We start from the raw sequence: 57,671 nt of genomic DNA, 5'->3' as shown, positions 1-57,671 counted from the left end.
AGATGTTTGAAAAAATAGCCTGTATATATTTGAACGATGAATAACTTACCTATTTCCTTTTGTTTACACCGAATACAAAACAATCAGACAAACAAAACATATTATTTATCTGTTTGTTTTTGCTTCTTTTTCAAATACTCCGCACGCAATTTTTCAAGTTGCTGCTTTTTATCAAATTTGGCAGGCGTCTGTTTTTCATGAAACTTTGCCACAGCTACCTGACTTTTGTAATCCAATTGATATTTGCCCACTTTGTTCACCTACTTTTCTTGTCTTTACAGAGAATCTATTCAACAAATATAATATACCTTATTTTACTGAAGCAAATCTTATTACTTTAGTAGTTTTTCTACTTACATCTATCTTAATCCAAATATCCCTTTATCTAACTAACCTGCCCCGTTAGTCTAAGTAGGAAACTTCACAATCTCAATAGAGTAAAACCTATCGGTACATAATCCAATCACCTTTCAATTAGACCTCATAATGTCTCATAAGACTTGTATCAAAATACTTATCGTTGTAAATGCGTATTTTCTTGACTCTACCCCAATTATAATAAAACAACTTTATTGTTTTTTAAAGAATTTTATTGTAAATGAAACTACTTTATTATCTCTGTACAAAAATTTAATCATTGGGGGTTTTGTTCATTCCCACTCATTATTAGCCTTCACCAATCGGGCGTTTACGGGCAGCCCGCCTCCCACAAATAGTGGGATAAAAGCACATCACTTATTTACAAATAATGGTTTTATCGATATATTAAGAAATACAAGGGGGTAAAAATAATGGATACTTGTTCTGATATTTTAATCGTTATCGATTTACAAAATGGGGTATGTTATAGCGGAGAGCATTTATTTGATTTACAAAACTTGCTTACAAAAGTAAATAAAAGAATTTCTTCATACAGAAAATCAAATAAACCAATCATTTTTGTTCAACATTGTGATGATGATTTAGTACCCGAAAAAGAACTTTGGGCTATTCATACTGATCTAGATGTTCAAGACCAAGATTTCTTTGTGAGAAAAACACATGCAAATTCATTTTATAAAACAAACTTAAAAGAAATTTTAGATCAATTATCTGTACATCGTATTGAATTTTGTGGCGCCCAAACAGAGTACTGTATGGATGCTACGATTAAATTTGCTCACGGACTAGGGTACGAAAACTTTATGGCACCTAAAATAACTTCTACATTAAACAATCCATTTATGTCCGCAAAAGAGACAATTGACTTTTATGAGAATATATGGAATCACAGATTTTTAAAGTTGCTAAAAGATGAGCTCTAGCATAAATGACGAATGACTTGATCATTCTAAGATTGATCAGCTACACTCAAGTGTCTCATTATCCTCATAAAAAAGCTGATTACATCGGGCTTCTTTTAACCTGTTTTATATTCTATATATAGCATTATAATTCCTTTGTCATATTATTTTAAAAATTTTGTATATTCATTTGAAAGAATAAGAAAATCATGATAAAATTGTGTTACAAATATATCTATATCTTTCAATTTTTAAAATGCATCAAAATTTTCGCCCAAAAGCGTCATTTTACAAAACTGTGCTAATTTATCCATTTTATTTACATCAGGGTCTCTTTTCTTACAATTTCTTTACTTTAGGAAATTTTTTCTGCAACAACTGTTTTCTTTTCTTTAATTTTTTGGTATGTATAGTATGGTATAACAGCTCACACGGAGGTGGAAAAGAACATGTTAGAAACCTTTCAAAAAGAAATAGAACTTTATGAAAGCAATGCAGAATTATTGAAAGTACTTGCTCACCCAGTTCGTTTATGTATCGTAAAAGGATTAATCGAGCGTGGTCCAAGCAACGTTTCTACAATGTACACTGGCTTAAACATGCCACAGTCTACAATTTCACAGCATTTAGCAAAATTAAAAAGTGCTAAAATCGTTTCTAGTGAAAGAAAAGGATTAGAAATTTACTACAAAGTAGAAAACGAAACAATTATTCAACTCGTTCGCGTATTATTAGGTTAGGGACTAATAAACAGAGAAAAAGAACGTATTCTATATTTTTCATCTCATATCTTTAATATAAATATATATCATGAGGGGAAATATATAATACTACATACGTCGTATTAAAAAACAAGACACAGAAATATGCTGTGTCTTGTTTTTTATATTGTTAAATACCGATTCAGATGTAAATTCTGTATGTCTTTCGTATGTATAACAACATCAAAGGCATTCCCTAATCCTCCGTTCAAAATCATAGAACGAATTGCTCGATTTTGTTTTTGAGTTTCAGAAAAAGGATTCGTATCTTGATGACTCGTAAGCTGTTCTAATATTCCTGCAGCTAACAAAAACTCAGATTGCTTCTTATGCCATACTGCACTCATTCCCTGAAAGTTAAAAATCTCCTTTAACTCATCCCAATGAATATGAGTAGTAAGATCCATTTCCCCTGGATACGCTAAAGGATTACGTATTAACTTATGCTTATAATACCCACGTAAACTTCCTTCCCGATGCGCAGGGTACGTCCATTCTGCTTTTGTGTATCCATAGTCAACTGTAATACATATACCTTTTTGAAACCATTTTGCAATTCCTTTTATATAATCTTCCATCGCAATTGGCACCTCAAAACGCTGCCCTTCTGCAATATGAATGTTATATTTCAGTAAGTAGCGACCGATTCTTTTATCTAACGGTCTACATACTTCAGCAAGGTTCCCTTCCTCTGTATACGTAATACGTACTTCATACAACATTCCATTTCTCTTCTCAATTACTTCAACAGGAAATGCATCAAATAACTCATTCGAAAAAAGAATTCCTTCGAATGACTCTCCCATTTTACTATAAGATGTATAATACGATACATTAGAAAATGAGCACAGATTCTCTTGTTGTAATTTTCTATGAAAAGGGCTCACTTCAATCATTGAATAGTTTAAATCAATAAAGGTTTCCGGAGATAATTGCTTCCATTCTTGTAAAACATCATAGGCAAACTTTCCTGTTCCCCCGCCAATCTCACAAATATTTGGAGCGACTTCATCATTCTCAACAAGACGAATAAAAAACTTAGCAAATGTTTTTGCAAAAGCAGAGGATACATTGCTACTTGTAAAAAAATCGCCTTGTCTTCCAATCTTTTCACGGTCCTTCATATAATAGCCATGCCCTTCTGCATACAATACGAGGTTCATATACGTACTATATGAAATCGAATAATCTTTCTCTTTCCCCATCCATTCTCTTAAAATGAGCTCCATCCCCATAATGACTCCTTATTGTAAAAATGGATTATTTTCTTTTTCAAAACCGATGCTTGTTTCTGGACCATGTCCACATAGCACCGCTGTTTCATCTGGCAATACGAATAATTTCTCTTCAATACTTCCAATTAATTCAGCAAAACTTCCACCAGGTAAATCAGTTCTTCCAATACTCATTTGGAATAATACATCTCCTGAGAACACTGCATTCGCCTCTTTACTATAATAAGAAATACTTCCTGGAGAGTGTCCTGGCGTCTCAAAAATTTCAAAATTAAATGAACCGACTGTTAATGTACCTTCTGCATCAATAATATGATCCGCTGGCTTAGCTGTAATACTACGGTTCATCATAAAAATTTGAGAGCCATTTACAGTTCCATCTCCTAACCAATCTGCTTCTTCTTTATGTACGTATACAGGAATATGGAAAGCGTCTCTTACCGCATCAACAGCACCAATATGATCAAAGTGGGCATGCGTTAATAAAACCGCCAGTGGTTTTAATTGTTCTTCTTGTAAATATGTAACGAGCTTCTCTCCTTCATGACCAGGATCAAAGATAATACACTCATTTTGATCATTCGTTAAAATATAAGCATTTGTTTGTAATGGTCCTAACGGCATTTGTTTCCATTTCATATGAAAATCTCCTCCAGTTATTAAACTTACTTTTAATGATACAACATTTCTTTCTCTTAGGAAAAGAAAGGATGCTATCTCGACAATCATTTTTAAAACATGTACAATGTAAAAGAGTAAATATTCTAAAAACTCATATTTAAGAATAGGTAGACAGAGGAGGATATTGTATGGGCCTTGTTATTATTTTTACGCTTGTCACTCTGTTAGCTGTTTTTGCTACGCTTAGAACACTTCGCGAAAAGAACTTTTTCGCAGGCGGCTTTGCAATTGCGACTGTACTCGTTTTCGGATGGTTTACGATCATGACTGTTCTATATAACGGGTATCCGCCAGCAGCTTAATTCACTTACATGTTATTCTTCATCAAGATTTTACGCAAAAAGAGGAAGGGTTTCCCCCTTCCTCTTTTCACATTTCACAACTTATATCATCTTCGCTTCGTATTTGTGCTTTTTTACAAGCCAAGCTCCTCCAATAACACCTGCATCATTACCAAGTATTGCAATGGCTAACTTCGTACTCTTTACAGCACGTGAGAAAGCATATTGCTCGAAATAACTTTGAATTGGTTCTAATAGTGCATCTCCAGCTTTAGAAACGCCTCCACCAATAACAATTTTCTCTGGGTTCAACGTACTAGAAAGATTCGCTACAGCTAATCCTAAATAAGAAGCTACTTTTTCTACTACTTCATTTGCTAGTTCATCACCTTGTCCGTGCGCTTCAAAAACATCTTTTGATGTAATACGTCCTTCTTCTGCTAACATAGAACGTAACATGCTTTCTTTATCAGTCTCTTGTATTTTCTGCATAGCAACACGCACAATACCCGTTGCAGAAGCTACTGTTTCTAAACAACCAGATTTTCCGCAATTACATGGGAAAGCATTTTCTGTAACGACTGTAATATGTCCAATCTCACCAGCAGCACCACTTACACCGTGTACAATCTCACCATTGGCGATTACACCACCACCGACACCAGTGCCAAGCGTCATACAAATTAAATCTTTTGCTCCTTCGCCAGCACCTTTCCACATTTCGCCAAGCGCTGCTAAGTTTGCATCGTTATCAATTACAACAGGTAACCCTGTTTCTACTTCTAGTAAATCTTTTAATGGATAGTTTTTCCACCCTAAATTAACCGCTTCATAAATCATTCCAGATGCCACATGCACAGGACCAGGAGCTCCCATACCAATACCAATTAACTTGCTTTTTAATTCGCCTAACTCTTCTAATTTTTTATCAATTGCCTTCGCTACGTCAAGTGTAATATGTTTTCCTTGCTCATTTGTATTCGTAGGGATTTCCCACTTATGTAAAATTTCACCGTATACATTAATAAATGCTAATTTAATCGTTGTACCACCAAGGTCAACACCAACTAACCATTTCTCTTCCATGTTGCTTACCTACCTTTATCTAATTCTTATTTAGCTCTTTTTGAATTTCTTGCTTCAATAAAAATAAAGCTGTTTGATAGTCTTGTGGATCGATTAGCTGTGACTGATTTAATTCACGTAGCTCATCTTGCATTAATTGCAAATCTGCAATTCGATCACCCGTATAAATAATCGTACCAAATTTCTTTAGCAATTGCTGAATATCATAAATAGATACCATTTCATCACCCTCTATGCTCACTTACTATAAAAAATTATAATAAGAAAACGTTCACATATTTTATTATAATCAAGAAGAAAAAGTCTCGTCAATTTTTATTTGTCTATACAAGCCCATTTATAACCATTGTTCCTTTTTCTGTAATAATTTTTTCTACATTTTTATCAAATGGTTCCACTGGAATTTGTTTTACCATTTGAAAATCATAAGCTAATGATAGCGTTTTCCCTTTATAACGCACGAGATAACGATCATAATAGCCCCCGCCGTATCCAATCCGTTCTCCTCGCTCTGTATAAGCTACACCTGGTACGATTTGAAGGTTAATTTCATCCGCATTCACTTCTTCAGTAAGCGATGGAATCGGTTCACGCAAATGCATATACACTGTTTCTAATTGATCAAAATTACTAATTTGCCGGAAGGACATTGTTCTTGTTCCTGTATTACACTTCGGAACTACAACTTTCTTTCCTTCTTCCCAAGCTTTTTCGATAATAGGATATGTATTCACTTCATTTTCCATTGAAAGAGTGATTCCAATTGTTTCAGCTTCAACCCACTCTTTTTGCGCATACAACGAAACTGCGATTTGCTCTGATAAAGTTGCATACTGTTCTTCCGATAAAGAATTCATGTGTTCTATTATTTGTTTACGTAAACGTATTTTCTCTTCTTTCACACATCTTCCCCCCTACAGTGACACTTTACTCTATGATGATAGTGTATCACTTTTAATATAGGAATCGAATAAAAAAAGAAACAGTAGGAAAATATTCCTACTGCTTACTTTGTTTCACGGTGTAACGTAGACTTCTTGTCACGCTTGCAATACTTTTTAAGCTCGATACGCTCAGCGTTGTTACGTTTATTTTTCTTTGAGATATAGTTACGATCTCCGCATTCTGTACATGCTAGAGTAATATTCACACGCATTCTTATTTCCCTCCAGTACTAATAACTTAAATCAGACTATACCATAATACCACTTTTAAAATAAAAATTCTACACCTTTTGATATTGTCTAATTTTTTCTATAAGATTTTTCATGTTTTCCCTTGCTATCACTGGATTTCTAGCATGTGAATACACCAAAAATTTTGGTTGTTTTGTATCAGAAACGATATAAGACCATTCTTTTTCGGTATATTTGAACTGCACTCCTTCAAATATACCTTCTTCCTTTCTTTCCATATCGGCCAATAATTTCCTCATCACTTTCCCTTTTTCGTTCCATGAACACACAACTTCATCATAAAGTAAATAAAGCGGCGGTGATTGCTCTACTATGCTAAGAAACGCCTTTTCTTGCAGTGCTATTAACTCGAATAACTTTCCAATTCGATATAAAATATCTCGTTTCCACTTTACTTGAAACGCCTTTTTTTCATCATGTATATAAAATAGAAGGTAACATTCTCCTAATTTCAAAGACATTGGGTAAATATTCCCTTTTGATTCCAGTAATAAGTCAGGAAGATCTATTTCTTCAAAATCTGTACCTTGGTAAATATTACTATGATTATCATATAACTCGAAATAATTTCCTTGCTCAGAAAACATAAGCGCCATATTCGCTTTACTTGATTTCATCAAAGCTTTCACATGATCTTTTTGTTCGCCCGCATAAATCCATGTAACTGTGCACCCAAGCCTTTGAAGAAAGAGCATAAGTAAATGTTGTAACATATCATTTCTCTTATTAATAAGAAGATGAAACTTTTGTTTTTGTATTTGTTCAATATCAATGCATTCTAATACAGCTTCTATATAGTCATTTAAAGAAACGTGGACTGGCGTATTTTGTCCCATTTCTTTCTCACATACGTAATAAAACGACTCGGACATATATACTTGTTCTATTGCTTTTTGCTGCTTATACGTTAACAGCATTCCATTCTTACCATACAGCTTTATAACAACTTCTTTTTCATTTTCCACTTGAACGAAAACCCCACCTGCACATTGCAAATTATGAATGCTATACTGAAAAAGTGACTCGTTCATCTCTTTACATTCCATCGTATGAATCCCGATACCATGAATAGCATGTAAAAATAAATTTTTATAAGAAGTTGTTTCTATATGTTCTTGACTCCCAATTAGTATGCTTTCCCCTTTTCCGAAAAGAGATCCATACGCCATCGCCACTTTTACAATAAATTGCGGAGTAATCTCAACATTCCCTCTCCCTACAATACGGCTTTTTTGTAACCAGCCAGCGCTTTTTTCACTTTCTTGAACACCAGCCGATCCTACTATCGAATGACTATCAATGGCCTTATAAGGCCATAATTTTCCTTTTTGCTTAATGACCGTACTCTTCCCTATATGACAATGATCCGCTACAATACTTTTTTGAAACAACGTAACGTCATCTTCAACCATTGTATGCTCTCCTATTGTCGTTTCTAATAGCTCACAATACTCCCCAATGTGAGCATTTGCAAAAACAATACTTTTTTGAAGATGAGAGTAACTTGAAACAATACTATTTTTCCCGATAATAGAGTACGGCTCAATTACAGCCCCCGCACCAATCTTTGCTCCTTCTCCAATAAAAGATGGGCCATGAATTTTCGTCCCTTTTCCAATCGTCACACCTTCTCCCATCCATACCATCGGTAACACTTCCGTATAAGGAATAGGTACTTGCAATTTTTTCGTTAACAAATCAAATTGTGCTTGTCGATATTGATCAAATGTACCAATATCTAACCAATAACCTTCTGACAAATATGCAAATAACGCGTTCTTATTTGCTAATAATGGAAACACATCTTGACTGAAATCAAAAAATTCTCGGGGTGGTATGTAAGAAAAGATTTCTGGCTCCATAATATAAATCCCTGTATTCACAATATTGGAGATTACCTCATTCCAACTCGGTTTTTCTATATATCGTGTAACCTCTTGTTCTTTGTTCATTACAACCAAACCGAATGAGAGTGGGTTTTCTACTTCCTTTACAAACATAGTTACCATTCTTTTCTTTTGTTCATGAAACGCAATTCCTTCTGATAATCGAAAATCAGTTAATGCATCTCCACTTATAACAACAAATGTTTCATCTAAAAAGTTTTCCGCTTGTTTAATACTTCCTGCCGTTCCAAGTGGAGGGGAGTCTTCAAAATAGTACAAGTTAACTCCCCATTTACTACCATCGCCAAAATATTGCTTAATGGCCGCACTCATATATTGAACTGTAATTGCAATTTCACGAATACCATGCTGACGTAACAATTCAATATTGTATTCCAAAACTGGTTTTTCTAATAATGGCAACATCGGCTTTGGAGTATTACATGTTAATGGTCTAAGGCGTCTTCCTTTTCCTCCAGCTAAAATAACCCCCTTCATATACTTCAGCCTCCACTTATATAATGTTCAATAAATCCATACACCATATGTATATTCTCTATCCCACATGAACTAGCAATATAAGCTTGATTGTTTCAACAAATCATTGTGCTATGGAAAATCTCTGCTTATAATCTTCTTCCATATAAAATGAAACTTTAATAAGAAGGGCTATTTTTATCACCCTCAAACAACAAAGAAAGCGCTTACTGTTAACTTAGTAAAAAAGCACTGAATAAAAACCAATAATACTAATTTTCCCATTATATTATGATACATCTTATCATCATAAACTAAAGGAAACAACGAGCTTTTTTTGTCATGTTTTGACTAAAAAAAGCAGGTGATTTCTCATCACCTACTTTCCTTCCTATTCATTCAATAAATAATGCTTTCCTTTTACTAAATAAAATACATTCTCAGCAATATTTGTAACATGATCTGCTACACGCTCAATATATCTTGCAACAAAGGATAATTGTGTAATTTGTGTAATAGCCTCTGGTTGTTCAGGGATCGAGGATATAAATTCACGAATTGCCTTCCCATATATTTCATCAACTGAATCATCCATCTCAGCAATTTGTTTAGCAAAAGTTAAATTTTCTTGTTCGTATGCTTCCAATGCTAAATTTAGCATCTTATGAGCAATCGCAAACATTTCATCAAGATTTTGCAAACTAACTGTTACTTCTTTTTCCCCAAGACGAATTGTGGATTTCGCAATATTAACAGCATGGTCTGCAATACGCTCTAAATCTGTCGCTGTTTTAATTGAAATAAAAATTCTTCTTAAATCACTTGCTACAGGCTGTTGCTTCGTAATAAGCATAAGAGCAAGATCGTTTATTTCCTCTTCTAAATTATCCATGCGGTAATCACCATCAATGACCTCTAACGCTTTCTCTACATCTCTTGTATGCAGACCTTCCATAGCAATTAATAAAGCTTCCTTTGCTAATTCACCAAGCTCAATTACCTTTTGCTGTAACGTTTTTAAATCACACTGAAACTGTTCTCTTACCATCGTTTCTTCCCCCTCAATATTATGTGCCATTTTATATAAATCTCCTATCTAACCTCTTATACTTGCCATAAGCAGTAAGATAGGAGAAGTTTTAATTCTCTATTAAAATGAGGTAAAAATAAGAAATGCCCTCTGTTAAGAGGGCATTTTCTCTTAGCCTTGCTAGCGATATCAACCGAATCGTCCTGTGATATAGTCTTCTGTACGCTTATCTGAAGGGGTTGTGAATAATTTATTTGTATCTGTATACTCCACAACTTCCCCACTTAAGAAGAACGCTGTTTTGTCTGAAATACGCGCTGCTTGTTGCATGTTATGCGTTACAATTACAATACTAAAGTCTTTCTTTAACTCTTGAATTAATTCTTCTACTTTTAACGTCGAAATTGGATCTAACGCCGATGTTGGTTCATCCATTAAAATAACGTCTGGTTCAATCGCTAAGCAACGTGCAATACATAAGCGTTGTTGCTGTCCACCAGATAAACCGTATGCGTTATCATGCAAACGATCTTTTAATTCATCCCAAATTGCTGCCCCGCGTAAACTTTTTTCAACAATTTCGTCCAACGTTTTTTTATCACGAACACCGTGGATTTTCGGTCCATATGCTACATTTTCATAAATAGATTTTGGAAATGGATTTGGCTTTTGGAACACCATTCCTACATGTGTGCGTAATTCTTCAACTGGATACGATTTATCAAATATATTACGTTCTCTATATTCAATCACGCCTGTAGTTCGAACGATCGGTACTAACTCTACCATACGATTTAATGTTTTTAAGTACGTTGATTTACCGCAACCACTTGGTCCAATAATTGCTGTAACTTCATTCTCATGAATACTTAAGTTAATATCCTTTAAAGCATGGTCTTCTCCATACCATAAATTTAGGTTTTTCGTATCAAATACTACTTTTTTTGGAGCAGTCTGGATTTTCTCTTCGTTTTTCACCTGTACATTTACTACTGTTGCTACCATTTGAATTCCCCTTTCATCCACTTCCAACTTATTTTCGATTCCGTAACCATAAGACAAATATATTGATAAAGAGTAACAGACCTAGCAAAACAATCATCCCAGCTGCTGCTACATACTGAAATTCTTCTTGTGGTCTACTCATCCAATTAAAAATTTGAATTGGTAAAACTGTAAATCTATCAAACATACTAAATGGAACATAATTTGCAAACGCTAATGCTCCGATTACTAACAACGGTGCCGCTTCTCCAATTGCTCTTGATACCGCTAACGTACAACCCGTTATAATTCCTGGGAAAGCTACCGGCAATACAATTTGATACATCGTTTGCCACTTCGTAGCACCTAATCCGTAAGAAGCCTCTAATAATGAACTTGGTACAGATCGTATCGCTTCTTGACTAGCTACAACAACTGTCGGTAAGACGAGCAAACTCATCGTCAGCGCCGCTGCAACAATACTCTCGCCTAAATGAAGAGCATATACAAAAATAGTTAAGCCAAGTAATCCAAATACAACGGAAGGTACTCCTGCTAACGTTTGATTATTAATTTCTATTACCTTTTTAAATATAGATTCCTTCGCATATTGCTCTAAATAAAGGGCAGTCCCGACTCCAAATATAAATGAGACCGGTATAACAATACTCATAAATAATATTGTCCCCGACAAAGCTGCAGCAATCCCGGCTTCTTTCGGATTACGTGAAGCGAAGTTTGTAAAGAAATCTATTGAAAGATAGCTTAACCCTTTTTCAAAAATTTGAAAAAGCAAAATAAGCAAAATTACGATTGAAAACAAAATTGCTATATAAAATAACAATTTGTAAATTCGATCTTTAAAAAAACGTGATGCCATATTTTCTTGTATTTTTTTATGATTCAACATTCGCATATTATGTCACCCTCCTAAAACGGCGCACAATATACTGCGAAATGATGTTCATTATAAAAGTAAACAAGAATAACGTTGCGCCTACGGCATACATACTGTAATAAGCAATCGTTCCATGCGGAGCATCGCCTAAACTCACTTGCACAATATAGGCTGTTAACGTTTGAATAGAGTGCGTCGGATCCAGCGATACATTCGGTGTGGATCCCGCTGCAATTACAACTATCATTGTTTCACCGATTGCCCTAGAAGCCGCTAATATAATCGCTGCCATAATTCCTGTCAAAGCTGCGGGAAACACTACTTGTTTTACCATCTCAAACCGAGTCGCACCAAGCGCTAACGAGGCTTCTTTCGTCCCTTTCGCCACAGCTCTCATCGAGTCTTCAGATAAAGATGCAACTGTAGGTATCATCATAAATCCAATCACGATTCCTGGACTAATTGCATTAAAAAACTGTAAATCCGGTATCATTCGTTGTAAAAGTGGCGTGACAACTGTTAATGCAAAAAAACCATATACAATTGTCGGGATACCTGCTAATAGTTCTAACATCGGCTTTAATATTTTTCGCGCACCGTTTGAAGCGTATTCGCTCAAAAATACAGCACACGCTAAACCGATAGGAATTGCTACAAACATGGCGATTGCTGTTACAAGGACTGTTCCACATATAAGTGGTAATATACCGAATTTAGGATCTTCAAAAAACGGTAACCATTCTTTCTCCGTCAAAAAGGAGTATAATGATATTTTTTGAAAAAACATCATTGTTTCATTTGCCAACGTAAAAATAATTCCAATTGTCGTCACAATAGACACACTAGCAATTATTTTTAATAATAATGGAACTATTTGATTGATTCGCTGCGTTTTTTTTCTTTGTTTTGTATTTCTTTCAATCAAATGTTGTACAGAAAATGTAATTTGACTTTTGTCATTATGAGCCAAAGATGAAAACCCCTTTCCACCCTGACATTACCTTTTGATTTCTGTTAACATTCGCAGCTGTTCATTATATTTTTCTTTTCGTAATTTTACATATCCAACCTCTTCAGCGAGGTTACCAACATGTTTGATCATAAACTCAGCATAATTTGCTACATTTATTTTTTGTCGGATAGATGCATCATTCACATAAGTAAATAACGATCTAGATAACGGCTTATAATCACCTGATTGAATAGTCTCTTTCGTCGGAAATACACCGTTCACTTTTATCGCTTTCACCCTATCTCGATTGGCCATATAATAAGCATATCCTACAAAAGCAATGGCATTTTTATCATGCATTACTCCTTGCATAATAACTTGATCATCTTCAGACAAAGAGACTTTTTTTACAATGCGACGATTTTGTAAGATGACATTTTGAAAATAATCATAAGTACCAGAGTCTACACCTGGTGCATAAAACTTCACTTGTGCACGTGGCCATATTGAATGAACTTGCGACCATCGCTTCTCTCTTCCATCTTCACTCCATAAGAGACGTAACTCGTCTACTGTCATATTGTCTACCCAAGTATTGTGACGATTTACAACAATCGTAAGACCATCATAAGCAACCTCAAAGGGTGTAAACTGAATGGAGTTATTCTTCATTTCATTTTCTTCCACTTGTTTCATTACTCTCGAAGCATTATTTATATCCACTTCTCCTTTACTGAAACGATTAAATCCTCCTCCAGTTCCAGAAACACTAATAGAAATTTTCACGTTTGGATGCTCCTTTGTATATTCCTCCGCTACTGCTTCTATAATAGGAAAAACCGTTGAGGATCCATCAACTCTCACTTCTCCCATTTCGTTCACAGCAAATGCAGTAGACATGCCAAAACAAAGGAACCATGTCGATAATATAAAAACTTTAATCGATGCACTCATCCATTTCACGTGTTCTTCCTCCTAGAAGTAACCGGAAATAACAGGATTACAGATATAAGAATACTGCTAAACTATTAATTCGGTTTTAATTGTTTGTAAAAGTTTTGTAAAGTTCCACAGGAATCAACATAAGATAAAACTTTAATCAGTAGCCGCTATTCATTTCCACTGATAATTAATTAGTCCATAAAACAGTTATCCCCCTATACACAATATAAAATTATCATTTGTGAGACCGCGTGCTTTTTCCAATATTTTATACTTGTCCACATTTATTACACGATATGCATAAACCATAAAAAAAAGCACACTATCTTTTCAGATAGTGTGCTTTTTTTACAACTTTTTTATTCCTCATCTTGATCTTCTTTTTCATTTTTATTATCTTTTGCATCTTTTGGAGCTTCACCATTTATTTCTTGGTTTTTCAAATCATAGTAAGCATCCATAATTTCACGACTAATATATCCATTAATACCAGTCTTATCATCATGTACCCACGGAACAACAACAGAGAATGCCACTTCTGGATCTTCAAGTGGCGCATAACCTACTAATGTTAAGTTATAAGTCTCCACACGCTGACCATCTGCTTTTTTACCAATCGCTTTATCTCCACCATACACAGTTTGCGCTGTACCAGTTTTCCCTGCAGCTTTATATTTTGCACCAGTAAAGTATTTTGTAGCTGTACCGCCTGAATCGTTAAATACTTGTCTAAATCCTTCTTGAACACGTTTAATTTGTGATTCAGGCATATCAATACGATTTAGCACTTTCGGCTCCATCGAGTGAATAACTTTTCCAACTTCATCTGGTTTCGCTTCCGGTTGACGAATTTCTTTAACAACTTGCGGTTGCATACGATATCCACCATTGGCAATTGTCGAAATATATTGCGCTAATTGAAGTGGTGTATACGTATCATACTGTCCAATTGATAAATCTAATAAGAAACCTGGGATATTGTCTGTAGTACCTCTTTGTCCAGCAGATTCATTCGGTAAATCAATGCCTGTTTTTACACCAAGTCCAAACTGACCATAATAGTATCGCATCGTATCATATGCTTTTTGCGGTATATTTAACGTACCACCTCTAACATATGGAGCATTAGCGATATTCATCGCTGTTTTAAACATATATACGTTAGAAGACATTTTTAATGCTGTTAAATCATTAATATATCCCATCGTCTTCCAAGAAGATTTGCTCTTCGTCCCTTTTAATACGATTGGTTCATCCAGTTGAACTGAACCCGGTTGAATTGCACCTGTTTGATATCCTGTAAGTACTGTCGCACCTTTTACAGTCGATCCCATCGGATAAGAACTTGTCATCGTTCCTAATGCGAAATCTTGTACTTTCGTTTCGCCATTTTCATCCACTAATTGTTTCCCAGCCATAGATAATACTTCACCATTTTTCGGATTCATCATTACAACAAATGCTCGATCTAAAAGAGGTTCTGACCCTTTAAATTTCGTTAAATTTTTGGTAATAATATCTTCCACACGCTTTTGTAATTCCATATCAATTGTTAAGTTCAGATTATTACCACTTTGTCCTTGTGATACATTAATTGTTTCCAAAATATTACCGTTTTTATCTGTAATATTTTTCACTTCTGCTTTCGTACCGTGCAGGCTATCTTCATATTGCTGTTCAAGATAACTTTTCCCTACTCGGTCATTTCGATTATAATCACGAACAAGATAGTAATCTAGTCTTTCTCTCGGTAAACCTTCATCCGCCGTCGACACCCCACCAAGAACACTTCGGAATAAATCATCATACGTATATTTTCGATCCCAATCAACATTCGTATCTACACCTGGTAATGTTGCTAGGCTCTCACTAATAATCGCATATTCTTTTTCTGTAGCATCTTTTTTAATAACTTGAGGTGTCATTGCATATCCGCCGTCCATCTTACTTTTAATCGCTAGTATTTCTAAATCTTTTGCGGATAATTGATTAATCTCTTCTTCTGTTACACGACTTCGTTGACGCTCGTCTAATTCTTTATCGTCAATTTTGTTATCTTTCAATTCTTGACGATCTTTACTCGTAATTTTTGTTTTCGCTTCCTCTTTATGCATCGCAATCCAATAATCTTTTTTATCTCGATCTGTTAATTTATCTGTCGGTACTTCAATCAACTCTGCTAATTTTTTCGCTGTTTCTAAGCGATCTTCTGCAGTTGATCCTTTCATTTTTGTAAATGTAATAGTACGAACAGCTGTATTATCTACTACAGGTCGCCCATAGCGGTCAAAGATTTTCCCGCGCGGTACAGGATTACTTATCGTTGAATTCTCTTTCTTCTCTACTTCATTCTTATATTCCTCACCACGAACAATTTGTACATATCCGAGCCTTACAATAACCGCGGAGAACATTAAAAATACGCAAAAAAACAGCACGTTTAATCGAAAAGGAACGTGAGTTTTTTTCTTTTGTTGTTTCTGCTTCTTGCTCATACAAACCCCCTCTACCAACAGCTATGTAATGTGAAAGGGACACCTTCATACAGGTGTCCTCACTGCTGTCTTACATCTTTTTCTATTTTAGCATAAAACAAACGATAAGTTAACCTTCTGGTTCAGTTTGATTCTGAGTAGTTTCTTGCGCTACAACGCTGGTTTTCCCCACATTTCCCTCATCATATTTGACATTTTTAATTGCAAAATAAATAAGAAAATGTCCAGCACCTAAAATACATAGTAAGAAAGGTAAACTTTTTTCAGGCGGAAAGAATAACACAGCACATAAAAAACTTAAAACCGAACAAATCCTTCCAGCATTTAACCATAATTCCCGGACAACTACATACTCTACACGCCACTCTCTCGCATTTTTCGCTCTACCAATTACGTCATATGTCATTGACCCGTACGGAACGAGTAAAATAGGGTATGCGATCGCGATACATGCTGCATAAATAAGTAATTTTGTGTATGTAACATTGAATATAACTAAAAATACGACCGCATATAAAATAATGCCTCCAAGCAAAATCGCTTTTTTTCGCCACTCTTTCTTCAACATACGAGCAACTAAGTAGTAACATACAAATGATACAGCGGAGTTGACTAAGCTATATTTCCCTAATGCGAGCTCACTATCGGTTGCTAAGTACACATATACTGAAATAACAAAAATAAATGTTCCCTCTCTCAACCCTTGGAAAAAATGAGCACGTGTAATTCTCCCCCAATTTTTATCAATCCGTCGCTCCTTCAATACTTTTGTAATTTCATAACGCCCTTCACATTCTCTCTTAGATAAAAAAAAGCTTAAAACGACAGCAATTGCAAATAGCACTAATGAAAGAAAGAATATGACAGTATAACCACTCCATTTTGCCATACGTGAAATTGTGTATCCTGCCGCTATCGGTCCAATCATTCCAGAGAAGGATGTAAGAAGTCCAAGAAACCCATTAAAGAAATCTCTTGTTTCTGGTTCTGTAATCTCAAATGTCAATAAGTTAAACGCGAGCCAATAAAAACCATATCCGACTCCTAAAAGAGCCCCCATTAATAAAATATAGTGAGAAGCGCTTTTTCCCGCTACTAAAACAACGATAAAAAAAATTGCTAACGTGCCTACGCCTATTCGTAACAAGATTGAGCGGTCAATACGTTTCGCTAATTTCCCACCTATAAGAAATGTGAGAGGCTGCAATACAACGCTGGCCAAATTATACAAGCCAAGATTCACATAATTTTGTGTTTGTTTCCATAAATAAATATTAACAAACGTATTCGATAAAGAAATTGCGAGCGTGTATAAACCTCCAATAAGGAGCAATAACACTAAATCCCGATTCACTTCAACGTCACCAATTATATGTTTCCACTTCATACACAACTCTCCTTTACTTCATGTTCTAGTCTTCCAAAGACAAGCCCAATTATGTAAAAGGAAAGCATAGAAAAAAGCTAGGAGCATTCTCCTAGCTTTTTTCTATAATTATTATAATTATTTTGCTTCTTGGTAACGCTTTTCAGCAGCGTTCCAATCTACAACGTTCCAGAATGCACCGATGTAGTCTGGACGACGGTTTTGGTAATTTAAGTAGTAAGCATGCTCCCAAACATCTAAACCGATAACTGGAGTTTTACCTTCAGTTAGAGGAGAATCTTGGTTTGGCGTGCTTGTTACTTCTAACTCACCATTGTTTACTACTAACCAAGCCCAACCAGAACCGAAGCGAGTTGCGCCAGCTTTTGCGAATTCTTCTTTGAATGCATCGAAGCTACCGAATTTCGCTTCAATCGCAGTTGCAAGTTCGCCTACTGGTTGTCCCCCGCCGTTTGGAGAAAGAATTGTCCAGAAGAATGTATGGTTAGCATGTCCACCACCATTGTTACGTACTGCTGTACGGATTGCTTCTGGTACTTCGTTTAAGTTTGCAACTAATTCTTCAACGCTTTTGTCAGCTAGTTCTGCATGACCTTCTAAAGCAGCGTTTAAGTTTGTAATGTACGTGTTGTGATGTTTTGTATGATGGATGTTCATTGTTTCTTTGTCAAAGTGAGGCTCTAAAGCATCATACGCATAAGGTAAGTTTGGTAATTCGTGTTTTGCCATTGTTATATTCCTCCCAGTTTATGTATTGCCACCATATGTGTGACATACAACTTCATTCTACCCTAATTGCCATAGGGTGCAAACAAATAAATCACATTGTCTTGCTATCATTAAAGTAGCAAAATTCCCACTTCTTTTCAATTAAAATGCTCATATATTCCGTAAAAAAAGCTTCCTTCTACAAGGAAGCTTCCTGCTGACATAATAAACATGCGAAATGGGTATGGACCCTGTAGGACTCGAACCTACGACCGGACGGTTATGAGCCGTCTGCTCTAACCAGCTGAGCTAAGGGTCCATAATTATGTATGTAATAACATATTAAACAACTGAATTCCTATCGGATATATCCTTTAAGAAATGTAAGATAAATTTACCATATAAAAAAGAAAAGTGTCAATTGTATTTTTCTCATTTAAAAGAAGAAAATTATTAAAAAGAAATTTAGTTATCTCCACTATATGTAAATATAATATATCTTGAGATTCTCTAGATTCCTACGTTACAATGACTTTATACATACATAAAGGAAGTGAATCTATGTCCATTTTTAAACAGCTAGCAAAAAGCGTATATTCGCCTAAAGATATTGCGCTTTTCCGTTTTCAAAAAATCGGTAAAACCATTTTGTATATTATGCTTCTTTGCCTAATCACTACTATTCCAAGAACTTTCTTGTACGGTAGCGTTATTCAAGACGGTGTTAATATGGTAAATAAAGTAATCGAAAAAGATTTACCTGATTTTAAAATTGAAAATGGCGAACTAACAGCAGATATTGATCAACCTATCGAAAAAGAAGATGGAAATGCCCTTTTCGTATTTGATCCAAATTCAACAAACTTAGAAAAATATCAAAATAAAACGGGTTTATTTGTTTTAAAAGATAAAGTAGTCTCCATGGGAAATGGTCAAACACAAACGTATTCCTATAACGACTTATTAGGTGCATCTCTTGAGAAAAAAGATTTACAAGACTTTATTTCTCTATTCGATAGTATCTATCCAATTTTATTATTTGTTATCGGATTTTTAGTGTACCTATTCCAATTATTCATTACTTTTGTAGGCGTGACTTTACTTGCGTTCATCGGTTCTGCTATGAGCGGACAACGTAAATTATCCTACAAACAAGTTTGGACATTAACTGCTTACAGTTACACAATTCCAACAATCTTCTTTATGATTATGGATTTATTTAAAATCGTCGTACCTGGTTCAACATTCATTTATATCGCAGTTGTTTTAATTGTTCTATACTTAACACTTAAAGAAGTTCCACAACCGAAAGAAAAATAAGAACGATAAAAAATGCCTAAATAGGCATTTTTTTTTTGGACAAGCATATATTCCTAGCAAAGGAGTGAAGAATATGAAGAGATTAGGTATATTCTTATTCGTGCTTGTTCTCGGTTATATATTTTATTACGATATAAAAATCGGTACTTTACCGATGTTAAGTTCATACAAAAAAACAACAGCTGCTCAAACTATAAAAAAAGAAGAAACAACTACAAAACAAAGCAAAAAGGAAGAAACAGATGTTACTTATAAAGCAATTGAAGTAAAAACTGGTGAGACCGTTCTTTCGATTACAGAACAAATTAATAAGAAAAAAATCCCTTCTATTGAAAAGGTAATTGATGACTTTAAACAATTAAATAAAAGTACATCTGCTACAAAAATTCAAATTGGAAAGACTTATAAATTCCCGTTATATCAATAAGCGATCACTTAATCCTTGTCAATTACATAAAGGCGCTGATACAATAGTAAAAGTGAAACCGAGCACTTCGGTTTCTATAGCCCTATATCACTTATACTATCATTGATATGAGGGACTAAATAAGAAACTTCTTTTATAAGGAGAGCGATCTATTCGTGAATGAAATGACTCATCGTACAAAAACACGTCCAGTTAAAGTCGGTAATTTAACAATTGGCGGTAATAATGAATTAATTATACAAAGTATGACAACAACAAAAACACATGATGTTGAAGCAACAGTTGCTGAAATTAAACGTTTAGAAGAAGCTGGTTGTCAGGTTGTTCGTGTTGCCGTTCCAGATGAACGCGCAGCAAATGCTATTGCTGATATTAAAAAACAAATCAACATTCCACTTGTTGCTGATATTCATTTTGATTATCGCCTTGCTTTAAAAGCAATTGAAGGTGGCATTGATAAAGTACGTATCAATCCAGGTAACATTGGTCGTCGCCATAAAGTAGAAGCTGTTGTAAATGCAGCAAAAGAGCGTGGCATTCCAATCCGTATCGGTGTAAACGCTGGTTCATTAGAGCGTCACATTTTAGAAAAGTACGGATACCCAACTGCAGATGGCATGGTTGAGAGCGCACTACATCACATTAAAATTTTAGAGGACTTAGATTTCCACGATATTATCGTATCTATGAAAGCCTCTGATGTTAACTTAGCAATTGAAGCATATGAAAAAGCTGCTCGCGCTTTTGATTATCCATTACATTTAGGTATTACAGAATCTGGCACATTGTTTGCTGGAACTGTAAAAAGTGCCGCTGGTCTTGGAGCAATTTTAAGTAAAGGCATCGGAAACACACTTCGTATTTCATTAAGTGCTGATCCAGTTGAAGAAGTAAAAGTTGCACGTGAACTATTAAAGTCATTCGGTCTTGCATCTAATGCAGCAACACTTATCTCTTGTCCAACTTGCGGTCGTATTGAAATTGATTTAATTAGCATCGCTAACGAAGTGGAAGAATATATTTCTACACTGCAAGTACCAATTAAAGTTGCAGTACTTGGTTGCGCTGTAAACGGCCCTGGTGAAGCTCGTGAAGCTGATATCGGTATTGCCGGTGCACGTGGAGAAGGATTATTATTCCGTAAAGGGCAAGTTGTTCGTAAAGTACCAGAAGAAACAATGGTAGAAGAACTGAAAAAAGAAATCGATGTAATTGCTGCTGAAATGGCTGCTGAAAGAGATAAAGAAAAAGAAACACAAGAACAATAAAAAGAAGGTTGCCCACAATATTTGTGAGCAACCTTCTTTTTTATGCAAAAAAGCTCGTCAGTTATATAACCGACGAGTTTTTATTTTGCACACTTTGGACAACGGCCGTATATTTCAAATTTATGCCCTGTTACTTCATAACCGTTAAAATCTTTATTCATAAAATCCATTGGACAGGAAGTAATCTCTTTCGTTCCCCCGCAATCTAAACAAATAAAATGATGATGATGTTCCATAATGGAACATGTAAAACGAAAATGTTTTTCACCATTTAATTCTGTTTGTTCTAAAACGCCGATTTCAGCAAAAACCGTTAAGTTACGATAAATCGTATCAAAACTAAGACCTGGATAATCATCCTTCATATGCTCTAAAACATCTTTTGCTGTTAAATAACGATTGTGAGCTGCAAATAATCTGAGCATCTCTTCCCTTTTCCCAGTATGTTTGTATCCTTTTTCTTTCATTAGGCGTAAAGCTTCTGTTAGATTCATACCTATCCCTACTTTATGCAGTTTTTTTCTTCTTCCATAAAATCGCACCGATTAAAATAAGAACTGCTATCATAACAATTGTACCACCTGGTGCTAGATCAAGTTGATACGAAGCAAACATTCCACCAATTACTGCAATTTCACCAAATAAAATGGAAAAGAAAATTGTTTGTTTAAATCCTTTAGCAATACGAATACTTGCTGCAACTGGTAACGTCATTAATGAGGATACGAGAAGAACACCTACTACACGCATTGATACTGCAATGACAAGAGCAACTAATATAATGAAGATAAAGTGAATCCATTTTGCCCTTAGACCAGTTGATACTGCGTATTCCTCATCAAATGATAATAAAAACAGCTCTTTATATAATAAAATAATTGTCGCAATAACAACAATTGCTACAATCCCAATAATAATTAAATCCGTACTCGTTACAGCACTTACACTACCAAATAAATAACTAAATAAGTCTGTGTTAAATCCATTTGCAAGTGAAATGAAAATAACTCCAATTCCCATTCCTGCTGAAAGAATAATCGGAATTGCTAATTCTTGATAATGCTTATATACAGTTCGTAACTTTTCAATTAGTAACGCTCCCCCAATCGAGAAAATCATCCCCATATATAGGGGATTTAAAAAGCCACCTGTAAAAATTGTTTTTTCAAGTAGTAAACTTGCTGCAATACCTGATAACGTCACGTGACTTAATGCATCTGCAATAAGAGATAAACGACGAATAACAACAAACACACCGATAAGCGGTGCAACAAGTCCAATTAAAATACCTGCATATAAAGAATTACGTAAAAAGTCATATTGTAAAAAATCTTGTATCATTATATCCTCCCGTGATGCTCATGCTCGTGTTTTAAACGATGGACATGATGTCCATATAAGACGGACATTTCTGCATCTTCTAACTCTCGGAACTCCTTTACATTCCCATGAAAATGTAAATGTTGGTTTAGACATGCAACATGTGTTACTTTCTCGGTAACAGCCCCCATATCATGAGTAACAAGAATTAATGTAATCCCAAGCCTTTTGTTTAAATCCTCTAATATCTCATAAAAACTTTCCACATTTTTCACATCAATCCCAACAGTAGGCTCGTCCAAAATAAGTAATTCAGGATCACTAACGAGCGCACGAGCAATAAATACACGTTGTTGTTGTCCACCAGAAAGCTCTCCAATATTGCGACCTTGAAATTCACTCATCCCTACATCAGCAATCGCATTTTCTACCTTCGCCTTGTCGTCTTTCGTGAAAAAGCGAAAAAGACCTTTTTTCGAAACGAGCCCCATTGACACAACTTCAAAAACAGTTGCTGGAAAACCAGAGTTGAAACTATTTGCCTTTTGGGATACATAGCCAAGTTTGTTCCATTCTTTAAACTTCTTGCTATCAACACCAAACAAGCGAATACTCCCTTGTTTAGGCTTTAAAACGCCTAATAAACATTTTAGTAAAGTGGATTTCCCAGAACCATTTGGCCCAACTAAACCTAAAAAAGCTCCCTTCGGAACTTGCAAATTAATATTTTCTAACACATTTCGATCTTCATATCGAAACGTTAATCCTTCTATTTCCAATATATTATTCATAGCATCTCACCTATTTTAATTCAGAATGATTCCGATTTATATCTATTTGAATTATAGTACAGCTTATTATAGTTGTAAACCAATCTGCCTAAATTATATCTATTTTTTCAAGAAACCTTACTATTATAACAAAAAGCAGAGAAAAATTCTCTGCTTTCGAAAAATATTCCAAGTAACTTTTTAGTGGATAGCTGATTTAAACTTACCACCATTTGTTTCTTGTGTACTCATAATCGTAACAAACGCATTTTCATCAATTTCATGCACAATTGATTTTAACTTCGTCACTTCCAAACGCGTTACAACTGCATAAATAACTTCTTTTTCTTTATCCGTGTAACCACCTTTGGCTACAAGCTTTGTAGTTCCACGACCGAGACGATGCAAAATGGCATTTGATACTTCCTCATACTGATCTGATACAATTAAAACTGCTTTCGTTTCATCTAAACCTTGAATTACCGTATCAATTGTTTTGAATGCAATATAGTACGTCATAACAGAATACATAGCTTGTTCGACACCAAATACAAATGCTGCCCATGCAAAAACAAATAAGTTCACAAACATTACGAATTCACCAACAGAAAACGGTAATTTCTTCGTTAATAAAATCCCCATAATTTCTGTTCCGTCCATTGATCCGCCATGACGAATAACAAGTCCTACACCAAGCCCCAAAATAAGGCCACCAAAAACTGTTGCTAAAATGGGCTCAGTTGTAAATGGTGGAACAGCATGTAATGTCGATTCAATAAATGCTAAAGCTACAATCCCAAATGCTGAGGATAACATAAATGTTTTTCCGATTTGCTTATACCCAGAGTACATAAACGGAATGTTGAGGATAACAACTAAAGTAGAAAAACTTAACCACCAAATATTAGGAGTAAGATAATCTAATATAAGAGAAATACCAATAATTCCACCATCAATAATTTTATTTGGCATTAAGAATAATTCAATCGCTACCGCCGCGCACGCTGCCCCAAAAATAATCATTACTAAACGATAAATGAGATGGATAACGCTTTCTTTTCGATGTTGCTTTTGTTCCATAAGTCCTCCATATATTCTTTTTCTGTAGTTTTGTCCTTACATTATAACATACGCTTCTTTTCCTCATGAAAAAAGAAACTCTATAAGAATATGTACAAGCTACGCACTCATATATTTCGATAGAAGAACGTATGAAGGAGGATAACTCGATGAATCTCATTAAACAAATTGTGAATAAAAAATTAAATCATATTTCTACAAAAGAGTTATTGAAATATAGTAAAGAATATGAAGTTTCAATTACAACTGCACAAGCTGATCAAATTGTTTTACTTATGAAAGGAAAGAATATTAACATTTATGATAATAATGAGCGACTAGAACTCTTAAAACAAATCGCAAAAGTAACTTCCCCTGCTACCGCGCAACAAGTAAACACTTTATTTCAGCAACTACTAAAATAAGGAGGGGATCCCCCCCTCCTTATTGCGCTTTAATTTTTTCAAGAATCCCCTCATCAAAAGTACCGTTTTTCAGCATTTCGATTTCTAATTTATATGGTGGCTTCTTATCTTTTTTATCTTCACCTACATATGGTGTTTCAAGAATTTTTGGCACGTTCATTAACTGCGGATGATGTACAATATGATGCAATGCTTTATAACCGATATGACCAAAACCGATATTTTCGTGACGGTCCTTTCCGGCCCCACGCACATTTTTACTATCATTAATATGAAGCACTTGTAATCGATCTACACCAACAATCTTGTCAAATTCGTTCAATACACCGTCAAAATCATTTACAATATCATAACCCGCATCATGCGTATGACACGTATCAAAACATACAGATAGCTTTTCATTATATTTTACACCATCAATAATCTTTGCAATTTCCTCAAAGCTACGACCACACTCTGTCCCTTTTCCAGCCATCGTCTCTAGCGCAATGTTAACCGTCTGTTCAGGCGTTATTACTTCATTAAGCCCTTTAATAATTTGTTGAATACCTGCATCTGCTCCAGCACCAACGTGCGCTCCTGGGTGAAGAACAATTTGTTTCGCAACACCTAATGCCGCTGTTCTTTCAATTTCCATGCGCAGGAAGTCTACACCTAATTGGAATGTTTCTGGCTTCGTCGTATTACCAACGTTAATAATATATGGTGCATGGACGATAATTTCCTCAATACCATTCAGTTCCATATGTTTACGTCCTGCTTCTATGTTCAATTCTTCAATTGGTTTTCTTCGTGTATTTTGCGGTGCACCTGTATAAATCATAAACGTCGTTGCACCGTATGAAACAGCCTCTTCACTTGCTGCTAATAACATTTTCTTACCACTCATTGAGACATGAGATCCAATCTTTAACATACAATCACCTCTTCAATATACAATAGTTATAATGATAGCATAATTTGTAGAAATATGTAGTGAATTGTTTGTTCACAAAAAACGCACTACACAAATTTATATGACTATTTAAACAGACTATACTCTTCATTTAAATGAACTGGATTAAGTGAAGCTTTAATCCATATTTTTCTACCCATATTGATTACGACTCTCACAAATAGCTGGATAAAAAAAAGATAAGGGAAATCCCTTATCTTTTTTTATTGCTATATTTTTTCTTCACTTTGTCACGTTCTGTTGCAAGTTTTCGCTTATAGTTTGGTTTTACTTTTTTCGGCTTTTTAACAACTTTTGTTGCCATAACATCTAGTCCATCATTTGGTTTTTTACGACTCTTACGACGACGACGGTCACCTAAATCCGCCCACTCATCTCCGCGTAAATCTACATGCTTAAATTCGATATGACGTTGTTTTTCCAAACTATCTAACGCTTCTTCATTTGCTGGATCATAAATTGTCACTGCAATCCCTGAATGACCCGCACGTGCAGTTCTTCCAACGCGGTGAACGAAGAAATCTAAATCTGATGGAAGTTCATAGTTAATAACATGGCTAATTCCTTCAATATCAATACCGCGTGCCGCTAAATCTGTTGCGACAATGTATTGGAACTCTAAATCACGAACTTGTTTCATCATTTTTTTACGATCACGTGGTGATAAATCACCGTGTATACGCCCTACTTTTAACCCACGTTCAGCTAATCCATCGGCTACTTCATCAGCCTTCTTCTTCGTGTTTGTAAACACAATTGCTAAGTACGGTTTAAATTGAAGTAGCATATTTTTCACTAATTCAATTTTATTACGGTGTCTTGAAGGCACAAGGTAATGCTCAATATTTCCTGCTGCAACTTGTTTCGGATTAATATGAATATGTTCTGGATTCTCCATATATTTCTTCAAAAATGGTTTTAATTTTTGAGGAATTGTTGCAGAGAAAACTAGCATTTGCAAGTTTTTAGGCATACGTGCTGCAATTTTATCTACATCTTGAATGAATCCCATATCAAGCATTAAATCCGCTTCATCGACAATAATAGTATCCGCTTTATAAACAAATAGCGCCTTTTCTTCTACTAAGTCTTTAATACGTCCTGGTGTTCCAACTACAATATGTGGTTGTTTTTTCAACTTTTCAATCGATCGTTGTTTATCAGTTCCACCAATTAAACAACGTGCTGTAATCATTTGATCTTCTGCACAGAACTTTGTTAATTTCACGATTTCTTCGTAAATTTGTTGTGCTAACTCACGAGTAGGAGCTGTAATAACAAGCTGTACTTCTTCACGACTTGGATTAATTCTGTTTAATGTAGGAAGTAAGTATGCATGTGTTTTCCCAGAACCTGTTTGGGATTGTCCAATTACACTTACACCTTTTTTCACGACCGGGAAAATTTTCTGTTGAATTCCTGTCGGCTCTGTAAAGCGTAGTTCACGAATTGCATCTATTAAAAATGGTTTAAAATCATACTGTGTAAAAGTTTGTTGTGTCATAAGTTACACCTTCTTTCTAAATTTCTACTGCGCGCACAAATCAGTCAAGTCTACATTATATCGAAATCTACAAGTAAAATCCATCTTTAGTTTAGGTTTTTACTTCAAAAACTAACCTTCTTCACTCTTATTGCATATTGTATGTGTATATACCTAACTGAAGAAAGGAGGATTTCTCACATGTTTCCAAAATCTCCCGTAAGGCAAATGTATCCGAATCCAGGCCAACAACCTTATACACCATACCCCATTCCACAACTACCACCGATGGCACAAAAAAAGAAAGGGTTCCTTGCTAAACTCTTTAAAAAACACGATCCAACCGAACCTTTCATGCAAATGGTTCCGCCTTATCGACAAATAGCAGGACAGCCGCGAATGATGCACCAACAACAGCCACCCCAATATCAACAGCAACAGCAATATCAACAGCAATACCAACAACAATACCAACAACAATACCCGCATCAATACTCACAGCAATATCAACCATACATGCAGCAGTATCCAGAGCAAATGATTCCCCCTCAAATGTATGAATCAAACGAAACGCGCGGCGGTGCAGCCACTACAGCAGCATCTAGCAGCGGCATCGGCAGTTTTTTTTCGAATTTAATTTCGAATCCAACTAATATGATAAACAATATCGAAAAAGTATCACAAGTCGTTCAATCTGTAAGCCCTGTCGTCGAACAGTACGGTCCCATTATGCGTAACCTACCAAGCATTGTTAAAATCCTCACCTCTGGAAAAAGTACGGAAGAAGATCAAACTGAAGATCTAACAGAAAAGGTTGAGGTAGCAACTCCCCCTCCTCCACAAAAAAAAAGAAAAAGAAAAAAAATAGTGATTGAGCCAGCCATAGAAACAGAAGTACGAGAGGAGCCTGTTCAAAAAATAGCAACAAAACCCAAACTATATGTGTAACAATCCTTTGTTTTCTATCCTCTCCTCCTTTATAATGTAAAGGACTATGCACAAAAGTATCCCTTGTTTAGAAGGAGAGGATTACTCATATGAAAATTGTTAAAATTTCCCCTCGTGGTTATTGCTACGGTGTTGTCGATGCAATGGTAATTGCACGTAACGCTGCATTAGATAAATCATTACCGAGACCTATTTATATTTTAGGTATGATTGTTCACAATAAACATGTTACAGACGCTTTTGAAGAAGATGGAATCATTACGTTAGACGGACCAAGTCGCTTAGATATTTTAGATCAAATCGATTCTGGTACTGTTATATTTACTGCTCACGGTGTTTCTCCTGAAGTTAAACAACGTGCAAAAGAAAAAGGTTTAACGACAATCGATGCAACTTGTCCAGATGTTACAAAAACACATGACCTTATTGAAGCAAAAAAAGCTGAAGGATATCATGTCATTTATATCGGCAAAAAAAACCATCCAGAACCAGAAGGCGCGGTTGGTATTGCACCTGATATCGTTCACCTTATCGAAAGAGCGGATGATTTAGAAACATTAGAAATCCCAACGGATAAAATTTTAGTTACGAATCAAACAACGATGAGTCAATGGGATGTTCAACATTTAATGGAGGACATTCAGAAAAAATTTCCAACAGCAGAATTCCATAAGGAAATTTGTTTAGCAACTCAAGTTCGTCAAGAAGCTGTAGCTAAACAAGCGGATGTTGCAGATTTAACAATCGTTGTTGGTGATCCAAAAAGTAACAATTCGAATCGCTTAGCGCAAGTATCACAAGAAATTGCTGGTACGAAAGCTTACCGTGTTGCGGATGTAAGTGAAATTCAATTAGAATGGCTACAAGGTGTAGAAAACGTAGCTGTTACAGCAGGTGCTTCTACTCCAACACCAATTACAAAAGAGGTTATCGCTTTCTTAGATCAATATGACCCAATGAATCCGGCTACGTGGGAAAGAATTCGAAAAGTACCACTTCAAAAAATCTTACCTCGTGTAAAAGTGAAAAAAGAACAATAATAAAAACCGTTGCCTACATGAGCAACGGTTTTTATTATTCTTATACAAATGTGAATGGATCTGTATGTAACTGCGAAGCATGAATTTGTACATTGAATTTTTTCGCATCTACTTTTTCTTGCAGTTGCTTTTGCACAGCTTGCTTCATTACCTTTTCAACGTTATGTCCTGGATCAACTATATTTAAACCGAGCATCATCGCATCATGAGCGACATGATAATACATGTCACCTGTTACATATACATCTGCCCCTTTAAATTTCGCTTGGTTTATATATTTATTACCGTCCCCACCAAGTACAGCAACTTTACGCACTTTATCACCTAACTTGCCGACAACTCTTGCGCCCTTCACGTCTAATGATTGTTTCACATGTTCAGCAAACTGGCCAAGTGTCATTTCTTCTTGTAAATAGCCTATTTTTCCAAGCCCTAACGTTTCACCTTTATTATCAAGAGGATATACATCATATGCCACTTCTTCGTATGGATGAGCTGCCAACATCTCTTTCATAACTTTTCTTTGTAGTGAAGCTGGAATTATCGTTTCGATACGTACCTCTTCCACACGTTCTAACCGCCCAGTTTCCCCGATATAAGGATTTGTTCCCTCCTGAGGTACAAACGCGCCTGCTCCCTCACTACTGAACGTACAGTGGCTATAATTGCCGATATGACCCGCACCTGCGTCTCCTAATGCTTTACGAACCTCTTCTGCATGAGTTACTGGCACAAACACAACAATTTTTTTCATTTCTTCTGCGTATGTTGGAGCTAATACTTCTGTATTTTGTAATCCTAACGCATCAGCGAGTAAATCGTTTACTCCACCTTTAGCAACGTCTACATTTGTATGAGCGGCATAAACGGCAATATCATTCTTAATACACTTTTCAATAATTTTCCCATACGCTTTCTCTGTATGAATCGCTTTTAACGGATTAAAAATTAAAGGGTGATGCGCAATAATGACATTCGCTCCTAATTGAATTGCTTCATCTACAACCTCCTCCGTTACATCTAAAGCAATCAATACGTGCTGCACGGGTTTATTAAGCGCCCCGATCTGCAGGCCAATCTTATCCCCTTCCATCGCTAAATGCTTCGGGTACATACTTTCAAATAAAGAAATAACCTCATGGCCATTTGGAATTTTACTCATGATAAAATCTCCCCTATCATTTTCATTTTCGCTTCTACTTCTACACGTTTCGTTTTTGTCTCTTCAGAATCTGCTGCACGTTCTAATTGTTTTAAGATATTTTGGAAGTTTTTCAATTCTCCTTCCCACTTTTCAACAAAAGCCTCACCTTTTTCTTTTATTAAAAATGGACCCATAAATAATTCAGCTTGTTTATTCTCCGAGTAAGGTGCTGCAATATTTCCTCGTTCCCCAACTAAAATTTCGTAAATTTTCCCGTCTTCTTTTACGATTTTCTCACGGATAAGCTCCCAGCCATTTTCAATAAACCATTCACGTATGTGATGTGCTGCAATGTTCGGCTGTAAAATTAAACGTGTTACACCTTCTAACTTTTCTTTACCACTTTCTAAAATGTCACGAATTAGTGCTCCACCCATACCAGCAACTGTAATTACATCTACTTCCCCTGGTGTAATTACTTCTAATCCATTCCCTTTACGAACGTCCACTTTATCTTGTAAGCCACTTTCAGCTACAGTTGCTTGCGCAGAACGAAACGGCCCATCTACAACTTCTCCTGCAACTGCTTTTGTAGCAATATTATTTATAATTGTATAACACGGTAAATACGCATGATCCGATCCAATATCAGCTACTGTAGATCCTACTGGAATCTCGCGCACAACTTCTTCTAATCGTTTTGAAAGCTTTACTTCATTCATGTATTTCCATTACTCCTTCTCTTGTCAGTCTGTCTCCATGATAATGAATTTATAGTAGTTGTTGCAAGCCCATAACAACAATTCCATTCTCTATTACTCATCGTATTTTAGAAAGTATAGAAAAACAAGCCTTTTGCAAAAGCAAAAGGCTTGTTTTATGGAACCTTATTTTTTCTTAGATAGCCAATCAGCTACTTTAGCCGCTTGATCAGCTGGAACTAAATTGGCAGGCATGTTACCTTTTCCTTTCGAAAGAATTTCTTTAATTTCATCCTTTGAAAGTTTTCCACCAATTTTTTGTAAATTAGGTCCTACTGCCCCTTGTAACTGATCGCCATGGCAGCTCGTACAGCTTTGCTTCACAATATCCTCTGGCTTTGATGCTGTTTGCGCTGGCTTCCCGCCATTTTTTGTATCAGCTAACTCTTTAGATTTATTTAGCCCCTGAAATGAAAATACAAACATAACGATAATACCTAATGCTGCAATAAGAGCGAACGGAATCAGCGGATTACGTTTCATATCTCTTCTCCCCCCTCTATACCCCTAAATAGTTAGATGATTCAGTCATTTCCATTGTACTTGAAAACGCTCTATCCGAAAAGAGTAAACTATCACTTGTTGAAAATATTCCATAAATTCAGTTTATTGTTTTTTATTGTTATATCGCTTATTATTTCGATAATTATTAACGTTTCTCATCATATTTTTCGCTTTTCTACATATTTTTTTGTATAGAATAAACAAAATTAATCGAAAAATCGAAAAATGAGCATTTGCAAATCAAAAGACAATTCTGTAAAATAAATTACAAGAAATTGTAATCGTTGCCGATAGCTAAATTTTAACAAAAATTAACAAAATAAAAAAGTTTACTTCACAAAAGTGAAGTAAACTTAAAGTTAGCCTATTCTAAGAAATCCTTAAGACGCTTACTACGACTTGGATGTCTTAATTTGCGAAGTGCTTTCGCTTCAATTTGACGGATACGTTCTCTCGTTACGCCGAATACTTTCCCAACTTCTTCAAGCGTACGAGTTCGTCCATCATCTAAACCGAAACGAAGACGTAGAACATTTTCTTCACGATCTGTTAGTGTATCTAACACATCTTCTAATTGTTCTTTTAGCAATTCATACGCTGCATGGTCCGCAGGTGATGTTGCTTCTTGGTCTTCAATAAAGTCACCTAAATGGGAGTCGTCTTCTTCACCAATTGGTGTTTCAAGAGAAACTGGCTCCTGTGCAATTTTTAAGATTTCGCGTACTTTTTCTGGCGCAAGATCCATTTCTTCACCAATCTCTTCAGGAGATGGTTCACGTCCTAAATCTTGTAACAATTGACGTTGTACACGAATTAACTTATTAATCGTTTCAACCATATGAACTGGAATACGAATTGTTCGCGCTTGGTCTGCAATCGCACGTGTAATTGCTTGGCGAATCCACCAAGTTGCATACGTACTAAATTTGAAACCTTTACGATAATCGAACTTTTCAACCGCTTTAATTAGACCCATATTTCCTTCTTGGATTAAGTCTAAGAAAAGCATACCACGGCCCACGTAACGCTTTGCAATACTTACTACAAGACGTAAGTTCGCTTCCGCAAGACGGCGTTTTGCTTCTTCATCGCCTTCTTCAATACGCGTCGCAAGTCGAATTTCTTCTTCAGCGGATAGTAAGTCAACGCGACCAATTTCTTTTAAGTACATACGAACAGGATCATTGATTTTCACACCTGGTGGCACACTTAAATCATTAAGGTCGAATTCTTCTTCCGTTTTTGTAATTTGGCGATTATTAGGACCTTCTTCGTTGTCGTTATCGCCAACTAAGTCAATCCCTTGTTCACCTAAATATTCATAGTATTCATCCATTTGATCGGATTCAATTTCAAATCCATTCATGCGTTCTGCGATCTCTTCATATGTAAGAACGCCACGTTTTTTTCCGACCTCAGTGAGTTGTTCTTTCACTTGCTCAAGGGTCATTTCAGTTTCAATTTGTTTAGAACGAGCTGGTTTGTCAGCCATCTGTTCCCCTCCTTACGCGAGATACAAACATTCATTATACTAAATCTTTACCAAAAAAGCTATTTTCTCGCTTTTTGATTTTGTAAATATGCTACATAATATTTAGCAGCCTCTACAGGATCTGTTTTTTCCATCTGTTTTACTTTAAAGATGATTTCCATCTTTACAAGTTTTTCCTTATGACGTCTAAGCGTCTCTAAATGGCCTTGTAACACTTCTTCTGTGTATTCTGGATTAATAAATTCATCCGTCGAAATATCAGTGATAATGTTTTTCAACTTTTCATCAGAGAGCCAACTTAAAAATGTTCCGACTGAAGGTTCATTTCCCTTTTCATAATATGCGTATAGTTCATATAAAATCCCTTTATGTTCTTCTGTATGAAAATCTTCTATATGGGATTCCATGCGAACGGCTACTTCTGCACTTTGCAACATATGATAAATAATTTCTCTTTCTGCCCTTTCAAAACCTGTTAACTTCGGTTTTGTTTGAACAACTTGAGACGGCTTAGAAACCTGCTTTATTTGTTTTTGCTGTACCTTTTGTTCTTTGCGATATTGGTGCAATTGATTCAAAAGTGTTTCCATTGAATAAGAAAACTCTTGCGATAAGGACTTCAAATATGATTCTGCCTGCATCGCGTCTTGTAACAACGACAACTCTTTTAAAACACTTTTCACATATTCTTCTTTGCCAGACTCATCTTGCAAATTTTTCCCTAAACGCAAATAATTTATTTTAAAACCAACAAAACTTATACTTGATTTCACAAGATTTTCAAAAACGGTAGTCCCATATTGTTGCACATATTCATCAGGATCAAGCTTATCTGGCAAGGATGTGACTTTCACTTGGCAACCAACTTTTAACAGTAATTGCCCTGCTTTCATCGTCGCTTCTCGTCCTGCTTTATCACCATCATAGCAAAGAACAACAGTTTCAACGTTACGTCGCAGAAGTTTTGCTTGTTCTTCAGTTAAAGCTGTTCCCATTGTCGCAACAGCTTCTTCCACACCACTCTTTACCGCAGCTAGTACATCGGCATACCCTTCAAAAAGGACTACTTGCCCACGCTTTCTAATAAACGGCCTTGCTTGGTGGAAGTTATACAACAATTTACTTTTGTGAAAAATCGGTGTTTCAGGGCTATTTAAATATTTCGGAGTGTCATCTCCTAAAGCCCTTCCACTAAACGCTATCACCTTACCTTGTAGCGTATGGATTGGAAACATAACTCTTCCACGGAAGCGATCATAATGACTACCATCCTTCTCACTTCTTATTAGAAGACCGGCTTGTTCCATACTAGACAGCGATAAACCTCTTTTTTGTAAAATTTTCGTTGCAGCATCCCAAGCAAGCGATGCATAACCAATTTCAAACTTCTCAATCATCTCTTTCGTAATACCACGGTTTAATAAATATGAAAGTGCTTCATTTCCCTCTTCCGTATTTACTAATAAATGATGATAATACTTTTTCAAAAGTTCGTGAGCCTGTTGCATGATGACAGTGTCATCAGATATGTCTTCTTGTTGTACTTGCCCTGATGTATACTCTGCAACCGCAATTCCATTTCTTTCACCTAACTTTTGAACAGCCTCGGTAAAAGCAAGTCCTTCCATTTTCATTAGAAAGGAAAATACATTTCCACCTTCTCCACATCCGAAGCAATGAAAAATTTGCTTATCAGATGAAACAGAGAATGAAGGAGAATTCTCACCATGAAATGGACAAAGGCCGAAATAGTTACGTCCCTGCTTTCTAAGTTGAACGTATTCACCAATCACTTCTACAATATCGGATGACGTCCGAATCTGTTCAACAACTTCTTCGGGAATTCTGTTGCCCATAACTCCATCTCCGTGTCGTATTTTGTATTCGATATAAATTAAAAAATTCCTTTATAATTCGACAATATTTTTTCTAAACTTGTTAGAAAGTATTGTCGATCACATTGTGTAAACGACTTCGGACCTCTTATATAGGCCCTTTGTCTGCGTAACTTCGCAGATACATACTACTATATAAAATTGTATTCATATGCTCATCTATTACAAATGCACCTCTTGAAGACAATACATATACACCTTTTTTACAAGAAGACTAGCAAGCCTCATATACTGTATGATCATGAGATCTGTTACCTTTGCAAGTTGATAGATATAAATCAACTTCATCTTGTCCAGAATCTACATAAATCCAATTGCCTTGCTGTTTTCTTGAACGATGAGTATACGATGCGACAAACACAATTTCGACATGAAATTCAGTTCCAACTTGCACAATCTCATCCTTCACGGGATATGCATCTGCATCAACTAATACGTTATTGATGTTTTGCATATTTCTGTATTCTACATCCCTTCTGTGAATCCTTCCATAATGTGCGTTTTCTTGTATAGATTTTGTCGATTTAATGTAATTACATGTCTTTTTTGTAAATCCTATCCCTAGTTTATTCTGAAAAATTAAAGTCTAAACGTAAAATATAGGTTTTTATCACAATTTTTTATTATAATATATTTTCTTCAACTACGCTACATATCCCTTTATTTTTTCATCTTCTACTTTAGGATAACTAAACCATGCTTTTCACATAATAAAAAAACAGAAGAATATAAGTATAACCACTCCGCTATAATCTATTACTAATCCAGCAAGTATCGTATTTCATATGAGCGAAAAAAGCACATTCACCTTCGGTAAATGTGCTAAAACATTTTTTGGTTTTGCACTGCATTCACAATAATATTTGCTGTTTCTTCAATCGCTTTATTCGATACATCAATTACTTGACAATTTATTTTACTAATTACTGCTTCAAAGTGATCAATCTCTTCTTGAATACGATTAATATTGGCATATGTTGCGCCGTCACTTAATCCAAGTGATTTTAATCGTTCTTTTCGAATATGATTTAACTTATCCGGTGTAATTTTCAAACCGAAACATTTCTCTTTTGCCACTTGATATAATTCCTCAGGTGGATCCACTTCTGGTACAAGCGGCACATTGGCAACTTTCAACCGTTTGTTATGAGCTAAGTATTGAGAAAGTGGTGTTTTTGATGTACGTGAAATTCCAATTAACACGATATCCGCTTTTAAAATACCTCGTGCATCTCTACCATCATCGTACTTTACAGCAAACTCAATTGCTTCAATCTTTTTAAAGTACTCTTCATCTAATCTACGAACAACACCCGGCTCATATCTCGGCACTTGCCCTGTAATTTCTTCAATTTGATCGATAAGAGGTCCGATAATATCGTATGCCTCTACCCCTTCTTTTGCAGCCTCTTTCACTAAATACTGGCGCATTTCCGGCTTTACTAACGTAAAACAAATAAGCGCTTGATTACTCTTAGCAATCGAAATCACTTCTTTTAATGTCCCTGTATCTTCTACATACGGTACACGTCTAATATCAGGAGCAAATGGGAATTGCCCCATTGCTGCTCGAACAACTAAATCAGCCGTTTCTCCTACAGAGTCAGATACGACATATACGATTTTATTATCCATTACATTACCTCACTTTAAACAAATTACACTTATTCGTTATTTACTAGGTTTACAAACGCACGTGTAATATTTGTTTTTGTAATTCGTCCAATTACTTCTAAACCTTGCTTCGTATCTTTCACAACCGGCATCGCATCAATCTGTCTTTCTATTAATTCCATCGCAATATCATATAAAGAATCTTCTCTACGACACATGGCAATGTTTGGCATCCTTGTCATGATAATATTAACCGGAAGAGAGGTTAAATCCTGCTTCCCTAAGCTAGCTCTTAATAGATCTTTTCGAGACACAACACCAACTAATAGTGTAGATTGATCTACAACAAATAATGTACCAACATCCTCTAAAAACATCGTACAAATTGCATCGTATACTGATACATTTTTATCAATTACAGCCGGTCTAGATTGATAATCTTGCACTTTAATTTTCTTAACAGCTTCAGATAATAGCTGCCCCCCAGTTTTCCCCGTATAAAAATAACCTACGCGTGGACGCGCTTCTAAATAACCAGCCATCGTTAAAATTGCTAAGTCTGGTCTTAGCGTTGCACGTGTTAAACCCAATTGCGCAGCAATTGACTCCCCTGTAATAGGACCGTGATCTTTTACAATCTGAATGATATGTTCTTGCCGTTTATTCAGCTCTATGATAATCACCACCTTTAATGCACAACGAAAAAAGTTATACTATCTCTTAAATATTATATACTAAATATGCTATTCGAAAAAGAAAGTATGTAAAAAGGACCGTATACGGCCCCAAATTATATTTGAAACTTATCAAGTTGCTCTAGGAAACGTCTTGATTTCAAATAAATTCCGCAATATTCATCATAATATGTATTCAATACTAAGCGCATTTGTTTTTTTGTGCTATCCTTCACTGATACATTGCCGAGCCTATGTAAATCGAAATGGAAGAAAAGACGTAACAATTTATGTACAGCTTCTCCCACCGGTATACGATACGGATCTTGCTCCGCATGACGTGAGCACAGAAAACCGCCTTCCCTGACAGAGAAGGCGACAAAATCTGTTTCTTGATGACAAATCGCACATGTATCAAAATACGGGCGCATCCCTAATACCGGAAGCATTTTCGTTTGATAAATTAATGATAATACTTCTGGATCAACACCCTCACACATATAATGCAACGTTTGATATAACATTTCAAATAAGTACGGATTATGTTTTTTATCTTCTGTTGCTTTATCAGTTAACTCAACAACAAATGATGCATAAGCAGTTAAAAATATATCCTCGCGAATTTCTTTCATAGTTGAAATAATCTCGCCTTGTTGCAAAGTTCCAAGCCCAGATCCCACTTGAATAAGAAAATGCCCATGTGTCATAAGTTGCGAAACAGATGCTAACCGACTTTTCGGTTTTTTCGCTCCTCTTGCCATTGCACTTATCTTACCGAATTCTCTTGAGAATATTGTAACAATCTTATTCGTTTCTCCGTAATCTGTCGTACGGATAACGATGCCCTCAACTTTTTGAAACATGTTCGTCACCATCCAAGGTTTGAACAAAACGGGTCAAGAAATTGGAGAGTCTAGATGCGCTAGCTCCTCATCATGTTGATCCATCTCATCGTTTACGTCTTTTTCCATCTCTTTTAAAAGCAAATACGTTTCAATGCTTCCTGTTTTGGAGAAAAACTTCCAGGTAAAATCTAGCATAAGAATCCACCTTTCTCAATAAGCGTAGCCTATAAACCAATTTCCTTTGTTATTAAATTGACCCATTTTGTCCATTTTCATGTGAGAAAAATTTTTCCTAATTTATTAAAGTTTACAAAAACCAATAATCAGCGGATGAGCAAACATCCACTGATTACAGCCTTACTTTATTTTAGTACTCGTCTTCGCGGAAACCAAGATCACGAAGCTGAGACATCTTATTGCGCCAATCTTTTTGTACTTTTACCCATACCTCTAAAAATACTTTAGAACCAAGAAGTGCTTCAATATCAAAACGAGCTCGTTTCCCGATTTCTTTTAACATCTTCCCTTGTTTCCCAATAATAATTCCTTTTTGTGACGCACGTTCAACAACAATCGTTGCATTTATATAAACTGCACCGCCCTCACGCTTCTGAATTGCATCAATAACAACCGCTACAGAATGTGGCACTTCTTCACGTGTTAAATGTAGTACTTTTTCACGAATAAGCTCTGCAATAATAAATCGCTCCGGATGATCCGTTACTTGATTATCTGGGTAGTATTGCGGTCCTTCTGGTAAATATTTTTTAATTGCTCCAATTAACGCTTCTACATTATTACCGTCTAATGCAGAAATTGGTACAATTTCTGCAAACTCATGTAGTTTACGATATTGATCAATTAACTCTAATAATTGCTCTGGATGAACTTGGTCAATTTTATTAATTACCAAAAATACCGGTTGTTTCGTTTCTTGTAATTTCTCAATAATGAATTCCTCACCACGACCAAATCCTTCAGTTGCATTGACCATAAACAGCACAATATCAACTTCTTTCAATGTCGTTTGAGCCATCTTCACCATGAAGTCACCTAGTTTATGTTTCGGTTTATGTATTCCTGGTGTATCAATGAAAATTACTTGTGAATCATTTTCTGTATATACGCCTTGAATTTTATTACGAGTCGTTTGTGGCTTGTCACTCATAATGGCAATTTTTTGGCCGATAATACGATTTAAAAATGTAGATTTCCCAACATTCGGTCTGCCAATAATAGAGACAAAACCTGATTTATAACCTTTTCTATTCATGTAAATCCTCCGCTAAAAATGCTCCTGGTAACAATTCTCCGACTGTCGTCTCTTGAACGTCACCATGTAAATTTGATAGGTATACTTTCGTATCCTGTTTACATAATTCTACCATAACTTGTCGACATGCTCCACAAGGAGGTACTGGGCGTTTTGTATCTGCTACAACCGCAATAGCTACAAACTCTTTATCCCCTTCAGAAACTGCCTTAAATAAAGCAGTTCTTTCTGCACAGTTGCATAAGCCATATGATGCATTCTCAACATTACAGCCACGATATACTTTTCCATCGTGCGTTAATAATGCTGCACCTACTTGAAATTTTGAATATGGTACGTACGCTTGTTTACGCGCTTCGATTGCTTCTTGAATTAATTGTTTACTATTCATATCCCGCATCCTTCCTGTTCACAGCTGTGAATAGATACACTCTCTCACTAAAGGCCTTTATAGCACTTCCTAGGCTTAATAAAAGCTTCGGAATGCAACTATACCACATACGGTACAAAGATAATAGCACCAATTATAACGGCTATAACTGCAAAGAGTAAAACCGCTCCTGCTGCGACATCCTTTGCAATTTTCGCAAATGGATGTATATCAGCAGTCACTAAGTCTACTGTTTTTTCCACAGCCGTATTTACCATCTCTAAACCCATTACAATCCCTATCACAATAAGTAATACCACCCACTCTATTTTCGTAATATGGAAATAAAAGCCGCAGCATATAACAATGACTGCGGCTAAATAATGAATTCTCATATTTCTTTCATGACGAAGACAAAAGAATATACCAGCTATAGCATATCCAAAACTATCTAAAAGTTTTCCTTTTTTCATCGTCCTAATCCAAATGCTTCTAAAATTTCTTTTTGTCTTCCAAACATTTCTTTTTCATCTTCTTCTGTCATGTGATCATAACCAAGCAAATGTAAAAAGCCATGTAACGCTAAAAACCCAAGTTCCCTATCAAAAGAGTGTCCATATTCTTCAGCTTGCTCTTTCGCTCTTGGAATAGAAATAATAAGATCTCCTAACATACGTGGCATCTCCGCACCGACAATTTCCATTTCACCTTCTCCCATTTCTTCCATAGCGAAAGAAATAACATCCGTAGGCTGATCCTTATCTCGGTAATCACGGTTTATTTCACGAATACGTTCATTATCTACAAACGTAACCGATAATTCTGCCCCTTCTTCTATGTTTTCCATTTGAGCCGCTTTCTCTACCAGCTCTCGAATCAAACTTATATAATCGTCTTTCACTTCTTCTGTTTCATCAATAAAATCAATTAATAAACTCATTCTTTCTCCTTCTCTTCCGGTAGTTCCGGATATGTAATACGCGAATGGAAAATACCATTTAACGTCTCGCATAACGTTTTTCCAACGATTTGTAGCTCTTTAAATGTCAAATCACATTCACTAAATTGTCCATCTTGCAAACGATCTTTAATAATACTTTGCACTAAATTATTAATTTGATCTGGCGTTGGATGATTCATAGAACGCACCGCGGCCTCTACACTATCAGCAATACCAACAATCGCCGACTCTTTAGAAGTTGCTTTGGATCCTGGATAACGGAACATCTCTTCTGTATATTTTTCTTTATCTTCTTTAATCGCCTTATAGTAAAAATATTTAAGTAACGTTGTACCATGATGTTGTCCAGCAATATCAATAATTTCTTGCGGAATATGGTACTCTTCTAGCATCCTCACCCCGTCCGTTACATGAGCGATAATAATATCTTTACTCGTTACAGGGGCGAGTTTATCATGTGGGTTTTCAATCCCCATCTGATTTTCAATAAAGAACTGTGGTTGTACCGTTTTTCCTACATCATGATAATACGCCCCTACACGGGCTAATACACCATTTGCCCCGACTGCTTCACAAGCAGCTTCAGAAAGATTCGCTACCATTACACTATGGTGATATGTCCCTGGCGCTTCTAGCAAAATCTTACGCAAAAGCGGATGATTTGGACTTGATAGTTCCATAAGCTTCATACTTGATACAATGCCAAGTCCACTCTCTAAATATGGTAAAATCCCCATAGCTAACACCGAAGAGATAATCCCTGAAACAGAAGCCATCAATAATTGTGTACCAATTTCAAGAGGCGAAAAATTCCCATTACGCAACAATAATAACGCTGCCAATACGACCACATTTAACACAGAAACGAGTATACCCGCTTGTAAAATCATCGTACGACGATTTTTTTCTCTCAAGAAAATACTAACTGATAGTGAACTTAGTAACACATAGATCCCCACACTATAATTCAGGGTGCTCGTTACTCCTTCATTAAACATAATGCTTCCGCATACAGAAAAAATCATGCTTGTTAAAAAAACAAATCGATCACCAATCATTAGTTTTACAAGTATTGTTCCCATTGCAACTGGAACGACATACGCGATCCCTGCATATTCAAGCTTTTGGAACAAGCTAATGATTTTCATTAAAACGATCGTGATCGACAAAATGGTAATGTACGCTAAAATATACGGTCTATCTTCCCTTTTCCGTTGTAAAAATACTTCAAATTGCTTATGCATAAAGTACAATAGCACACCAATGAGTACCGCTAATCCAACATAGGGTTGAAAACTGTTCCCTTTTTCTAACAGACCAACTAATTTCAACTGATTGTACATATCACTTGAAATCGTTTCACCTTCTCTAACAAGGACTTGCCCTTGAAGAATATAAACAGGTGGAACTAAATCTTCTTCCGCTTTTCTCTTCTCTTTTGTTAAGGTCGGATCATAAAAATAGTTTGCAGAAATCGCATATTTCCCTAACGCCTTAATAGATTCCTTTAAACCATTATCAACATTAACACTATTCATCTCACTTACATATCGTTCCTTCGCATCCTTCAATTCGTCCATTTTAATATGCTCAGTCATGATACTATTAATAGCTGTAACTGCTGCATCTTTTGCTAATACTAATTGGTTCGAATCTGCATTAATTAAGTTTAGTAAGTTTAAATCAGATAATTCTTTCGTTAAATCAGTAGGCAATTTTTTTTTCAACTTGTCCACTTTTTCAGCATCAGTAATCTTTTTTTGCTCATCCGGCCCAACCGCTTTAATCTCTTGTATCACTTCATCTACTTTAGCAAAGACGTCATTCACAATATCCACTTTATTTTGTTTATACTCACTTTTATATGTATATTGATCTTCAACTTTTGTAGCGGCTTCTTTTTTCTTTTTGTCCGTTGTAACTTTATCTTCAATTTTAATAGGAGAATGGATTGTTTTTTTCGCAATAGAATATGTTGTAACATCTAATTGCTCTGGTTTTACATTATTCATAAGTGCAAAAAACAGCACTGCTCCTAATAAAACGTAAGAAATCCAACTTAGTTTTTTCGAATGTTGTAAATTACGAAACCACTTAGAAATTTCTTGAGATCTTGACATGATTTCAATACCTTCTCCTCTCCAGAAATAAAGTGAAACTATTTATAGCTTTCGTTTCTTCTAACAAGCGACACTTTTAGAATCATACGTCATTTATCGCTTATACTCTTCTTCTTTCATGATAGTAAAAAAATTGCTATTCGCCAACCTTATCATACAAAAAGAAATGATCCTGACAAATAGGATCATTCCATTTTATCATACGCCTCAATAATACGTTGCACTAACGGATGTCTCACAACGTCGCTTTGCTCTAATGTAATGAACGAAAGTCCTGATACACCAGATAAAACATTTGTAGCAATAGAAAGACCTGATTTTGCCCCTTTTGGCAAATCTACCTGCGAAGGATCCCCTGTTATAACCATTTTAGAACTAAAACCTAATCTTGTTAAAAACATTTTTATTTGGACACCAGTTGTATTTTGCGCTTCATCTAAAATAACAAATGAATCATCAAGCGTACGCCCTCTCATATAAGCAAGAGGCGCGATTTCAATTACACCTCGCTCCATCATACGCTGCGTATATTCTTGTCCAAGAATATCGTGCAGTGCATCATACAATGGACGTAAATATGGATCTACCTTCTCTTTTAAATCCCCTGGTAAAAAACCTAAACTCTCTCCAGCTTCTACAGCAGGCCTTGTTAGAATAATTTTCTTTACATACCCTTGTTTTAACGCTCTTACAGCCATTACTACAGCTAAGTACGTTTTTCCAGTTCCAGCAGGTCCTATCCCAAATACAATATCATTCTTCTTCATCGCATGAATATATCGTCTTTGTCCCATTGTTTTTACACGAATAGATTTACCCTTTGCCGTTTTAAAAATTTCTTCTTCATATAACTCTTCAAATTGAGCAATTTTCCCTTGTTGTGCGAGCTGAATTGCATACGCAACATCTCTTTCTGTAATGGATACACTTTTACGAATAACAACAAGTAATTGCTGTAAGATTTTTTCTACGAGTGTCACGTTTTCATCTGCCCCAGACACATGAACTGTTTCACCTCTAGTTACGATAGATACATTAAGTTCTCGTTCCATTACTTTTAAATGAGCATCATTGACTCCAAAAAGAGCGATTGCTTCGTTAGTATTTTCCAATTGTTGGTTCATTTCTACTAATTGTTCTGCCATTACTCAGTCTCCTTGAATATCGGATTCGGATATCGGTTGTGACTCTGCAATATTTTCAATTACAGTATAATGCAATGTAACTTTTAGTTGATCCGCCTCAACCTCTTTACTCAAAATCTTATCACTTACAATCATAGCATGTTCATCCAATTTTTTCTTTAGTTCTTTTTCGGCCATCTCTTTCGCTACTTTCAATGCCTGTTTTTCTGTGTATTCTCGATTCGCTTCTTCCTCTTCTCGTACAATATCTTTTTCATATGCAATCGGTAATGTAAAACCAAATAATTTCACATCATGTTTTACATGTTCAGTACGAGAGCGTTTATACTTATCATGTTGAAATCCCCATATTTTTATTTTTGCACTCCCAAACTTAAGAAAGTATTCATTATACGCATTACCAGTATACACTTGAAATTGTGTTTTCAGCGGCACACTCACCTCGGATGTATACCAAGTTTCTCCATATACAATGCCTTTCGCCGAAACAACTGACGGGTTTTCCTCATTACCATATACACCTGATACAAGAAGTTGTCCTTTTTCAACATGGTCATTTTTCATAACGACTGGTTTCCCAACCTCTACAAACGTTTTTGTAATAATTGCTTCTTTTTTTGCCACTAAATTTTGTGGATGCTGTTCCTTCTCTTTTTTCGGCTCGTTTTTTTCCACAATTTTAAAATGATAGGTGGTCCCTCTTACTTCCAGCCCCGCCCAAGTAATCGCATTAATATTGTCCGTCAAATGGCGTTGCACATCTTCTACACTAGGCATTTGAAACTGTAGTTTTCCTTTCTTAATACCCATTTTATCCAATTCTTTCATCAATATATATTCTGTTTCAGGTTTCGCTCCTGTAATCTCAATTTTCCAAACCATATTTGACATTGCAATCATACCAAAAAAGAAAATTAAAAAACCGATTAAAAATCCACTATTTTTAATTAAACGCTTATTCCAAAAAGGAAAACCGTAGCGTCCAATGAAATATAATTTACATTCATTTTTTCTATAAATTGGTTTTAATTTTTTCACATCGCGTAACAACATACAAAAAACTAACGTTTCATCAGCAATCTTCTTAACATCCCAAACTAATAATTTTCTACGTACGCATTCATTAACGAACCGTTCCGCTCCTCTACCTTCAATTCGTACTTTTACATATCCAAGCCACTTTATAAACCATTTATTTTTCATCTACTACCTCCACTACCTTTCCAAAAAGTAGACATACTACTTTTCACTTTAATTAGCAAAATAGCTCGTACGAAAATGAAATAAAGAGTTTTACTGCCCATAAATAGCGAGATAACTGAATAGTAAGGTCGAATCACGAGAATAAAGAAGAAAAACTTCACATACGGAAGTTTCCCTCACTCCTTTTGCTTTTCACTTTCTAAAAACATCACTTGCTCAATGATCCCTTCAAGCAAAAGCTCCTCTGGAAGGATTGTTTTAATAACGAAGGATTGCCCCTTAATTAATAATTGACCATGTTTTAGCAACAATCTTACTTCTTTATCTGAAAACACTAATAAACCTTGATGATTTTCTATATAGATATGCACTTGCCCAACAAGCGTGATCCGAGGTAGATCCATTAGCACATCCACTGGCAGGTCTATTTGCTTCGTTAACCAATTCTTCATTTGTTCTAATTTTTTCATCTTAAAAGACCTCCTCTCATCCCATATGTATGAAAAAAGAGCTTGTAATATCACGTCCAAACTGAAAAAAAGCATAAAAAAACGTCTCATACGAAATGAGACGTTTTTTTATGCTAATAGCTGGATAACCAGCTTATTCACAAGTGATCCGTCTGTTTTACCTTTTACTTTCGGCATAACAGCAGTCATCACCTTACCCATATCTGCTTTTGATGTCGCACCAACTTCAGAAATAACTTGCTTGATTACATCAATCAGGTCTTCTTCAGTTAATTGCTCCGGCAAATATGCGCTTAAAATCTGAATTTCACTTTGCAGTTTATCAACAAGGTCTTCACGACCAGCTTTTTTAAATTCAAGGAGGGAGTCCTTATACTGTTTTACTTCACGAGCTAAAACTGTTAATTCCTCTTCTTCAGTAAGAGTATGTTGCAGTTTAATACCTTCATTTTGTAAAGCAGCCTTAACCATACGAATAACGGTTAATTTTTCTTTTTGTTTATTCTTCATCGCTTGTTTCATATCATCGTTTAAACGACCGAGAAGACTCATAACTTACACCCTCTCTTAGAATTTACGCTTTCTTGCCGCTTCAGATTTCTTCTTACGTTTTACACTTGGTTTTTCATAAAACTCGCGCTTTCTTGCTTCAGCAAGTGTACCAGTTTTAGAAACCGATCTTTTAAAACGGCGAAGTGCATCCTCCAAAGACTCGTTTTTACGAACGACTGTTTTTGACATTCTCTTTCCCTCCCTCCGAAACATCACACTTACATACTAACTTCAGCATGCAAAAAGAAACACTTCTTCAGCATGTCTTTTACGATTATAATACATTTTATCACTTCAGGTCAACTATTTGACAGAATAAAAGAGGAATAGATGCTCTTCCTTTTTTAAAGCTATGCAAATAGCTATCATCCTTTTCCACTGAAAACAACTATATTTTTATCATTGCACCTTTTCAACACTTAACTTTTCCATGAAAAAAGAAAGCATGCAAACCGTTTCCGTTTGCATGCTTTTTTTACGCGCTCGCTGATTCTTTTTTCACATCATCTTCAATAACACGAACAAATTGCGCTTCGTTATATGGATAACCAGCTTTCGTAATTTTCACTTTCACTAGCTTACCAATTAATTCTTCTGACCCTTCAAAGACAATTTTCAAATAGTTATCTGTATAACCTACATATAACCCTTCACGGTCGCCATCTTTAAATTGCTCTTCCGGGATAATTTCAAGCACTTCTCCTTCAAACCGTGAAGCATACTCTTTCGCTAATTGATTAGATAGTTCAATTAAACGGTGAACACGATCGTTCTTCACATCTTCAGGAACTTGATCTTCCATACGCGCTGCAGGTGTTCCCGTACGTTTTGAATAAGGGAATACGTGTAACTCAGAGAAGCGATTCTCTTTAATGAAATTGTACGTTTCCATAAATTCTTCTTCTGTTTCACCTGGGAAGCCAACAATTACGTCTGATGTAATCGCAAGACCTGGTAACGCTTCTTTCAAACGATCTAAACGCTCTTGGAAAAATTCCATCGTATACTTACGACGCATACGTTTTAATACAGTATTAGATCCTGATTGCAACGGAATGTGCAAGTGGCGTACAACTACTTCAGATTTGTCTAACACTTCTATTACTTCATCTGAAATTTGACTCGCTTCAATAGAAGAAATACGAAGACGTTTTAATCCACCTACTTCTGCTTCCATATCACGAAGTAATCCAGCTAAGTTATAATCTTTAATATCTTCACCGTATCCACCTGTATGAATACCAGTTAATACGATTTCTTTATAGCCTGCATCCACTAATTGCTGCGCTTGTTTAATAACTTCTTTTCCATCACGAGAACGCATTAAACCACGCGCCCAAGGAATAATACAGAACGTACAGAAGTTATTACAACCTTCTTGTATTTTTAATGAAGCACGTGTACGATCCGTGAAATATGGTACATCAAGTTCTTCGTATACACGTGTTTTCATAATGTTACGGACAGCATTAATTGGTTGACGCTCTTTACGGAATTCTTCGATGTATCCTAACATCTTTTCACGATCTTGTGTACCAACTACAATATCTACACCTGGAATTGCCATAATTTCAGCTGGAGATGTTTGCGCATAACATCCCGTTACACAAATAACCGCATCTGGATTTTGACGCACAGCACGTCTAATTACTTGACGGCTTTTTTTATCTCCAGTATTTGTTACTGTACATGTATTAATAACATATACATCAGATTTCTTTTCATATTCAGTTCTTTCATAACCACCTTGTTTAAACAATTGCCAAATAGCTTCTGTTTCATAGTGGTTTACTTTACAACCTAACGTGTGGAACGCAACAGTTGACATTGATCATCACCCCATCAATTCAAAATGATAAGAAGCAGCACTTAACGCATAAAGCGGTGCCGTTTCCGTTCTTAAAATCCTTGGTCCTAAACTACATAGTACAAATTTATGTTCACGAAGCGCTGTAATCTCTTCCTCAGCTAAACCGCCTTCTGGGCCAAATACAATTAATAGCTTTTGACCTGGTTTCATTGTCGTTAAAGCTTTCGCAAAATTAGATTTCTCGCCTTGTTTTGCTACTTCTTCATACGCAACAAGACAAACATCATACTCACCACTCATTGAAAGCAATTGCTTAAACGATGCTGGAGCATGTACTTCTGGAACTTCACTTCTATGCGATTGTTCCGCAGCTTCTTTCACAATTTTTCTTAAACGCTCAACTTTTTTATCAGCTTTTTTCGCATCCCATTTTACGATAGAGCGAGATGCTTGAAATGGTAAAAATGCGGCTGCCCCAAGCTCGGTTCCTTTTTGAAAAATTAACTCTAGCTTGTCTCCTTTTGGCAGTCCACTTGCAATCGTCACGAACACAGGAAGTTCACTCGATGCCTCTACCCATTCTACAATAGCTGTCTCAACAAATTCACTGGTAATTTCATCAATTGAACATACTGCTGTTTTTCCGTTTACACAGCAATAAATGTGATCACCAGCTGACATACGCATTACTCTCGCAATATGATGTACATCATCACCTACAATGCGAATCTTTGCTTCACTTACATATTTTTCTTCTACAAAATAACGTTGCATATAATCACCTTAGTAGAGTTTCGTTCCTTTCGTAAGTCAACACTTACGAAAAGAACGAAACGTTATCATTTTTCATATAACAAACGGCAAGTCCCTCACCTTATAGTGAGAGACTCCCCTTTTCATTATAAACTAAAATCTATATTACGCATTTCGTGCAATAATTGCTACCCAATCATCCATTCGTAATACTTCTTCAATTGTAAATCCAGCTTTTTCTAACGCCTCAGAAATTACTTTTTCTTTCGCTGCAATAATACCAGATGTAATGAATAATCCACCTGATTTTACAACTCGTGCTGCATCTTCAGGGAATAGAAGAATAATTTCTGCTAATAAATTCGCTACGATTAAATCAACAGGTCCTTCAATACCTTCTAAAAGACTATTTTGTCCAACAGATACGATATCATCTGTTTTATTTAAACGTACATTCATTTCCGCACTTTCCACTGCAACTGGATCTAAATCGTATGCTTGAACAGAAGACGCACCTAATTTTGCCGCTGCAATACTAAGTACACCTGAACCCGTTCCTACATCAATGACAGTATCACCTGATTGAACTGTTTTTTCTAAAGCACGAATACACATCGTTGTTGTTGGATGAGTTCCTGTACCAAACGCCATACCCGGGTCTAATTCAATGATTTTTTCATCTGGAGAAGATGGTGTGTATTCTTCCCATGTCGGTACGATTGTGAATGTATCAGAAATTTGTACTGGATGGTAATACTTTTTCCAAGCAGTAGCCCAATCTTCTTCATTGACTTCGTTAATGGTAATATTTCCAGTACCAATTTCAATGTCGTAAGATGGAAGCACATCAATAGATGATTTTACACCCGCAATCGTTTCCTGTAAAGAATCCGTTTGTGGGAAATATGCTTTTACTAATACACCCTCTGCCGGGTATTCATCTGGGTTCAATGCATAAATTTCACCATATTGTTGCTCGCGCTCTTTCGTCAACTCTGCTGGATCCTCAATCGCAACTCCACTAGCACCAGCTTCATGTAAAATATGAGAGACAGCTTCTACTGCTTCTTCTGTTGTATGAATACTAACTTCTGACCATTTCACAATTTACCAACTCCATTTTTTATTTCCATTATTCCCCTTTGAAAGCACGTTTAAGCTTTCCGAATAAACTATCATCCTGCTCTTCTTGCCCTGCAAATTCACGTAATAAATCTTTTTGATGTGAATTTAATTTTGTTGGTACAACAACACGAACGACTACATATTGATCTCCTTGACCGTATCCACGTACGTTTGGAGCACCTTTTCCTTTTAAGCGGAATTCTGTTCCTGTTTGTGTTCCTGCTGGAATTTTCAGCTTCACTTTCCCATGAACAGTAGGAACTTCTACTTCAGCACCAAGTGCCATTTGCGCAAATGTTAATGGCATTTCGCAAATAATATGATCACCTTCACGCTCGAAGAATTCATGATTTCTTACATGAACAACTACATATAAATCTCCTGCCGGTCCACCATTTACGCCCGCTTCACCTTTTCCAGATACACGAATTTGTTGGCCATTATCAATACCAGCTGGAATCTTAACGTTAATTTTTTTACGCTTACGTACTTTACCTGAACCATGACATGTCGTACATTTTTCTTTAATCATTTGACCAGTTCCTGAACAATGACCACAAGCTTGACGGTTTACAATACGACCAAACGGTGTATTTTGTTCTACACTTACTTGACCTGATCCTGAACAATGTTTACATGTTTCTTTTGAAGTTCCTGGTTTTGCCCCGCTACCTTTACAAGTATCACATGGATCTTCTACTGGAATTTCAACGTTTAACTCTTTACCAAAAATAGCTTCTTCAAAGTCTAAAGTGACTTGATATTGTAAGTCAGCACCTTGGCGCGGAGCATTTGGATCACGACGTCTGCCGCCACCGCCGCCAAAGAACGAACTAAAGATATCTTCAAAACCGAAGCCACCGCCGAAGTCTCCTCCGCCACCGAAGCCTTGATTTGCACCAGCATGACCAAATTGATCGTACTGCGCACGCTTTTGATCATCGCTCAACACTTCGTATGCCTCTTGTACTTCTTTAAACTTTTCAATTGCATTTTCTTCTTTACTCACGTCTGGATGGTATTTTTTAGCCAAACGACGATACGCTTTTTTAATTTCATCTTTTGAAGCGCCCTGGCTAAGTCCAAGGACCTCATAATAGTCTCGTTTACTCATAAATTTGCAACCCCCGAATCTTTCACATAAACGTAATTTTAACACCGAAAGAAAGTGCTTTGCAACAAAGTTTCCTCACTTACAGTATGCAAGGTAAAAAACTTAAGATCCTCACACATTTCTCCTCATTTATGAAAAAAGCCAAAGCCAAGGCACGCTTGACTTTGACTTTTTGTCATCTTACTTATTATGTTTGTACTTAAATTACTTGTCTTCTTTTACTTCTTCAAATTCAGCGTCTACTACATTATCTTTTTTCGCGCCAGCGTCTTGTGCTCCTTGTGCACCTTCTGCTTGCCCTGCAGCTGCTTGAGCTTGCTCGTATAATTTAACGCTTAATTGTTGTACGATTTCTTGTAAAGCATCTTTTTTCGCACGGATTTCATCAAGATCGTTTTTCTCAATTGCCGCTTGCAACGCTTCTTTCGCTTCTGTCGCTTTTGCAACCTCAGCCGCATCTACTTTACCTTCTAAATCTTTTACAACTTTATCTGTTTGGAATACAAGTTGGTCAGCTTCATTACGAAGTTCAACTTCTTCCTTACGTTTTTGGTCAGCGTCAGCATTTGCTTCTGCTTCTTGTACCATACGATCTACTTCTTCATCAGAAAGACCTGAAGAAGATTGAATTGTAATAGCTTGCTCTTTGCTTGTTCCTAAGTCTTTTGCACGTACGTTAACGATACCGTTCGCATCAATATCGAATGTTACTTCGATTTGTGGAATACCACGTGGTGCTGGTGGAAGATCCGTTAATTGGAAACGACCTAATGTTTTGTTGTCAGCTGACATTGGACGCTCACCTTGTAGTACATGAATGTCTACTGCCGGTTGGTTATCAGCAGCTGTTGAGAATACTTGTGACTTACTTGTTGGAATTGTAGTGTTACGCTCGATTAATTTCGTGAACACACCACCCATAGTTTCAATACCTAAAGAAAGTGGAGTTACGTCTAATAATAGTACGCCTTCTACATCACCAGTAAGTACGCCACCTTGAACCGCAGCACCTAATGCTACAACTTCATCAGGGTTTACGCCTTTGTATGGCTCTTTACCAGTTTCACGTTTAATAGCTTCTTGAACAGCTGGGATACGAGTAGATCCACCAACAAGGATAACTTTATCTAATTCACTTGGAGCAAAGCCAGCGTCTTTTAATGCACGACGAGTTGGCTCTAACGTTCTTTCAACAAGACCTGCTGAAATCTCTTCGAATTTCGCTCTTGTTAACGTTAATTCTAAGTGTAATGGGCCAGCAGCTCCAGCACTAATGAATGGTAATGAAATTTGTGTTTGTGTTACACCTGAAAGATCTTTTTTCGCTTTTTCAGCTGCATCTTTCAAACGTTGAAGTGCCATTTTATCTTGGCTTAAATCAATGTTATTTTCTTTTTTGAATTCAGCTACTAAGTGATCGATGATAACTTGGTCAAAGTCATCTCCACCAAGGCGGTTGTCACCAGCAGTTGAAATAACTTCGAATGTGCCGTCTGCTAACTCAAGGATAGATACGTCAAATGTACCGCCACCTAAGTCATATACTAAGATTTTTTGCTCTTCATCTTGTTTTTCTAAACCGTAAGCAAGTGCTGCTGCTGTTGGTTCGTTAATGATACGCTCAACTTCTAAACCAGCGATACGACCAGCATCTTTCGTTGCTTGACGCTCTGCATCGTTGAAGTATGCAGGTACTGTAATAACAGCTTTCGTTACTGTTTCACCTAAGTATGCTTCAGCAGAAGCTTTTAAGTTTTGTAAAATGATTGCAGAAATTTCTTGAGGTGTAAAATCTTTACCTTCAACTTCTACTTTGTAGTCTGTACCCATATGACGTTTAACAGACATGATTGTATTTGGGTTTGTAATTGCTTGACGCTTCGCAACTTCCCCAACTTGACGCTCTTCATTTTTGAAAGCTACAACAGAAGGTGTTGTACGGTTTCCTTCTGGATTTGGGATAACCTTTGGTTCTCCACCTTCCATAACAGCTACACAAGAGTTTGTTGTACCTAAGTCAATACCGATAATTTTACTCATGGCGAATCCTCCTACTTTTATGTAAATTATTGATTTACTTTTACCATTGATGGGCGAATCACACGGTCTTTTAGTTTATAACCTTTTTGGAATTCTTCAACTACCGCGTTTGATTCAAATTCACTGTCTTCCACTTGCATAATAGCTTGGTGTTCATTCGGATCAAACTGTTTACCAACAGCTTCAATCGCTTCCACACCTTCTTTAGTCAACGCTTCTAGCAATTGACGATGCACCATTTCCATACCTTGTAACAAGGATTTCGTTTGCTCGTCAGTCGCTTCCACTTGCATCGCTCTTTCAAAATTATCAAGAGCTGGCAAAATATCTGAAACTAGACTTTGTGCTCTATATTTGTCAGCAGCCTGTTTATCTATTTGGACACGGCGCTTATAATTTTCAAAATCAGCTTGTAGACGTAATGTGCGACCTTCCGTTTCCGTTAGTTTCGCTTGTAACTCATCTACTTTTTCTTGTAAAAGAGCAGCCTCACTTTTTTCTTCTACAGTTTTTTCACTGTTTTCTGGCGTGACAGCTTCTTCAACTTGCGCTTCTTTCACTTCTTCTACCACTTGTTCGTTACGCTCTTCCACAATTTTCACCTCCTTAAAAGGTATTAGGTATCATGCTTAGCATGATTACCTAAGCATTATATATTACACACAGCAATGAAAATTTCATCACTTGAGCGAATGTATTACTCCCATTTACTTTTTAAGTCCGTCTGTAAACTGTCTTGTAAATAACTGCAGTAAACTAATTACACGAGAGTATTGCATTCTCGTCGGACCTAAAATTGCAATTGTTCCAAGTTGCTCTTCTCCAATCGAATACGTTGCAGAAATCAAACTGCAATCCTCCATTGCCGTAGAAGAATTTTCTCTACCAATTTTCACTTGAATTCCGACTTGTTTATGACGCAAAATGTCATAAAACGCAGCCTCATTATCAATCATCGTCAGCAAAGATCTTACTTTATGAATGTCATGGAACTCCGGTTGCGAAAGCATATTCGCTTTCCCTCCAAAGTATATCTTTTCCGATAACGGAACTTGAAATGTACCATCTAACATTTTTATCGCACTATCGTAATTATGAACATACCCACGTAAAACTGTAACAATCTCTTTAAAGATTTTATTATGAAGTTCTGCCATCGGTACACCAGATAGCTTTTCATTTAAAATGTTAACCATTTTTTCTAAATCTGATAAATCAACAGATTCCGGAACGGTAATCGTTTTACTTTGTACATGCCCTGTATCCGTTACAATAATAGCGACTGCTGTTTGACGATCAAGCGGCACAATTTGTACGTTTTTAAGTTTATTTGTGCTTAACTTAGGCCCTAGAACAATCGCCGTATAGCTCGTAAGCTCTGATAAAATTTGAGCAGATTGCTGTGCAACTTTTTCTGCTTCAAAAATTCTTTCAGCAAATAAATCTTTAATTTGTACAATTTCATCGTTCGGTAAGTTTTGCGGCGCTAAAAGATGGTCTACATAAAATCGGTATCCTTTCTCAGAAGGAACCCGTCCAGAAGAACTATGTGTTTTTTCAATAAAACCTAATTCTTCTAAATCAGCCATTTCATTTCGAATAGTAGCTGAACTAAATGTGATTTCTTCTTTTTTAGCCAACGTTCTAGACCCAACGGGCTGCGCTGATCCAATAAAGTCATCAATAATTGTTTGTAAAATTAAGAGCTGACGTTCCGTAAGCATCTCATCATCACCTCTGTTAGCACTCTTTGTCTTCGAGTGCTAAATCTATTAATAACTTACCAAAATTGACATTCAATTGTCAACGGAAACGTCACGAAATAATGAATTTTTTTCACGTTTATGAAACATTTAATTAGTCAATCAAAAATGACTGGAACACTTCATTCCCTAATAATTTCCCTTTTCGTGTTAAACGCACATATCCATCTCTTTCTTCAAGCAACCCTTGTTCTTGATTGCCTTGTAACTGCTTCGCGAAAACTTGATCCATCTCTATATTGAATTTCTTTTGGAATGCTATTTTAGAAACACCTTTTGTTTTTCGAAGTCCTAAAAACAACTCTTCTTCCATTTTTTCCTTCTCAGTCACTTCATGAACATCTAAATAAGGAAATCCTGTTTCATCAATTTTATTAAAATATTGCTTCAGCGGACCTACATTTTGAATACGTTCCCCATTTACATAACTATGAGCTCCAGCTCCAAAACCATAATACTCTTCATTATTCCAGTATGTGAGATTATGTCTACTTTTATTGTCACCTTTTGAGAAATTACTAATTTCATACTGGTTATAACCGTGTTTCTCCATTTCATCCATTACCATTTCGTACATTTTCGCTTCATGGTCTTCACCTGGGAGTCTTAATTTCCCTTTATTCATTAAGTTATAAAACACTGTTTTCGGTTCCACAATTAATGAATATGCTGAGAAATGTTGCACACCGAGCGTAAAGGCAATGTCTAACGTTTCTTTTACATCTTCTATCGTCTGCCCTGGCAGGGCATAAATTATGTCTATATTAATATTTGTAAAGCCAACTTCCTGCGCTTCTCGAATTGCTACAAACGCATCCTCCCTCGTATGCTTGCGCCCGATTTTCTCAAGCAGTTCATCACGAAACGTTTGTACACCAAAACTAATTCTGTTCACGCCACCTTCTAACAGTAAGTTCAACTTCTCTTTCGGTAAGTCCCCTGGATTCGCTTCAAAAGTTAATTCACAATTCGGAGCAAATGGACGCAAACGACGATTAATGATATCGAGCAATTTTTTTGTCTGTTCCATATTTAATGCTGTCGGCGTTCCTCCACCAACAAAAATCGTTTTCATACTATCAAACGGTACTTTTTGAACCGTATTTATTATTTCTTTCTCTAAGTACTCTAAATATTGATCTACCGGTTGGCGTTCAATAAACACTTTATTAAAATCACAATAGTGACAAATATGCTGACAAAACGGAATATGAATATATGCAGCTTGTACCAAATATAACTCCTACCTTTCTAAAAAGAAAACCTCCGCACTCCGGAGGGTTCTCTACTTCTCTAACGTATTACGGATTTGTTCCATTCGCATTTTTCCCCAATCATACATCATTTCAACGATTGGTAAAAGTGACATGCCTAGTTCCGTCATATAATACTCAACACGAGGAGGAATTTCGGGATATACTGTTCGATCAACAATCCCATCTTCCATTAACTCTTTTAATTGGTTCGACAAAACTTTATGAGAAATGCTTGGGAATAACCGTTGTAATTCGCTAAAACGATGAGGCCCTTCCACACCAAGATGCCACAGTATCACAACTTTCCACTTTCCACTAATAATAGAAAGCGTCAATTCCTTTTCACAATTAAAATTACCATTTTGTAGTTTCTCTTGAATATCTTTTCGAATATTTTCGGACATTAATAATCTCCTAACTCTGTATGAACTAAAAAGCTCTCTCACTATTGTAAATGAGAGATACTAAGATGTCTAAAAAGTAATGATACAGAAAAAAAGAAGCCGCATAAACGACTCCTTCTTTATTTTATATTAGTTGTCATCCATTTTCAGTACAGCCATGAATGCCTCTTGCGGTACTTCTACAGAACCAACAGACTTCATACGTTTTTTACCTTCTTTTTGCTTATCAAGAAGTTTACGCTTACGAGAAATGTCACCACCGTAACATTTTGCAAGTACGTTTTTACGCATCGCCTTAATTGTAGAACGTGCTACAACCTTGTTTCCAATAGTAGCTTGAATTGGCACTTCGAACTGTTGTCTTGGAATCAATTCTTTTAATTTCTCTACGATTACTTTACCACGGTCATACGCTGAATCACGGTGCACAATGAATGATAAAGCATCCACTTGTTCATTATTTAAAAGAATATCCATTTTCACAAGTTTAGACGGTTTATAACCAATTAACTCGTAGTCAAATGATGCATATCCTTTCGTATTTGATTTCAATTGATCGAAGAAGTCATATACGATTTCTGATAACGGGATTTCATATGTTAATGTAACACGCGTTTCATCTAAATATTGCATATCAATAAACGTTCCACGTTTACCTTGGCAAATTTCCATTACAGCTCCAACATAGTCATTCGGAACCATAATTGAAGCTTTAACAAACGGCTCTTCTACACGATCGATAGACTGTGGATCTGGCATATTAGATGGATTATCAACAATAACATCTTCACCGTTTGTTAAATAAACTTTATAAATAACGCTTGGCGCTGTTGTAATTAAGTCAATCTTAAATTCACGTTCAATACGTTCTTGAATGATTTCCATGTGAAGTAAACCTAAGAATCCACAACGGAAACCAAATCCTAGCGCTTGAGATGTTTCTGGTTCAAACTCAAGAGCAGAATCGTTTAACTCTAATTTTTCTAACGCATCACGTAAATCGTTATAACGAGCAGAATCAATTGGATACAGCCCACAGAATACCATCGGGTTTAATTTACGGTAACCTGGTAACGCCTCTGCAGC

Annotated in this window: 61 protein-coding genes and 1 tRNA gene (1 of these 62 running past the window's edge); 9 read left to right on the top strand and 53 right to left on the bottom strand. The window is 36.0% G+C overall.

The window, feature by feature from the left end; all coding sequences use genetic code 11:
* Window positions 1-101: 101 nt before the first annotated feature.
* Window positions 102-251 carry a hypothetical protein gene (locus A6J74_RS30095; protein WP_000521653.1) on the bottom strand — a complete coding sequence of 50 codons (150 nt, stop codon included), beginning with the start codon at window positions 249-251 and terminating at the stop codon, window positions 102-104.
* Window positions 252-791: 540 nt separating this feature from the next.
* Between A6J74_RS30095 and A6J74_RS23185 the strand changes: the two genes are divergently transcribed.
* Window positions 792-1,304 carry a cysteine hydrolase family protein gene (locus tag A6J74_RS23185; RefSeq protein ID WP_000379181.1) on the top strand — a complete coding sequence of 171 codons (513 nt, stop codon included), beginning with the start codon at window positions 792-794 and terminating at the stop codon, window positions 1,302-1,304.
* A 428-nt stretch (window positions 1,305-1,732) separates the two neighbouring features.
* Window positions 1,733-2,023: an ArsR/SmtB family transcription factor gene (locus A6J74_RS23180; RefSeq protein ID WP_000894375.1), complete on the top strand. Its 291-nt coding sequence runs from the start codon at window positions 1,733-1,735 to the stop codon at window positions 2,021-2,023.
* 143 nt (window positions 2,024-2,166) lie between these two features.
* Here A6J74_RS23180 and A6J74_RS23175 read toward each other — a convergent pair whose 3' ends face one another.
* Both A6J74_RS23175 and A6J74_RS23170 read right to left on the bottom strand, forming a co-directional pair.
* Entirely contained in the window at window positions 2,167-3,279 is a 1,113-nt protein-coding gene (locus A6J74_RS23175; RefSeq protein WP_000525127.1) for a class I SAM-dependent methyltransferase, read from the bottom strand.
* Window positions 3,280-3,288: 9 nt separating this feature from the next.
* Window positions 3,289-3,918, bottom strand: a complete 630-nt coding sequence (locus A6J74_RS23170) for an MBL fold metallo-hydrolase (protein ID WP_000871413.1) — start codon at window positions 3,916-3,918, stop codon at window positions 3,289-3,291.
* A gap of 170 nt (window positions 3,919-4,088) precedes the next feature.
* Between A6J74_RS23170 and A6J74_RS23165 the strand changes: the two genes are divergently transcribed.
* Window positions 4,089-4,262 (top strand): DUF2759 domain-containing protein, encoded by a 174-nt coding sequence (locus tag A6J74_RS23165; protein ID WP_000524850.1) that lies wholly within the window; start codon window positions 4,089-4,091, stop codon window positions 4,260-4,262.
* 81 nt (window positions 4,263-4,343) lie between these two features.
* Here the strand turns inward: A6J74_RS23165 and glcK are convergent, their stop codons facing one another.
* From glcK to A6J74_RS23095, 14 genes are all read right to left on the bottom strand, one after another.
* Window positions 4,344-5,327, bottom strand: coding sequence for a glucokinase (gene glcK, locus A6J74_RS23160; protein WP_000391709.1), 984 nt, complete (start codon window positions 5,325-5,327; stop codon window positions 4,344-4,346).
* A 19-nt stretch (window positions 5,328-5,346) separates the two neighbouring features.
* Window positions 5,347-5,547, bottom strand: coding sequence for a YqgQ family protein (locus A6J74_RS23155; protein WP_000253699.1), 201 nt, complete (start codon window positions 5,545-5,547; stop codon window positions 5,347-5,349).
* Window positions 5,548-5,650: 103 nt separating this feature from the next.
* Window positions 5,651-6,229, bottom strand: coding sequence for a 5-formyltetrahydrofolate cyclo-ligase (locus tag A6J74_RS23150; RefSeq protein WP_000656841.1), 579 nt, complete (start codon window positions 6,227-6,229; stop codon window positions 5,651-5,653).
* A gap of 104 nt (window positions 6,230-6,333) precedes the next feature.
* Complete coding sequence (gene rpmG, locus A6J74_RS23145) at window positions 6,334-6,483, bottom strand: 50S ribosomal protein L33 (protein ID WP_001265616.1); 150 nt, start codon at window positions 6,481-6,483, stop codon at window positions 6,334-6,336.
* A gap of 69 nt (window positions 6,484-6,552) precedes the next feature.
* Window positions 6,553-8,907 carry a sugar phosphate nucleotidyltransferase gene (locus A6J74_RS23140; RefSeq protein WP_000679287.1) on the bottom strand — a complete coding sequence of 785 codons (2,355 nt, stop codon included), beginning with the start codon at window positions 8,905-8,907 and terminating at the stop codon, window positions 6,553-6,555.
* A gap of 370 nt (window positions 8,908-9,277) precedes the next feature.
* Entirely contained in the window at window positions 9,278-9,934 is a 657-nt protein-coding gene (gene phoU / locus A6J74_RS23135; protein WP_033657342.1) for a phosphate signaling complex protein PhoU, read from the bottom strand.
* A gap of 171 nt (window positions 9,935-10,105) precedes the next feature.
* Window positions 10,106-10,921, bottom strand: a complete 816-nt coding sequence (pstB, locus tag A6J74_RS23130; protein WP_000226691.1) for a phosphate ABC transporter ATP-binding protein — start codon at window positions 10,919-10,921, stop codon at window positions 10,106-10,108.
* A 28-nt stretch (window positions 10,922-10,949) separates the two neighbouring features.
* The gene (gene pstA / locus A6J74_RS23125) at window positions 10,950-11,816 is read right to left on the bottom strand and encodes a phosphate ABC transporter permease PstA (RefSeq protein ID WP_001242538.1); all 867 of its coding nucleotides are present in this window, start codon (window positions 11,814-11,816) and stop codon (window positions 10,950-10,952) included.
* 1 nt (window position 11,817) lies between these two features.
* Window positions 11,818-12,768 (bottom strand): phosphate ABC transporter permease subunit PstC, encoded by a 951-nt coding sequence (pstC, locus tag A6J74_RS23120; protein ID WP_000940900.1) that lies wholly within the window; start codon window positions 12,766-12,768, stop codon window positions 11,818-11,820.
* 27 nt (window positions 12,769-12,795) lie between these two features.
* On the bottom strand, window positions 12,796-13,713 hold the full coding sequence (locus A6J74_RS23115) for a PstS family phosphate ABC transporter substrate-binding protein (RefSeq protein ID WP_000871834.1): 918 nt from the start codon (window positions 13,711-13,713) through the stop codon (window positions 12,796-12,798).
* A gap of 338 nt (window positions 13,714-14,051) precedes the next feature.
* Complete coding sequence (locus tag A6J74_RS23110; RefSeq protein WP_000039000.1) at window positions 14,052-16,187, bottom strand: peptidoglycan D,D-transpeptidase FtsI family protein; 2,136 nt, start codon at window positions 16,185-16,187, stop codon at window positions 14,052-14,054.
* A gap of 109 nt (window positions 16,188-16,296) precedes the next feature.
* Window positions 16,297-17,574 (bottom strand): MFS transporter, encoded by a 1,278-nt coding sequence (locus A6J74_RS23105; RefSeq protein WP_000871363.1) that lies wholly within the window; start codon window positions 17,572-17,574, stop codon window positions 16,297-16,299.
* A gap of 117 nt (window positions 17,575-17,691) precedes the next feature.
* Window positions 17,692-18,303: a superoxide dismutase [Mn] gene (sodA, locus tag A6J74_RS23100; RefSeq protein WP_001052031.1), complete on the bottom strand. Its 612-nt coding sequence runs from the start codon at window positions 18,301-18,303 to the stop codon at window positions 17,692-17,694.
* Between the two features lie 224 nt (window positions 18,304-18,527).
* Window positions 18,528-18,601: transfer RNA gene (locus tag A6J74_RS23095), tRNA-Ile, on the bottom strand.
* A gap of 242 nt (window positions 18,602-18,843) precedes the next feature.
* Between A6J74_RS23095 and A6J74_RS23090 the strand changes: the two genes are divergently transcribed.
* The 3 genes from A6J74_RS23090 (at window position 18,844) to ispG (ending at window position 21,297) form a co-directional block, all read left to right on the top strand.
* A complete protein-coding gene (locus tag A6J74_RS23090) occupies window positions 18,844-19,602 on the top strand; it encodes a DUF1189 domain-containing protein (protein ID WP_000021678.1) in 759 nt (252 codons plus the stop codon).
* 73 nt (window positions 19,603-19,675) lie between these two features.
* On the top strand, window positions 19,676-20,029 hold the full coding sequence (locus tag A6J74_RS23085; protein WP_000825413.1) for a hypothetical protein: 354 nt from the start codon (window positions 19,676-19,678) through the stop codon (window positions 20,027-20,029).
* Window positions 20,030-20,193: 164 nt separating this feature from the next.
* Window positions 20,194-21,297, top strand: coding sequence for a flavodoxin-dependent (E)-4-hydroxy-3-methylbut-2-enyl-diphosphate synthase (ispG, locus tag A6J74_RS23080; RefSeq protein WP_162861751.1), 1,104 nt, complete (start codon window positions 20,194-20,196; stop codon window positions 21,295-21,297).
* Between the two features lie 80 nt (window positions 21,298-21,377).
* Here ispG and A6J74_RS23075 read toward each other — a convergent pair whose 3' ends face one another.
* The 4 genes from A6J74_RS23075 to A6J74_RS23060 all read right to left on the bottom strand — a co-directional run bounded on the left by A6J74_RS23075 (window position 21,378) and on the right by A6J74_RS23060 (window position 24,467).
* Entirely contained in the window at window positions 21,378-21,791 is a 414-nt protein-coding gene (locus tag A6J74_RS23075; protein WP_001054515.1) for a Fur family transcriptional regulator, read from the bottom strand.
* A 13-nt stretch (window positions 21,792-21,804) separates the two neighbouring features.
* The gene (locus tag A6J74_RS23070) at window positions 21,805-22,638 is read right to left on the bottom strand and encodes a metal ABC transporter permease (protein WP_000613814.1); all 834 of its coding nucleotides are present in this window, start codon (window positions 22,636-22,638) and stop codon (window positions 21,805-21,807) included.
* Window positions 22,638-23,408 carry a metal ABC transporter ATP-binding protein gene (locus A6J74_RS23065; protein ID WP_001059666.1) on the bottom strand — a complete coding sequence of 257 codons (771 nt, stop codon included), beginning with the start codon at window positions 23,406-23,408 and terminating at the stop codon, window positions 22,638-22,640. The genes A6J74_RS23070 and A6J74_RS23065 overlap by 1 nt, the downstream gene beginning before the upstream one ends.
* A 180-nt stretch (window positions 23,409-23,588) precedes the next feature.
* Window positions 23,589-24,467: a YitT family protein gene (locus A6J74_RS23060; protein WP_000435959.1), complete on the bottom strand. Its 879-nt coding sequence runs from the start codon at window positions 24,465-24,467 to the stop codon at window positions 23,589-23,591.
* Between the two features lie 149 nt (window positions 24,468-24,616).
* Between A6J74_RS23060 and A6J74_RS23055 the strand changes: the two genes are divergently transcribed.
* On the top strand, window positions 24,617-24,871 hold the full coding sequence (locus A6J74_RS23055) for a DUF2624 domain-containing protein (RefSeq protein ID WP_001048958.1): 255 nt from the start codon (window positions 24,617-24,619) through the stop codon (window positions 24,869-24,871).
* Window positions 24,872-24,890: 19 nt separating this feature from the next.
* Here the strand turns inward: A6J74_RS23055 and A6J74_RS23050 are convergent, their stop codons facing one another.
* The gene (locus A6J74_RS23050; RefSeq protein WP_000912447.1) at window positions 24,891-25,787 is read right to left on the bottom strand and encodes a deoxyribonuclease IV; all 897 of its coding nucleotides are present in this window, start codon (window positions 25,785-25,787) and stop codon (window positions 24,891-24,893) included.
* Window positions 25,788-26,019: 232 nt separating this feature from the next.
* The gene (locus A6J74_RS23045; RefSeq protein WP_000194009.1) at window positions 26,020-27,330 is read right to left on the bottom strand and encodes a DEAD/DEAH box helicase; all 1,311 of its coding nucleotides are present in this window, start codon (window positions 27,328-27,330) and stop codon (window positions 26,020-26,022) included.
* A gap of 180 nt (window positions 27,331-27,510) precedes the next feature.
* Here A6J74_RS23045 and vrrA point away from each other — a divergent pair, with 180 nt between their 5' ends.
* Together vrrA and A6J74_RS23035 are read left to right on the top strand one after the other, a co-directional pair.
* Window positions 27,511-28,257 (top strand): VrrA/YqfQ family protein, encoded by a 747-nt coding sequence (gene vrrA, locus A6J74_RS23040; RefSeq protein ID WP_000484183.1) that lies wholly within the window; start codon window positions 27,511-27,513, stop codon window positions 28,255-28,257.
* A gap of 89 nt (window positions 28,258-28,346) precedes the next feature.
* Entirely contained in the window at window positions 28,347-29,297 is a 951-nt protein-coding gene (locus A6J74_RS23035; RefSeq protein WP_000706652.1) for a 4-hydroxy-3-methylbut-2-enyl diphosphate reductase, read from the top strand.
* A gap of 40 nt (window positions 29,298-29,337) precedes the next feature.
* Here the strand turns inward: A6J74_RS23035 and A6J74_RS23030 are convergent, their stop codons facing one another.
* From A6J74_RS23030 to lepA, 30 genes are all read right to left on the bottom strand, one after another.
* Window positions 29,338-30,459 (bottom strand): Nif3-like dinuclear metal center hexameric protein, encoded by a 1,122-nt coding sequence (locus tag A6J74_RS23030; protein WP_000036258.1) that lies wholly within the window; start codon window positions 30,457-30,459, stop codon window positions 29,338-29,340.
* Window positions 30,456-31,163: a tRNA (adenine(22)-N(1))-methyltransferase gene (locus A6J74_RS23025; protein WP_001006558.1), complete on the bottom strand. Its 708-nt coding sequence runs from the start codon at window positions 31,161-31,163 to the stop codon at window positions 30,456-30,458. Before A6J74_RS23025 ends, A6J74_RS23030 begins: the two co-directional genes overlap by 4 nt.
* 165 nt (window positions 31,164-31,328) lie before the next feature.
* Window positions 31,329-31,685 (bottom strand): cytochrome c550, encoded by a 357-nt coding sequence (cccA, locus tag A6J74_RS23020; RefSeq protein WP_000828150.1) that lies wholly within the window; start codon window positions 31,683-31,685, stop codon window positions 31,329-31,331.
* Between the two features lie 385 nt (window positions 31,686-32,070).
* Complete coding sequence (gene rpoD / locus A6J74_RS23015) at window positions 32,071-33,198, bottom strand: RNA polymerase sigma factor RpoD (protein ID WP_000764067.1); 1,128 nt, start codon at window positions 33,196-33,198, stop codon at window positions 32,071-32,073.
* A gap of 59 nt (window positions 33,199-33,257) precedes the next feature.
* Window positions 33,258-35,054: a DNA primase gene (gene dnaG, locus A6J74_RS23010; protein ID WP_000528232.1), complete on the bottom strand. Its 1,797-nt coding sequence runs from the start codon at window positions 35,052-35,054 to the stop codon at window positions 33,258-33,260.
* A 253-nt stretch (window positions 35,055-35,307) separates the two neighbouring features.
* The gene (locus A6J74_RS23005; protein ID WP_002039621.1) at window positions 35,308-35,547 is read right to left on the bottom strand and encodes a DUF188 domain-containing protein; all 240 of its coding nucleotides are present in this window, start codon (window positions 35,545-35,547) and stop codon (window positions 35,308-35,310) included.
* A gap of 368 nt (window positions 35,548-35,915) precedes the next feature.
* Complete coding sequence (locus A6J74_RS23000) at window positions 35,916-36,728, bottom strand: pyruvate, water dikinase regulatory protein (protein WP_000368950.1); 813 nt, start codon at window positions 36,726-36,728, stop codon at window positions 35,916-35,918.
* A gap of 29 nt (window positions 36,729-36,757) precedes the next feature.
* Window positions 36,758-37,390, bottom strand: coding sequence for a transcriptional regulator CcpN (locus A6J74_RS22995; RefSeq protein WP_000583755.1), 633 nt, complete (start codon window positions 37,388-37,390; stop codon window positions 36,758-36,760).
* Window positions 37,391-37,497: 107 nt separating this feature from the next.
* Complete coding sequence (recO, locus tag A6J74_RS22990; RefSeq protein WP_000487005.1) at window positions 37,498-38,244, bottom strand: DNA repair protein RecO; 747 nt, start codon at window positions 38,242-38,244, stop codon at window positions 37,498-37,500.
* A 33-nt stretch (window positions 38,245-38,277) separates the two neighbouring features.
* A complete protein-coding gene (locus A6J74_RS22985; RefSeq protein ID WP_000883923.1) occupies window positions 38,278-38,421 on the bottom strand; it encodes a YqzL family protein in 144 nt (47 codons plus the stop codon).
* Between the two features lie 172 nt (window positions 38,422-38,593).
* Window positions 38,594-39,499 carry a GTPase Era gene (gene era / locus A6J74_RS22980; protein ID WP_001080233.1) on the bottom strand — a complete coding sequence of 302 codons (906 nt, stop codon included), beginning with the start codon at window positions 39,497-39,499 and terminating at the stop codon, window positions 38,594-38,596.
* On the bottom strand, window positions 39,492-39,890 hold the full coding sequence (locus A6J74_RS22975) for a cytidine deaminase (RefSeq protein ID WP_001086291.1): 399 nt from the start codon (window positions 39,888-39,890) through the stop codon (window positions 39,492-39,494). Before A6J74_RS22975 ends, era begins: the two co-directional genes overlap by 8 nt.
* 98 nt (window positions 39,891-39,988) lie before the next feature.
* The gene (locus A6J74_RS22970) at window positions 39,989-40,342 is read right to left on the bottom strand and encodes a diacylglycerol kinase family protein (RefSeq protein ID WP_000715513.1); all 354 of its coding nucleotides are present in this window, start codon (window positions 40,340-40,342) and stop codon (window positions 39,989-39,991) included.
* Window positions 40,339-40,809, bottom strand: coding sequence for an rRNA maturation RNase YbeY (gene ybeY, locus A6J74_RS22965; protein ID WP_000054674.1), 471 nt, complete (start codon window positions 40,807-40,809; stop codon window positions 40,339-40,341). Before ybeY ends, A6J74_RS22970 begins: the two co-directional genes overlap by 4 nt.
* Window positions 40,806-42,950 carry an HD family phosphohydrolase gene (locus tag A6J74_RS22960; RefSeq protein WP_000091505.1) on the bottom strand — a complete coding sequence of 715 codons (2,145 nt, stop codon included), beginning with the start codon at window positions 42,948-42,950 and terminating at the stop codon, window positions 40,806-40,808. The genes ybeY and A6J74_RS22960 overlap by 4 nt, the downstream gene beginning before the upstream one ends.
* A gap of 185 nt (window positions 42,951-43,135) precedes the next feature.
* Entirely contained in the window at window positions 43,136-44,095 is a 960-nt protein-coding gene (locus tag A6J74_RS22955; RefSeq protein WP_000840526.1) for a PhoH family protein, read from the bottom strand.
* 3 nt (window positions 44,096-44,098) lie between these two features.
* Window positions 44,099-45,298 carry a sporulation protein YqfD gene (gene yqfD / locus A6J74_RS22950; protein WP_000792488.1) on the bottom strand — a complete coding sequence of 400 codons (1,200 nt, stop codon included), beginning with the start codon at window positions 45,296-45,298 and terminating at the stop codon, window positions 44,099-44,101.
* A gap of 176 nt (window positions 45,299-45,474) precedes the next feature.
* On the bottom strand, window positions 45,475-45,768 hold the full coding sequence (yqfC, locus tag A6J74_RS22940) for a sporulation protein YqfC (RefSeq protein WP_000732262.1): 294 nt from the start codon (window positions 45,766-45,768) through the stop codon (window positions 45,475-45,477).
* A gap of 108 nt (window positions 45,769-45,876) precedes the next feature.
* Complete coding sequence (locus tag A6J74_RS22935; protein WP_000054576.1) at window positions 45,877-46,320, bottom strand: GatB/YqeY domain-containing protein; 444 nt, start codon at window positions 46,318-46,320, stop codon at window positions 45,877-45,879.
* Between the two features lie 15 nt (window positions 46,321-46,335).
* Window positions 46,336-46,509 (bottom strand): 30S ribosomal protein S21, encoded by a 174-nt coding sequence (gene rpsU / locus A6J74_RS22930; protein WP_000048061.1) that lies wholly within the window; start codon window positions 46,507-46,509, stop codon window positions 46,336-46,338.
* A gap of 286 nt (window positions 46,510-46,795) precedes the next feature.
* Complete coding sequence (mtaB, locus tag A6J74_RS22925; protein WP_000108699.1) at window positions 46,796-48,148, bottom strand: tRNA (N(6)-L-threonylcarbamoyladenosine(37)-C(2))-methylthiotransferase MtaB; 1,353 nt, start codon at window positions 48,146-48,148, stop codon at window positions 46,796-46,798.
* Between the two features lie 6 nt (window positions 48,149-48,154).
* Window positions 48,155-48,904, bottom strand: a complete 750-nt coding sequence (locus tag A6J74_RS22920) for a 16S rRNA (uracil(1498)-N(3))-methyltransferase (RefSeq protein ID WP_001190170.1) — start codon at window positions 48,902-48,904, stop codon at window positions 48,155-48,157.
* 144 nt (window positions 48,905-49,048) lie between these two features.
* Window positions 49,049-49,987 (bottom strand): 50S ribosomal protein L11 methyltransferase, encoded by a 939-nt coding sequence (prmA, locus tag A6J74_RS22915; protein ID WP_000872124.1) that lies wholly within the window; start codon window positions 49,985-49,987, stop codon window positions 49,049-49,051.
* 28 nt (window positions 49,988-50,015) lie between these two features.
* Complete coding sequence (gene dnaJ, locus A6J74_RS22910; protein WP_000043956.1) at window positions 50,016-51,122, bottom strand: chaperone protein DnaJ; 1,107 nt, start codon at window positions 51,120-51,122, stop codon at window positions 50,016-50,018.
* 204 nt (window positions 51,123-51,326) lie between these two features.
* Window positions 51,327-53,162 carry a chaperone protein DnaK gene (gene dnaK, locus A6J74_RS22905; protein ID WP_000034693.1) on the bottom strand — a complete coding sequence of 612 codons (1,836 nt, stop codon included), beginning with the start codon at window positions 53,160-53,162 and terminating at the stop codon, window positions 51,327-51,329.
* Window positions 53,163-53,188: 26 nt separating this feature from the next.
* On the bottom strand, window positions 53,189-53,755 hold the full coding sequence (gene grpE, locus A6J74_RS22900; protein WP_000392713.1) for a nucleotide exchange factor GrpE: 567 nt from the start codon (window positions 53,753-53,755) through the stop codon (window positions 53,189-53,191).
* A 114-nt stretch (window positions 53,756-53,869) separates the two neighbouring features.
* On the bottom strand, window positions 53,870-54,886 hold the full coding sequence (gene hrcA / locus A6J74_RS22895; protein WP_000954961.1) for a heat-inducible transcriptional repressor HrcA: 1,017 nt from the start codon (window positions 54,884-54,886) through the stop codon (window positions 53,870-53,872).
* A gap of 133 nt (window positions 54,887-55,019) precedes the next feature.
* Window positions 55,020-56,159, bottom strand: coding sequence for a radical SAM family heme chaperone HemW (hemW, locus tag A6J74_RS22890; RefSeq protein WP_000249444.1), 1,140 nt, complete (start codon window positions 56,157-56,159; stop codon window positions 55,020-55,022).
* A 51-nt stretch (window positions 56,160-56,210) separates the two neighbouring features.
* Entirely contained in the window at window positions 56,211-56,585 is a 375-nt protein-coding gene (locus A6J74_RS22885; protein ID WP_001293547.1) for a winged helix-turn-helix transcriptional regulator, read from the bottom strand.
* 129 nt (window positions 56,586-56,714) lie between these two features.
* A protein-coding gene (gene lepA / locus A6J74_RS22880; protein WP_001030959.1) for an elongation factor 4 crosses the window boundary here: on the bottom strand, window positions 56,715-57,671 show its 3' portion. It continues 867 nt past the right edge of the window; only the last 957 of its 1,824 coding nucleotides appear in the window; the start codon falls outside the window, past its right edge; the stop codon is at window positions 56,715-56,717.

This window comes from Bacillus sp. FDAARGOS_235 (assembly GCF_002073415.2).
GTDB classification, from domain to species: Bacteria; Bacillota; Bacilli; order Bacillales; family Bacillaceae_G; genus Bacillus_A; species Bacillus_A toyonensis.
This window is presented reverse-complemented; position numbering and strand designations above follow the sequence as displayed.

Bases quoted from the DNA above. Each gene is read 5' to 3' on its own strand.
- A6J74_RS22935 (WP_000054576.1), bottom strand. From the start codon at position 46,320: ATGAGTCTTCTCGGTCGTTTAAACGATGATATGAAACAAGCGATGAAG.
- sodA (WP_001052031.1), bottom strand. From the start codon at position 18,303: ATGGCAAAACACGAATTACCAAACTTACCTTATGCGTATGATGCTTTA.
- ispG (WP_162861751.1), top strand. From the start codon at position 20,194: ATGACTCATCGTACAAAAACACGTCCAGTTAAAGTCGGTAATTTAACA.
- A6J74_RS23050 (WP_000912447.1), bottom strand. From the start codon at position 25,787: ATGTTAAAGATTGGATCTCATGTCTCAATGAGTGGTAAGAAAATGTTA.
- A6J74_RS23045 (WP_000194009.1), bottom strand. From the start codon at position 27,330: ATGACACAACAAACTTTTACACAGTATGATTTTAAACCATTTTTAATA.
- yqfC (WP_000732262.1), bottom strand. From the start codon at position 45,768: ATGAAAAAATTAGAACAAATGAAGAATTGGTTAACGAAGCAAATAGAC.
- dnaG (WP_000528232.1), bottom strand. From the start codon at position 35,054: ATGGGCAACAGAATTCCCGAAGAAGTTGTTGAACAGATTCGGACGTCA.
- A6J74_RS23155 (WP_000253699.1), bottom strand. From the start codon at position 5,547: ATGGTATCTATTTATGATATTCAGCAATTGCTAAAGAAATTTGGTACG.
- A6J74_RS23005 (WP_002039621.1), bottom strand. From the start codon at position 35,547: ATGCAAAACATCAATAACGTATTAGTTGATGCAGATGCATATCCCGTG.
- A6J74_RS23075 (WP_001054515.1), bottom strand. From the start codon at position 21,791: ATGAATCTAACAGAAGCTTTACGCCTAATGAAAGAAAAAGGATACAAA.
- glcK (WP_000391709.1), bottom strand. From the start codon at position 5,327: ATGGAAGAGAAATGGTTAGTTGGTGTTGACCTTGGTGGTACAACGATT.
- A6J74_RS22970 (WP_000715513.1), bottom strand. From the start codon at position 40,342: ATGAAAAAAGGAAAACTTTTAGATAGTTTTGGATATGCTATAGCTGGT.
- mtaB (WP_000108699.1), bottom strand. From the start codon at position 48,148: ATGTCAACTGTTGCGTTCCACACGTTAGGTTGTAAAGTAAACCACTAT.
- A6J74_RS23055 (WP_001048958.1), top strand. From the start codon at position 24,617: ATGAATCTCATTAAACAAATTGTGAATAAAAAATTAAATCATATTTCT.
- yqfD (WP_000792488.1), bottom strand. From the start codon at position 45,298: ATGAAAAATAAATGGTTTATAAAGTGGCTTGGATATGTAAAAGTACGA.
- A6J74_RS23175 (WP_000525127.1), bottom strand. From the start codon at position 3,279: ATGGGGATGGAGCTCATTTTAAGAGAATGGATGGGGAAAGAGAAAGAT.
- A6J74_RS23085 (WP_000825413.1), top strand. From the start codon at position 19,676: ATGAAGAGATTAGGTATATTCTTATTCGTGCTTGTTCTCGGTTATATA.
- A6J74_RS23000 (WP_000368950.1), bottom strand. From the start codon at position 36,728: ATGGATAATAAAATCGTATATGTCGTATCTGACTCTGTAGGAGAAACG.
- A6J74_RS22975 (WP_001086291.1), bottom strand. From the start codon at position 39,890: ATGAATAGTAAACAATTAATTCAAGAAGCAATCGAAGCGCGTAAACAA.
- A6J74_RS23140 (WP_000679287.1), bottom strand. From the start codon at position 8,907: ATGAAGGGGGTTATTTTAGCTGGAGGAAAAGGAAGACGCCTTAGACCA.
- rpmG (WP_001265616.1), bottom strand. From the start codon at position 6,483: ATGCGTGTGAATATTACTCTAGCATGTACAGAATGCGGAGATCGTAAC.
- A6J74_RS22960 (WP_000091505.1), bottom strand. From the start codon at position 42,950: ATGTCAAGATCTCAAGAAATTTCTAAGTGGTTTCGTAATTTACAACAT.
- A6J74_RS23105 (WP_000871363.1), bottom strand. From the start codon at position 17,574: ATGAAGTGGAAACATATAATTGGTGACGTTGAAGTGAATCGGGATTTA.
- A6J74_RS22985 (WP_000883923.1), bottom strand. From the start codon at position 38,421: ATGCTAGATTTTACCTGGAAGTTTTTCTCCAAAACAGGAAGCATTGAA.
- A6J74_RS22955 (WP_000840526.1), bottom strand. From the start codon at position 44,095: ATGGCAGAACAATTAGTAGAAATGAACCAACAATTGGAAAATACTAAC.
- pstA (WP_001242538.1), bottom strand. From the start codon at position 11,816: ATGCGAATGTTGAATCATAAAAAAATACAAGAAAATATGGCATCACGT.
- phoU (WP_033657342.1), bottom strand. From the start codon at position 9,934: ATGGTAAGAGAACAGTTTCAGTGTGATTTAAAAACGTTACAGCAAAAG.
- rpoD (WP_000764067.1), bottom strand. From the start codon at position 33,198: ATGGCTGACAAACCAGCTCGTTCTAAACAAATTGAAACTGAAATGACC.
- A6J74_RS22920 (WP_001190170.1), bottom strand. From the start codon at position 48,904: ATGCAACGTTATTTTGTAGAAGAAAAATATGTAAGTGAAGCAAAGATT.
- recO (WP_000487005.1), bottom strand. From the start codon at position 38,244: ATGTTTCAAAAAGTTGAGGGCATCGTTATCCGTACGACAGATTACGGA.
- dnaJ (WP_000043956.1), bottom strand. From the start codon at position 51,122: ATGAGTAAACGAGACTATTATGAGGTCCTTGGACTTAGCCAGGGCGCT.
- ybeY (WP_000054674.1), bottom strand. From the start codon at position 40,809: ATGAGTTTATTAATTGATTTTATTGATGAAACAGAAGAAGTGAAAGAC.
- A6J74_RS23025 (WP_001006558.1), bottom strand. From the start codon at position 31,163: ATGAATGAAGTAAAGCTTTCAAAACGATTAGAAGAAGTTGTGCGCGAG.
- A6J74_RS23170 (WP_000871413.1), bottom strand. From the start codon at position 3,918: ATGAAATGGAAACAAATGCCGTTAGGACCATTACAAACAAATGCTTAT.
- era (WP_001080233.1), bottom strand. From the start codon at position 39,499: ATGAATAGAAAAGGTTATAAATCAGGTTTTGTCTCTATTATTGGCAGA.
- hrcA (WP_000954961.1), bottom strand. From the start codon at position 54,886: ATGCTTACGGAACGTCAGCTCTTAATTTTACAAACAATTATTGATGAC.
- A6J74_RS23030 (WP_000036258.1), bottom strand. From the start codon at position 30,459: ATGAGTAAAATTCCAAATGGCCATGAGGTTATTTCTTTATTTGAAAGT.
- cccA (WP_000828150.1), bottom strand. From the start codon at position 31,685: ATGAAACGTAATCCGCTGATTCCGTTCGCTCTTATTGCAGCATTAGGT.
- A6J74_RS23035 (WP_000706652.1), top strand. From the start codon at position 28,347: ATGAAAATTGTTAAAATTTCCCCTCGTGGTTATTGCTACGGTGTTGTC.
- dnaK (WP_000034693.1), bottom strand. From the start codon at position 53,162: ATGAGTAAAATTATCGGTATTGACTTAGGTACAACAAACTCTTGTGTA.
- A6J74_RS23180 (WP_000894375.1), top strand. From the start codon at position 1,733: ATGTTAGAAACCTTTCAAAAAGAAATAGAACTTTATGAAAGCAATGCA.
- A6J74_RS23110 (WP_000039000.1), bottom strand. From the start codon at position 16,187: ATGAGCAAGAAGCAGAAACAACAAAAGAAAAAAACTCACGTTCCTTTT.
- rpsU (WP_000048061.1), bottom strand. From the start codon at position 46,509: ATGTCAAAAACAGTCGTTCGTAAAAACGAGTCTTTGGAGGATGCACTT.
- A6J74_RS23060 (WP_000435959.1), bottom strand. From the start codon at position 24,467: ATGGAACAAAAGCAACATCGAAAAGAAAGCGTTATCCATCTCATTTAT.
- A6J74_RS22885 (WP_001293547.1), bottom strand. From the start codon at position 56,585: ATGTCCGAAAATATTCGAAAAGATATTCAAGAGAAACTACAAAATGGT.
- A6J74_RS23090 (WP_000021678.1), top strand. From the start codon at position 18,844: ATGTCCATTTTTAAACAGCTAGCAAAAAGCGTATATTCGCCTAAAGAT.
- A6J74_RS23070 (WP_000613814.1), bottom strand. From the start codon at position 22,638: ATGATACAAGATTTTTTACAATATGACTTTTTACGTAATTCTTTATAT.
- vrrA (WP_000484183.1), top strand. From the start codon at position 27,511: ATGTTTCCAAAATCTCCCGTAAGGCAAATGTATCCGAATCCAGGCCAA.
- A6J74_RS23185 (WP_000379181.1), top strand. From the start codon at position 792: ATGGATACTTGTTCTGATATTTTAATCGTTATCGATTTACAAAATGGG.
- A6J74_RS23065 (WP_001059666.1), bottom strand. From the start codon at position 23,408: ATGAATAATATATTGGAAATAGAAGGATTAACGTTTCGATATGAAGAT.
- A6J74_RS23165 (WP_000524850.1), top strand. From the start codon at position 4,089: ATGGGCCTTGTTATTATTTTTACGCTTGTCACTCTGTTAGCTGTTTTT.
- pstB (WP_000226691.1), bottom strand. From the start codon at position 10,921: ATGGTAGCAACAGTAGTAAATGTACAGGTGAAAAACGAAGAGAAAATC.